Annotated in this window: 46 protein-coding genes and 1 pseudogene (2 of these 47 cut by a window edge); 19 read left to right on the plus strand and 28 right to left on the minus strand. The window is 68.6% G+C overall.

The features are described from left to right. A protein-coding gene (locus tag ACWF4Z_RS08845; RefSeq protein ID WP_452242388.1) for a glycosyltransferase crosses the window boundary here: on the minus strand, positions 1-964 show its 5' portion. Its footprint begins 260 nt before the window's first position; 964 of the gene's 1,224 nt are visible here — the first part of the coding sequence; it begins with the start codon at positions 962-964; its stop codon lies beyond the left edge, outside the window. A 52-nt stretch (positions 965-1,016) separates the two neighbouring features. Here ACWF4Z_RS08845 and ACWF4Z_RS08850 point away from each other — a divergent pair, with 52 nt between their 5' ends. Together ACWF4Z_RS08850 and ACWF4Z_RS08855 are read left to right on the plus strand one after the other, a co-directional pair. Further along, entirely contained in the window at positions 1,017-2,726 is a 1,710-nt protein-coding gene (locus ACWF4Z_RS08850) for a right-handed parallel beta-helix repeat-containing protein (protein WP_452242389.1), read from the plus strand. Positions 2,727-2,916: 190 nt separating this feature from the next. Continuing rightward, a complete protein-coding gene (locus tag ACWF4Z_RS08855; RefSeq protein ID WP_452242390.1) occupies positions 2,917-4,539 on the plus strand; it encodes a right-handed parallel beta-helix repeat-containing protein in 1,623 nt (540 codons plus the stop codon). Here ACWF4Z_RS08855 and ACWF4Z_RS08860 read toward each other — a convergent pair. Both ACWF4Z_RS08860 and ACWF4Z_RS08865 read right to left on the minus strand, forming a co-directional pair. Then, complete coding sequence (locus tag ACWF4Z_RS08860; RefSeq protein WP_452242391.1) at positions 4,514-5,896, minus strand: mannitol dehydrogenase family protein; 1,383 nt, start codon at positions 5,894-5,896, stop codon at positions 4,514-4,516. The genes ACWF4Z_RS08855 and ACWF4Z_RS08860 overlap by 26 nt on opposite strands. Position 5,897: 1 nt before the next feature. Next, the gene (locus tag ACWF4Z_RS08865; RefSeq protein WP_452242392.1) at positions 5,898-6,893 is read right to left on the minus strand and encodes a LacI family DNA-binding transcriptional regulator; all 996 of its coding nucleotides are present in this window, start codon (positions 6,891-6,893) and stop codon (positions 5,898-5,900) included. 150 nt (positions 6,894-7,043) lie between these two features. Here ACWF4Z_RS08865 and uxaC point away from each other — a divergent pair, with 150 nt between their 5' ends. Both uxaC and ACWF4Z_RS08875 read left to right on the plus strand, forming a co-directional pair. After that, the gene (gene uxaC / locus ACWF4Z_RS08870) at positions 7,044-8,456 is read left to right on the plus strand and encodes a glucuronate isomerase (RefSeq protein ID WP_452242393.1); all 1,413 of its coding nucleotides are present in this window, start codon (positions 7,044-7,046) and stop codon (positions 8,454-8,456) included. 84 nt (positions 8,457-8,540) lie between these two features. Continuing rightward, on the plus strand, positions 8,541-10,061 hold the full coding sequence (locus tag ACWF4Z_RS08875; RefSeq protein WP_452242394.1) for a right-handed parallel beta-helix repeat-containing protein: 1,521 nt from the start codon (positions 8,541-8,543) through the stop codon (positions 10,059-10,061). A 188-nt stretch (positions 10,062-10,249) separates the two neighbouring features. On the opposite strand, the gene ACWF4Z_RS08880 is transcribed toward ACWF4Z_RS08875, so the two are convergent. Both ACWF4Z_RS08880 and ACWF4Z_RS08885 read right to left on the minus strand, forming a co-directional pair. Next, a complete protein-coding gene (locus tag ACWF4Z_RS08880) occupies positions 10,250-11,500 on the minus strand; it encodes an O-antigen ligase family protein (RefSeq protein WP_452242395.1) in 1,251 nt (416 codons plus the stop codon). Between the two features lie 37 nt (positions 11,501-11,537). Continuing rightward, complete coding sequence (locus tag ACWF4Z_RS08885) at positions 11,538-13,163, minus strand: Wzz/FepE/Etk N-terminal domain-containing protein (RefSeq protein WP_452242396.1); 1,626 nt, start codon at positions 13,161-13,163, stop codon at positions 11,538-11,540. A gap of 183 nt (positions 13,164-13,346) precedes the next feature. On the opposite strand from ACWF4Z_RS08885, the gene ACWF4Z_RS08890 reads away from it, so the two are divergent. From ACWF4Z_RS08890 to ACWF4Z_RS08900, 3 genes are all read left to right on the plus strand, one after another. Further along, positions 13,347-15,578, plus strand: coding sequence for a LamG-like jellyroll fold domain-containing protein (locus ACWF4Z_RS08890; RefSeq protein WP_452242397.1), 2,232 nt, complete (start codon positions 13,347-13,349; stop codon positions 15,576-15,578). 140 nt (positions 15,579-15,718) lie between these two features. Further along, positions 15,719-17,239 (plus strand): fibronectin type III domain-containing protein, encoded by a 1,521-nt coding sequence (locus ACWF4Z_RS08895; protein ID WP_452242398.1) that lies wholly within the window; start codon positions 15,719-15,721, stop codon positions 17,237-17,239. 120 nt (positions 17,240-17,359) lie between these two features. After that, positions 17,360-18,838, plus strand: coding sequence for a fibronectin type III domain-containing protein (locus ACWF4Z_RS08900; RefSeq protein ID WP_452242399.1), 1,479 nt, complete (start codon positions 17,360-17,362; stop codon positions 18,836-18,838). On the opposite strand, the gene ACWF4Z_RS08905 is transcribed toward ACWF4Z_RS08900, so the two are convergent. From ACWF4Z_RS08905 to ACWF4Z_RS08995, 19 genes and pseudogenes are all read right to left on the minus strand, one after another. Beyond that, the gene (locus ACWF4Z_RS08905) at positions 18,825-20,096 is read right to left on the minus strand and encodes a hypothetical protein (RefSeq protein WP_452242400.1); all 1,272 of its coding nucleotides are present in this window, start codon (positions 20,094-20,096) and stop codon (positions 18,825-18,827) included. The genes ACWF4Z_RS08900 and ACWF4Z_RS08905 overlap by 14 nt on opposite strands. Before the next feature lie 43 nt (positions 20,097-20,139). Beyond that, entirely contained in the window at positions 20,140-20,916 is a 777-nt protein-coding gene (locus tag ACWF4Z_RS08910; protein ID WP_452242401.1) for a WecB/TagA/CpsF family glycosyltransferase, read from the minus strand. A 3-nt stretch (positions 20,917-20,919) separates the two neighbouring features. Beyond that, a complete protein-coding gene (gene gmd, locus ACWF4Z_RS08915) occupies positions 20,920-21,903 on the minus strand; it encodes a GDP-mannose 4,6-dehydratase (RefSeq protein WP_452242402.1) in 984 nt (327 codons plus the stop codon). After that, complete coding sequence (locus ACWF4Z_RS08920) at positions 21,900-22,841, minus strand: GDP-L-fucose synthase family protein (protein WP_452242403.1); 942 nt, start codon at positions 22,839-22,841, stop codon at positions 21,900-21,902. The genes gmd and ACWF4Z_RS08920 overlap by 4 nt, the downstream gene beginning before the upstream one ends. Next, on the minus strand, positions 22,841-24,355 hold the full coding sequence (locus ACWF4Z_RS08925) for a sugar transferase (protein ID WP_452242404.1): 1,515 nt from the start codon (positions 24,353-24,355) through the stop codon (positions 22,841-22,843). Before ACWF4Z_RS08925 ends, ACWF4Z_RS08920 begins: the two co-directional genes overlap by 1 nt. A 405-nt stretch (positions 24,356-24,760) precedes the next feature. Continuing rightward, the gene (locus ACWF4Z_RS08930) at positions 24,761-25,657 is read right to left on the minus strand and encodes a hypothetical protein (protein WP_452242405.1); all 897 of its coding nucleotides are present in this window, start codon (positions 25,655-25,657) and stop codon (positions 24,761-24,763) included. A 15-nt stretch (positions 25,658-25,672) separates the two neighbouring features. Next, positions 25,673-26,650 carry an aminotransferase class IV gene (locus ACWF4Z_RS08935; RefSeq protein ID WP_452242406.1) on the minus strand — a complete coding sequence of 326 codons (978 nt, stop codon included), beginning with the start codon at positions 26,648-26,650 and terminating at the stop codon, positions 25,673-25,675. Between the two features lie 26 nt (positions 26,651-26,676). Next, complete coding sequence (locus ACWF4Z_RS08940) at positions 26,677-27,237, minus strand: dTDP-4-dehydrorhamnose 3,5-epimerase family protein (protein ID WP_452242407.1); 561 nt, start codon at positions 27,235-27,237, stop codon at positions 26,677-26,679. Continuing rightward, positions 27,234-28,505, minus strand: coding sequence for a polysaccharide pyruvyl transferase family protein (locus tag ACWF4Z_RS08945; protein WP_452242408.1), 1,272 nt, complete (start codon positions 28,503-28,505; stop codon positions 27,234-27,236). Before ACWF4Z_RS08945 ends, ACWF4Z_RS08940 begins: the two co-directional genes overlap by 4 nt. Continuing rightward, positions 28,502-29,446 carry a glycosyltransferase family 2 protein gene (locus ACWF4Z_RS08950; RefSeq protein ID WP_452242409.1) on the minus strand — a complete coding sequence of 315 codons (945 nt, stop codon included), beginning with the start codon at positions 29,444-29,446 and terminating at the stop codon, positions 28,502-28,504. The genes ACWF4Z_RS08945 and ACWF4Z_RS08950 overlap by 4 nt, the downstream gene beginning before the upstream one ends. Further along, entirely contained in the window at positions 29,443-30,354 is a 912-nt protein-coding gene (locus ACWF4Z_RS08955) for a glycosyltransferase family 2 protein (protein WP_452242410.1), read from the minus strand. The genes ACWF4Z_RS08950 and ACWF4Z_RS08955 overlap by 4 nt, the downstream gene beginning before the upstream one ends. Next, on the minus strand, positions 30,351-31,676 hold the full coding sequence (locus ACWF4Z_RS08960; RefSeq protein ID WP_452242411.1) for a hypothetical protein: 1,326 nt from the start codon (positions 31,674-31,676) through the stop codon (positions 30,351-30,353). Before ACWF4Z_RS08960 ends, ACWF4Z_RS08955 begins: the two co-directional genes overlap by 4 nt. Next, positions 31,673-32,383: a class I SAM-dependent methyltransferase gene (locus ACWF4Z_RS08965; RefSeq protein ID WP_452242412.1), complete on the minus strand. Its 711-nt coding sequence runs from the start codon at positions 32,381-32,383 to the stop codon at positions 31,673-31,675. Before ACWF4Z_RS08965 ends, ACWF4Z_RS08960 begins: the two co-directional genes overlap by 4 nt. Beyond that, positions 32,380-33,507 (minus strand): class I SAM-dependent methyltransferase, encoded by a 1,128-nt coding sequence (locus ACWF4Z_RS08970; protein WP_452242413.1) that lies wholly within the window; start codon positions 33,505-33,507, stop codon positions 32,380-32,382. The genes ACWF4Z_RS08965 and ACWF4Z_RS08970 overlap by 4 nt, the downstream gene beginning before the upstream one ends. Before the next feature lie 14 nt (positions 33,508-33,521). Continuing rightward, a complete protein-coding gene (locus ACWF4Z_RS08975; RefSeq protein WP_452242414.1) occupies positions 33,522-34,172 on the minus strand; it encodes a PIG-L deacetylase family protein in 651 nt (216 codons plus the stop codon). Next, positions 34,172-35,026 carry a glucose-1-phosphate cytidylyltransferase gene (locus ACWF4Z_RS08980; RefSeq protein ID WP_452242415.1) on the minus strand — a complete coding sequence of 285 codons (855 nt, stop codon included), beginning with the start codon at positions 35,024-35,026 and terminating at the stop codon, positions 34,172-34,174. The genes ACWF4Z_RS08975 and ACWF4Z_RS08980 overlap by 1 nt, the downstream gene beginning before the upstream one ends. A gap of 26 nt (positions 35,027-35,052) precedes the next feature. Further along, positions 35,053-35,979, minus strand: coding sequence for a methyltransferase domain-containing protein (locus ACWF4Z_RS08985; protein ID WP_452242677.1), 927 nt, complete (start codon positions 35,977-35,979; stop codon positions 35,053-35,055). Between the two features lie 114 nt (positions 35,980-36,093). After that, positions 36,094-36,297 (minus strand): annotated as a pseudogene (locus tag ACWF4Z_RS08990) (class I SAM-dependent methyltransferase); the annotation flags it as partial. Then, positions 36,294-37,358 carry an NAD-dependent epimerase/dehydratase family protein gene (locus tag ACWF4Z_RS08995; protein ID WP_452242416.1) on the minus strand — a complete coding sequence of 355 codons (1,065 nt, stop codon included), beginning with the start codon at positions 37,356-37,358 and terminating at the stop codon, positions 36,294-36,296. The pseudogene ACWF4Z_RS08990 and the gene ACWF4Z_RS08995, both read right to left, overlap by 4 nt. A 233-nt stretch (positions 37,359-37,591) precedes the next feature. Between ACWF4Z_RS08995 and ACWF4Z_RS09000 the strand changes: the two genes are divergently transcribed. The 11 genes from ACWF4Z_RS09000 to ACWF4Z_RS09050 all read left to right on the plus strand — a co-directional run bounded on the left by ACWF4Z_RS09000 (position 37,592) and on the right by ACWF4Z_RS09050 (position 53,657). After that, on the plus strand, positions 37,592-38,932 hold the full coding sequence (locus ACWF4Z_RS09000) for a UDP-glucose dehydrogenase family protein (RefSeq protein WP_452242417.1): 1,341 nt from the start codon (positions 37,592-37,594) through the stop codon (positions 38,930-38,932). Then, positions 38,929-40,164 carry a glycosyltransferase family 4 protein gene (locus tag ACWF4Z_RS09005; RefSeq protein ID WP_452242418.1) on the plus strand — a complete coding sequence of 412 codons (1,236 nt, stop codon included), beginning with the start codon at positions 38,929-38,931 and terminating at the stop codon, positions 40,162-40,164. The genes ACWF4Z_RS09000 and ACWF4Z_RS09005 overlap by 4 nt, the downstream gene beginning before the upstream one ends. A gap of 1 nt (position 40,165) precedes the next feature. After that, positions 40,166-42,085 carry an asparagine synthase (glutamine-hydrolyzing) gene (gene asnB, locus ACWF4Z_RS09010; protein WP_452242419.1) on the plus strand — a complete coding sequence of 640 codons (1,920 nt, stop codon included), beginning with the start codon at positions 40,166-40,168 and terminating at the stop codon, positions 42,083-42,085. Positions 42,086-42,094: 9 nt separating this feature from the next. Continuing rightward, positions 42,095-44,281, plus strand: a complete 2,187-nt coding sequence (locus ACWF4Z_RS09015) for a bi-domain-containing oxidoreductase (RefSeq protein ID WP_452242420.1) — start codon at positions 42,095-42,097, stop codon at positions 44,279-44,281. Then, positions 44,278-46,239 (plus strand): alginate lyase family protein, encoded by a 1,962-nt coding sequence (locus ACWF4Z_RS09020; RefSeq protein ID WP_452242421.1) that lies wholly within the window; start codon positions 44,278-44,280, stop codon positions 46,237-46,239. Before ACWF4Z_RS09015 ends, ACWF4Z_RS09020 begins: the two co-directional genes overlap by 4 nt. 90 nt (positions 46,240-46,329) lie before the next feature. Next, positions 46,330-47,547 carry a hypothetical protein gene (locus tag ACWF4Z_RS09025; protein ID WP_452242422.1) on the plus strand — a complete coding sequence of 406 codons (1,218 nt, stop codon included), beginning with the start codon at positions 46,330-46,332 and terminating at the stop codon, positions 47,545-47,547. Further along, a complete protein-coding gene (locus ACWF4Z_RS09030; RefSeq protein WP_452242423.1) occupies positions 47,544-49,175 on the plus strand; it encodes a YveK family protein in 1,632 nt (543 codons plus the stop codon). Before ACWF4Z_RS09025 ends, ACWF4Z_RS09030 begins: the two co-directional genes overlap by 4 nt. After that, the gene (locus tag ACWF4Z_RS09035; protein WP_452242424.1) at positions 49,172-50,419 is read left to right on the plus strand and encodes an O-antigen ligase family protein; all 1,248 of its coding nucleotides are present in this window, start codon (positions 49,172-49,174) and stop codon (positions 50,417-50,419) included. Before ACWF4Z_RS09030 ends, ACWF4Z_RS09035 begins: the two co-directional genes overlap by 4 nt. Then, positions 50,416-51,618 carry a glycosyltransferase gene (locus tag ACWF4Z_RS09040; protein WP_452242425.1) on the plus strand — a complete coding sequence of 401 codons (1,203 nt, stop codon included), beginning with the start codon at positions 50,416-50,418 and terminating at the stop codon, positions 51,616-51,618. The genes ACWF4Z_RS09035 and ACWF4Z_RS09040 overlap by 4 nt, the downstream gene beginning before the upstream one ends. 12 nt (positions 51,619-51,630) lie before the next feature. Beyond that, positions 51,631-53,268, plus strand: coding sequence for a right-handed parallel beta-helix repeat-containing protein (locus ACWF4Z_RS09045; protein ID WP_452242426.1), 1,638 nt, complete (start codon positions 51,631-51,633; stop codon positions 53,266-53,268). A gap of 5 nt (positions 53,269-53,273) precedes the next feature. Continuing rightward, a complete protein-coding gene (locus ACWF4Z_RS09050) occupies positions 53,274-53,657 on the plus strand; it encodes a hypothetical protein (protein ID WP_452242427.1) in 384 nt (127 codons plus the stop codon). A gap of 39 nt (positions 53,658-53,696) precedes the next feature. On the opposite strand, the gene ACWF4Z_RS09055 is transcribed toward ACWF4Z_RS09050, so the two are convergent. The 4 genes from ACWF4Z_RS09055 to ACWF4Z_RS09070 all read right to left on the minus strand — a co-directional run bounded on the left by ACWF4Z_RS09055 (position 53,697) and on the right by ACWF4Z_RS09070 (position 57,283). Further along, positions 53,697-54,308: an RNA polymerase sigma factor gene (locus ACWF4Z_RS09055; RefSeq protein ID WP_452242428.1), complete on the minus strand. Its 612-nt coding sequence runs from the start codon at positions 54,306-54,308 to the stop codon at positions 53,697-53,699. A gap of 104 nt (positions 54,309-54,412) precedes the next feature. Continuing rightward, complete coding sequence (locus tag ACWF4Z_RS09060; RefSeq protein ID WP_452242429.1) at positions 54,413-55,939, minus strand: sugar transferase; 1,527 nt, start codon at positions 55,937-55,939, stop codon at positions 54,413-54,415. Between the two features lie 244 nt (positions 55,940-56,183). Next, complete coding sequence (gene pspAA, locus ACWF4Z_RS09065) at positions 56,184-56,459, minus strand: PspA-associated protein PspAA (protein ID WP_452242430.1); 276 nt, start codon at positions 56,457-56,459, stop codon at positions 56,184-56,186. Then, positions 56,456-57,283 (minus strand): PspA/IM30 family protein, encoded by an 828-nt coding sequence (locus ACWF4Z_RS09070; RefSeq protein WP_452242431.1) that lies wholly within the window; start codon positions 57,281-57,283, stop codon positions 56,456-56,458. The genes pspAA and ACWF4Z_RS09070 overlap by 4 nt, the downstream gene beginning before the upstream one ends. A 164-nt stretch (positions 57,284-57,447) precedes the next feature. Here ACWF4Z_RS09070 and ACWF4Z_RS09075 point away from each other — a divergent pair, with 164 nt between their 5' ends. After that, positions 57,448-57,671, plus strand: the 5' portion of a protein-coding gene (locus ACWF4Z_RS09075) for a DUF3043 domain-containing protein (RefSeq protein WP_452242432.1). Its footprint extends 364 nt past the window's final position; the window shows 224 of its 588 coding nt (coding positions 1-224); the start codon lies at positions 57,448-57,450; the stop codon falls past the right edge of the window.

The raw sequence follows: 57,671 nt of genomic DNA on the forward strand, positions 1-57,671 counted from the left end.
CCGCCAGTGCTCCGAGCCGGGACGCGACCACCGGCACGCCGTGCGCGAATGCTTCCACCACCACGAGACCGAAGGTCTCATACGAACGCGCCGGTACGACGGCGACGCGCGCTGACCGGAGCACTTCCATGCCGTCCGCCCACGGTAGTTGACCAAGCACCTGAACGGACAGGTCCCGCCGGGCCCTCGCCTCGGCCTCGGCGCGGAGCGGACCGTCGCCGACGACGACCAGCGTGCCGAGCGAGGAATCCCAGGCCCGCAAGAGATCCGCGAAGCCCTTGTCCTCGACCAGCCGGCCCAGGAAGACCACCGCGTCGCCCGCACCGCTGCGCACCGCGCCCGAGGGCGGGACGGCGTGCGGCTTCACCACGAACAGCTCCGGGTCGTACCCGGCTGCGACGTACCGCTCCTTCACGAACTCCGACGGCACGACGAACGTGGCGACGTAGCGCTGCCAGGTATGCAGGCTGTTGTGGATGCCGATACTGGTGGCCAAGGGCAACGTCTGGACGCGCGACTCCCGGTAGCAGCTGTGCCGCACCGCAGCGAGCGGAAGCTTGCCGATGCAGGACTCGCACGGCCGGCCGTCACGCTGCAGGACCGCATTCGCACACAGGAGCCGGAAGTTGTGCAGGGTCGCGACCACCGGCAGGTCCAGCCGGGACGCCGCGCGCAGCACCGACGGGCTGAACAGCGGGAACGTGTTGTGCACGTGCACCACGTCCGGCCGATTCTCCTGCAATAGATGTGTTAAATCGCGTTCCGCCGAAAATGACCACACGGAGCGGACCGGTAACAGTGCGCGATCTTTCCGGCTCATGGCGGCGATATCGTCGCTGTTTCGCACGTACAGGTCGATCTCATGTCCTGAGTTACCCAATAAATCAACCGTTTGCGCGACGACAGTGTTCTCACCACTGGGTTGACCCGTCCGGTAACGGTTGTGCAACATGGCGACCCGCATGGCACTACCTTAAGTCTCGCGGTGGCTACACCTGGTTTCAGGGAGCAATGCTTTGAGGAAGTTGTGGTTCGCAGCGCTCATCGCTGCCGCGCTCGCCGTTGTTACTGTCGCGCTCCCGGTCATCGCCACCGAGAACAACGCCACAACCGCGGCCAGGTCACGCGTCGTCAGCGATCCCGGCACCTCCGGCGTTCTGCCCTCGCACCGCAAGCCGAAAGCCACTCCCACGGCGACCTCAGCGCCCAAGGGCAACAGCACTCCGTCGAAGCGGCCCGGCTCGGGCAAGACCACCGCGAAGCCGTCGACCACCCCGACGAAGCCCACGGCCACTCCCACTACGACACCTACCGCGCCGCCGGTCGAGACCGTGAGCTCGGACGAGGCGGGCCCCGCGGTCGCCGGTCCCTGCAGTGGAGTGGTGATCCAGCCCGGCCAGAACGCCCAGTCGATCATCAGCGCCAAGCCCGCCGGTACGACGTTCTGCTTCGCCGCCGGCCTGCATCGCATCAGCCAGACCCTGCGCCCGAAGGCGAACCAGGTGCTCGCGTCTGCCCAGCGAGCCGTCCTGACCGGATCGGTCCCGCTGACCGGCTGGACGGCGTCCGGTGCGAACTGGGTGGTGCGTGGTGCGCTGCCACCGGCGTACGGGCTCAGCGGGCAGTGTGAAGACAACGTCGCCAACATCTGTTCGTTGCGCGAACAGGTCTTCCTCGACGGGACGCATCTGACCCGGGTGTCGAGTCTCGCGAAAGTTGCCCCGGGCTCCTTCTTCGCCGACTACGCGGGCGACGCGATCTACCTGGGCAGCAACCCCACCGGCCACACCGTGGAGATGTCGAAGACCGCGACCGCCATCGAGTCGAACGCCGCGGGCGTCGTCGTCCGCGGTCTGACCATCGAGCACTTCGCCAGCGCACCACAGGCCGGAGCGCTCGTGTCCGGGCCGAGCTGGACGGTGACCGCGAACGACGTCCGCTGGAACCACGCCGTCGGCGTGATGCTGGTGCAGGCGAACAAGACCAAGGTGGACAAGAATCTGATCCACCACAACGGCCAACTCGGACTCGGGCAGTACGCCTCGGCCGCGGCCGCCGTGACCAGGAACGTGATCAGCTCCAACAACACCGACGGCTTCTGGATCGCCGACTGGGAGTCCGGCGGGATCAAGTCGACCCGGTCCTCGGGCACGGTCAGCGGTAACACGATCAAGGCCAACCGGGGGATCGGGATGTGGGCCGACGTCGCCGACGACGGCCGGGTGATCAGCTCCAACCAGATCATCGGCAACGCCGCGGACGGGATCCGGTTCGAGATCAGCCGGAACGGGACGATCGAGAACAACGTTGTCAGCGGCAACGGGTTCGGCACCGGCCGCGGATCCGGTACGTCGCTGTGGGACGGCGGCGGGATCAACATCAACACCTCGTCCGGCGTGACCGTCCGCGGGAACAAGGTGTCCGGCAACGTCAACGGCGTCACGATCCAGTCCCGCACCCGCGGCACCGGTCCCTGGGGCACCTACCTGCTGCGGGACGTCACCGTCGCCGGCAACACGATCGAGATGACCAGCGGGACCCAGGCGACCGGGATGGTGCAGAACGCCGGGGCCGCGGTGCCGGCCGGCGAAGTGGTGTTCAGCGGCAACAAGTACGTACTGGACGCGCTCGGCGCCGCCCGGTTCGCCCGGTTCGGCGCCAAGCTGACCGCGGCCGGCTGGCAGGGCGCCGGCCTCGACACGGTCGGCACCTTCCTCGCGAACTGACCGCAGTGCGTGACGGTTCGGTGATGAGGGCAACAATCCGTGACCAGGTGCGGCGATCGATTGCCAAACGCAACATTATTTGTGCGGAACGTATTGCCCTGACTACCTGAGGTGGTAGTAATCTGCTGTCCGAAGCCGCGCCTTGGGGGGTGCGCTCCACGGCTTGCCCCGTGCCCCCGGAGGCTCCGCGATGAAGACAGCTACCGCCCTCGTGGCAATCGTTGCAGTCGGCACCTTTGCCGTTGCCGCCAGCACCTTGCCCGCACAGTCCTCGCCGTACAACGCCGAGGACAACACCCCGGTCCCGGTCGACCTGTTGCCCGGACTGGTGACCGACGACGAGCCCACACCTCCCCCACCACCCGGTGCCGACTATCCGGCCGGCCCTTCGCAGGCTCCGGCCTGCTCCGGCGTCACGATCAAGCCTGACCAGGACGCCGCGCAGCTCGTCGACGCCGCACCGACCGGTACGACGTTCTGCTTCACCGCCGGCCTGCACCGGATCGCCGAGCCGATCCACCCCAAGGCCAACCAGGTCCTCGGCAGCGACGAAGGCGCCGTACTCACCGGGTCGGTCCCGCTCACCAAGTGGGTCGGATCCGCCGGCGACTGGGTGACCACGGGAGCCCTGCCCCCGGCGTACGCGCAGACCGGGCAGTGCGAGGACAACAAGGCGAACATCTGCTATCTGCGCGAGCAGGTCTTCCTGGACGGCAATCATCTGACCCGCGTCGCCACCCGCGACAAAGTTGCCCCTGGCACCTTCTACTCCGACTACGCGGCGAACCTGATCTACGTCGGCGACAACCCGCAGGGCCACGCGGTCGAGATGTCGAAGACGCCGACGGCGATCGAGTCCGGCGCGAGTGGCGTCGTCGTTCGCGGCCTGACCATCGAGCACTTCGCGACACCGCCGCAGAGCGGCGCGATCGAGCTCGGCCTGGGCTGGAAGGTGTTCGCGAACGACATCCGCTGGAACCACGCAGTCGGCGCGATGCTGGTCAACGCGGACGGCGCCGTCCTGGAGAAGAACCTGGTCCGCAACAACGGACAGCTCGGCGTCGGGCAGTACAGCACGGCCCGCGGCACGATCTCCGCCAACGAGGTGACCGGGAACAACACCGACGGTTTCTGGATCGCCGACTGGGAGTCGGGCGGGATCAAGACCACCTGGTCGAACGGCGGCTCGGTCACCGGCAACCTGATCAAGGCCAACCGCGGTGTCGGATTGTGGAGCGACGCGTACGACGACTCCCGGTCACTGGATCACAACCAGATCGTCGACAACGCGGCGGACGGGATCCGGTTCGAGATCGGCCGCAACGGCGTGATCGAGGACAACGTGGTCAGCGGCAACGGCTTCGGCACCGGCCGCGGCTCCGGCACGTCGCTGTGGGACGGCGGCGGAATCAACGTCAACACGTCCTCGCACGTGAAGATCCGCGACAACGTGGTCGCGAACAACGTGAACGGCATCTCGATCCAGTCCCGGACCCGCGGCAGCGGCCCGTGGGGCAAGAACGTGCTCCGCGACATTGTTGTCTCCGGCAACCAGGTGACGATGCGCGGCGGCACCACCGCGACCGGCATGGTGCAGAACTCCGGCGCCGTCATCCCGGCCGGCGAGGTCACGCTGAACAGCAACACCTACATCCTCGACAGCCTCACCGCTGAACGGTTCCAGCGCACCGGCGAGTGGTACACGGCACCGGAGTGGCGCCAGACCGGTCAGGACACGTCGAGCGCGTTCCGGATCGGGAAGGCGATCGTGAGCGCGACCGGCGTCCTTACGATCGTCCCGACAACCGGCTGACGTGCTCGACCAGCAGGTCGCGGAACACCGCCGAGTCGCGCAGGTCCGGCGTGAAGATCGAGTCCACACCGAGCAGCGCGTCCACCACGGCGGCCGGTTCGGTCTTGCCCGCGAGGGCGGACTTGAGCCGGTCGGCTTGTGGGTCGTCGACAGTGGGTGTCTCCGACACGTAGACCATCCACGCGGCGACCGCGAGCGAGATGACCCGCGGCCCGGCGCCCGCCGCCAGTCGATCGCGAACCGTGCCGAGCATGCGCACCGGCAGCTTCACCGAGCCGTCCATCGCAACCTGGGCAGTCCGGTGTTTCAACGCCGGGTTGGCGAACCGCTCCAGCACAGACGCGCCGTACTCCGCGAGATCCAGCCCATCAGGCGGCGACAGCGTCGGTACGACGTCCTCGGTCATCAACGCCCCGGCGAGGCCGGCCAACTCCTCGTCGCGGACCGCCTCGGCGATGGTCTCGTAGCCACGCAGCGCGCCGAGGTAGGCGAGCATCGAGTGGGTGGCGTTCAGCATCCGTAGTTTCGCTTGCTCCCACGGCGCGACATCTCCGGTGAACACCGCGCCGGCCAGCTCCCACGCCGGCCGCGCAGAAGTGAACTCGTCCTCGATCACCCACTGCAGGAAGGGCTCGGTGACCACCGCCGCCTCATCGCGTACGCCGAGCAACCGGGCCACCTCGTCCCGATCCGCGTCTGTGGTCGCCGGCACGATCCGATCGACCATGCTCGCCGGAAACCCGGTCGCATCGAAGATGTCCGGCACCTTGCCCAGGGCATCGAAGTACTCCGCCACGATCTTGCGCAGGAACGGGCCGTTGGCAACCAGGTTGTCGCAGGACACGATCGTCAGGGGTTCGTCGCGGCGCGCCAGCCCAGCGGCCAACTGACCGACGACGGTCCGTGGCGGACGTCCCGTCAGGTCAGCCTGGATCTCGGGGTCGTTGAGGTCGAGCCCGGATCCGGCGGCCCGATAGCCCTTCTCGGTCACGGTCAGCGTCACGACCGCCACCGCCGGATCGGCGATCCGCGCGACGACGGCGTCCGGGTCCTCGGGAGCCGTCAGAACCTCGCGGATGCTGCCGATCACCTCGAGCGACTGCGCCCCGACTCCCTTCTCCAGAACGGCGTACAGACCGTCTTGGGGTGCCAGCTGGTCGCGGACGGTGGTGGAGCGCTGGCTCACCCCGGCGATGCCCCACCGCGTCTCGCCGCTGAGGTGCGCCGCCCGCTCGGTGATCACGGCCTGGTGGGCGCGGTGGAAGGCGCCGAGTCCGAGATGAACGATGCCGACCGACAATGAGCGCGGGTCGACCTCAGGCGTGATGGGCAGATTGGTGAGACTTAGCCTGGTCAAGCTACGACACCTTTCGGGGCGAAGGGCCAGTGGAATCACGGACGATAAGCTCGCCGTGCAGGGTGATAGTGCTGTCGAGGGTGCCGTCCGGATTGTCGAGCAGGGCCAGCAGTAGCTCGACCGCTATCCGTCCCGCTTCCTGCTTCGGCATTCGGACCGTGGTCAGCGCCGGCCTGGCCATCTGAGCCATGGCGATGTCGTCGACGCCGACCACGCTGAGGTCGCCGGGCACCGAGATCCCCCGCGCATGCACGCGCGCCAGCAGCCCGATCGCGACCAGGTCGTTGTAGGTAACGACGGCGGTGGCGCCGACCGCGACGACCTGGTCGGCCGCCGCCATCCCACCTTCGTAGGTCGGCGCGAAGTTGCCGACCGCAACTACCTTGGCCCGGTGCTGCTCGACCGCGTTCCGCAGGCCGACGCCGCGATGCTGGGTCGACCAGGACGTCGCGGGTCCACCCACCCAGGCGATCCGGCGGTGGCCGAGCGCCACGAGGTGGGCGACCGCCTGGCGCATACCGCCCTCGTTGTCGTAGCTGACACCGGCGATGCCCGCGGCCGCGCGATTGACCAGGACGACCTTGGTGTCTTGCGCGATCGTGGCCAGGTCGTCGTCACCCGCGCGCGGCGAACAGAGCACCACGCCGTCGACCTGCTTGGACAGCGCGCGGACCAGACCCACCTCGGCGACCGCGTCCTCGTCGGTGTCCGCGACGAAGACGGCCACGTCGGATCGACGGGCGCGAGCCTGCACGCCCTTGGCGATGCTGCTGAAGAACGGGTTGGCCAGGTCCGGTACGACCAGGCCGATGGTGCCGGTGCGGCCGGTGATCAGACCGCGGGCGGCGCGGTTCGGCTCGTACCCGAGCCGCTCGACCGCGGCGGAGACGCGGGCCCGGGTGGAGGCGTTGACCATCGCCGGCAGCGAGAGCGTCCTCGACACCGTGGACGGCGACACGCCCGCAAGCCGGGCCACATCGCGAATCGTCGCAGGCACAGTTCCCCTCCGCTCGCGGTCTAGGTTGAGTCTGCAATCGGTTGCAGTCCTGTGTCAAGACGTCCGTGGACAGGCCCTTGTAGAACGGCACGAAGGACTGCAATCCTTTGCAGAGTTTGTTGCAGCCGCATCTACACCGGAGGACATCCCATGCCGAAGGCTCTGCAGCCTCATCCCGACCGCGCGTTCCCCGCCGGCGAGGCGCGGGACGTCGCCCGCCGGATCCACGCCTCAACCAAGGACCTGCCGCTGCTGTGCCTGCACGGTCACGTCGACATCGGGCTCTTCGCACACAACGAGCCGTTCAGCAACCCAGCCGACCTGCTGGTCGTCCCCGACCACTACGTCACCCGCATGCTCATCTCCCAGGGCATCTCGCCGGACCACCTCGGGCTCCCCCGTCGCACAACCACCACAGAACAAATGGTGGAACCGCGGGAGGTTTGGCGGGTGTTTTGTTCGAACTGGCGTCTGTTTCGGGGGGCGCCTAGTCGGTATTGGTTGGAGCATGAGTTTGCTGAGGTGCTGGGGGTGACGACGCAGCCTTCGGCGGAGACGGCGGACGAGCTGTACGACCAGATCTCGGCGCGGATCGCCGAGCCTGAGTTCCGGCCGCGGGCGCTGCTCGACCGCTTCAACATCGAGCTCATCTCGACCACGGACGCGGCGACCGACGACCTCGCCCAGCACGCGAAGCTCGCGGCCGACCTACCCGGCCGCGTGATCCCGACCTTCCGGCCGGACGCCGTCGTACATCTTGATCGACCCGGTTGGCCGGAGCTGACCCAGCAGCTGGGTGCGTTGGCCGACACGGACACCGAGACGTACGACGGCTACCTCCAGGCGATCCGGCAGCGTCGGCAGGCCTTCATCGCGGCAGGCGCGCGGGCGACCGACCACGGGCACCTGAGCGCGGCCGCCGTACCCCTGTCCGATGAAGAGGCGAAGCGCATCTACGCGACGGCGTTGAAGGGCGAAGCGAGCGTCGAGGACGCAGCCGCGTTCGCCGGGCACATGCTCTACCAGTCGGCGGTGATGTCGGCCGAAGACGGTCTGGTGATGCAACTGCACCCGGGCGTGCTGCGTGACCACGACCCGGCCATCTATGCGACGTACGGGCCGGACCAGGGGCACGACATCCCGGTCGCGGCCGAGTTCACCCGGTCGCTGCGGCCGTTGCTCGAGCGGTTCGGGCATGTGCCTGGCTTCCGGCTGGTGCTGTTCACCGTCGACGAGACCGTCTACTCCCGCGAGCTCGCGCCGTTGGCGGGGGTCTATCCAGCCGTACGGCTCGGAGCCCCGTGGTGGTTCCTGGACAGCCCGGACGGGATGCGCCGGTACCGCGAGCTGGTCACCGAGACCGCCGGCTTCTACAACACCTCCGGGTTCGTCGACGACACCCGCGCGTACCTGTCCATCCCCGCTCGGCACGACCTGGCCCGTCGTATCGACGCCGGTTACCTGGCCGAGCTGGTCGTCCGGCACCGGCTCGACGAAGATGAAGCCCTGGAGGTCGCACAGGACCTGGCCTACAACCTCGCGCGCGACACGTATCTGAGCTGATCCGCCCTCACCTGAACCACACCGTCGGCGGGCGGGTAGTCTCTCGCAGATCTTGTTCGCCGGGGACGGGTTGAAGGGACGTAGATGAGGCATGGTGTCGCGGCAGGTGTAGCCGTGCTGGCGTTACTGCTGGCGGGCTGCTCCGACTCCGGTGGTGCGCCGTCGAAGCCCGATGCGACGACCACAGTCACCGTGCCGACCGCTCCACCGGCGGCTGCCGCGGCCCAGCTCGGTCCGACCGGCCCCGGTACGGCGAAGCCCTGCCAGGGCATCGCGATTCCGGTCGGAACCGATCCGCAGTCGATGATCAACGCTTCGCCGCCGGGCAGCGTGTTCTGCTTCGCGAAGGGCGTGCACCGGATCAGGCGAGTCATCCAGCCACGAGCCGGTGACACGCTGGCAGGCACCGAAGGCGCCATACTCACCGGCTCTGTGCGCCTGAGGGGCTGGATGCCCTCTAGCAATGGGTGGGTGGTGCGTGGTGTGCTGCCGCCGGCGTATGCGCTCAAAGGCGTGTGCGAGGACAACCAGGCCAAGCCGTGTCAGCGCGGTGAGCAGGTGTTCGTCGACGGGCAGCATCTGACGCGGGTGATGAGCCTCGGCGAGCTGAAGCCGGGCACGTTCTTCCAGGACTACACCGCGAACGCCGTGTACGTCGGGAACGACCCGGCCGGCCGTGAGGTCGAGATGTCGTCGACGCAGACCGCGATCGCGAAGTCGGCCGACAACGTGACAGTGACCGGCCTGACGATCGAGCACTTCGCGAGCCTGCCACAGGGTGGCGCGTTGCAGGTCGGTCGCGGCTGGAAGGTTGTCGCGAACGAGGTCCGCTGGAACCACGCGGTCGGGATCATGGTCATCGAGGGCGACGGCGCCGAGCTGAGCCGGAACACGGTCGCGGACAACGGGCAGCTCGGCATCGGGCAGTACAACTCGCCCGGCGTCCGCATCACCGCGAACCTGGTCACCCGGAACAACACCGACGGCTTCTGGATCGCGGACTGGGAGTCCGGCGGGATCAAGTCGACCCGGTCGTCGGGTGAGGTCAGCGGCAACGACATCGTCGCGAACCGCGGGATCGGGATGTGGAGCGACGTCGCCGAGTACGACCGTCGCATCACCGGGAACCGGATCCGCGACAACGCCGCCGACGGGATCCGGTACGAGATCAGCTACCAGGCGGTGATCGACCAGAACGTGGTCGAGAACAACGGCTTCGGCACCGGTCGCGGCTCCGGCGGGACGCTGTGGGACGGCGGCGGCATCAACGTCAACACGTCCTCCGACGTGCAGGTCCGCGGCAATCTCGTCGAGGCGAACCGCAACGGCATCTCTGTCCAGTCCCGCACCCGGGGCGATGGGCCGCGCGGTAAGTACGTTCTCAAGAACGTCGTTGTCGAAGGCAACTCCGTGGTCCTCACCGACTCCACCGCCAGCACCGGCGTCGTCGAGAACAAGGCCTCCCCCACCCAGCCCGGCGCCGTCACCTTCCGCCGCAACAGCTACCGGCTCCCCAGCGGCACGCACTTCTCGTACCGCGGCCAAAACCTCACCTGGCCCCAATGGCAACAAGCCGGCTTCGACCAAGACTCAATCACCAGCTAGTCGACACCTACCCCCACTCGTCCATTTCAGGGGCCGGCCCCGCACATTGTGGGGTGCGGACGCGATATTTCGCCGCGCGACCCACCATTTCAAGGGCCGGCCCCTGAAATGGGGATCGGGGCGGGGATCGGGGCGGGGATGGGGCGGGGATGGGGCGGGGATGGGATGGGCTTGGGTGGGGTGGGGGGTTAGGGGGGAGGGGTTGGTTTGGCTCTTTGGCGTATTCGGTCGGCGTCGCAGATGGCGGCGGCGACCAGCAGGTGGAGCGTCATCGAGGAGAGGTCGGAGAGACCGCTTTCATTCAACGAAGCGGCGGTGACGTAGCCGAGCAGGAGGGCTCCGCAGGCGCGGATGTACGGCGTCGGCGCGCGCAGGACCGAGATCCACGCCAGGATCAGCGCGATCCCGACGATCACCACGGCGAGCAGGCCGGTCTCCCAGTACAGGCCCAGCCAGCTGTTGTCGATCGCCATCACGTCGATGTCGCCCTCACCGCGGCGCAGCAGGACACGCTTGTTGCCGAGGCCGTGGCCGATGATCGCGGTCTGCACGGAGACCTTCTCGTCCAGGACCGCCTGCCAGCTCGTGGTCCGGCCGCTGAGCGAGCTGATCTGCTGCGTCCCCTGCCCCCGCAGCAACCAGGTGTGCAAGGACCCGATCGTCAGGAACGCGAGCCCGAGCACCGCCGGCACCGCCAAGCTCGCAATCCGGCCGACCCACGTCTTCCGCGTGATGATCAGCGCGATGAACAACCCAAAGGCGACACCCGCCGCCGACGTCCGGGTCCGGCTCGCCGCGATCAGCACACCACCCAGCCCGATCACCGCCACCCCGGCGATGACCGAGAGCTTGCGGCAGATCAACCCGATCAGCGCCAGCCCGAGCAGGACCGCGCCGACCTCGCCCACCCGCGGCGGCAACATCGGGATGATCACACCCTGCAGCCGGTACCCCGCACCGAGCGAGGCGAGCGGACGCCACGCCTGCGACGGCGCGTACGCCAGACTCAGTACGACGGTTGCCCCCAGCAACAAATGGGCCCACAGGTGCGCCCGCACCAGTCGCTCCGGCGTCTGCACGAGCGGCCGCCAGACCAGGAACACCAGGATCAGCCCGATCAGGAACCGGGCCAGCCGCGTCAACGGCCCCATCGGCTCCGCGAGCAGGAACGCCGTCGCGCACGCGAACAGCACGTACATCACGTACATCGCGCTGGCCGGATTCACCCGGGTCCGGAAGCCCGGCTTGGTCGCCGCCAGCGCGATCAGGAAGATCGCCCCGAGCAGCAGGCCCTTGGTCACACTGTTCGTGGACCCCGTCGTACCCTGCGGCGCCGCGACCCGCGACGACCACGGCTGGACGCCGAGCACGAACAGGCACCACAGCACCAGCCAGAACCAGGCCGGCCGCTCGAGCGGTCCATCGACCGTCCCCGGCACCGGGGGATCCAGACGCGATCGAACAGCGGTCGACATCTCAGCGAATCGGCGGCGTGGCCGAATCGAGTGGCTTGAAGTTCAGCGGGATCCCCAGCGTCTCGTCATGCGACGAAGCACCGATCAGCACGACACCCAGCACCGGCGCACCCGCGAACTGCAGCGCCCCGGTCAGCCGTGCCACGTCCATCTCCTTGTCGAGCCCGACCTGCACCACCAGCACGGACGCGTCGACCGCGGCGGCCAGCGGCGTGATCCCGTGTCGCCCGACCGACGCCGGACCGTGGATCACCACCGAGTACCCAGGCGGCAGGTCCGCAACGATGCCCGGCACCAGCGACGGCCCGACCGCCTCAGCGGTCTCCTCGTGGTTCAGTCCGGGCGGCAGCACATACAGGTCGGCGACCGTACCCGGCCGGAACAGCTTCCGGGCCCGGATCGCCCGGGTCGCGGCCGGCTCCATCACCAGGTCGGTCAGGCCCTCATGACCGGTCAGATGAGGCAGGACCGGCGTACCTTCGATATCCGCCAGGACCAGCAGCGTCTCCCGCCCGTCGCGGGCGTTCGCCTCGGCCATGGCCAGCGCGATGCCCGCCGAGTTCGGCGTCGGCGAGGCCGAGACCACCAGCAGGGCGCCAGGGCTGCCGCTCGCGAAGGCGCGCGGGTTCAGCTCGCGGCGCGCCAGGGCGCCGCTCGCCTCGGCGCCGAGCGCAGTGATCTCGTACTGCGGAAGCTCGGGAGCGCCCTTGTTCCAGAACCGCCGACGTTTTCCCTCGGAGGCCGCGATCACCGGAGAGCTCGCTGCCCGGGCCGCCTGGTCCCGGGTCAGGATGTACGGCGTCAAGTGGGACCGCAGCAGCGCCAGACCGAAGCCCAGCACCAGGCCGAGAATCCCGCCGACCAGGATGTCGCGGGCCACCATCGGCGACGAGCTCGCCGTCTCCGGGGTGGCCGGAGTGGCCAGCTGGCTGCCGGCACCGACCGCATTGAGCGCCTTGATCATCGCGTTCGCGTCGTCCGTGGCCTGCCGAGCCTCGGTGGCCAGCCCGCCGCGCTGGTCTCGCAGCGCCGCGGCGGTCTGGGTATCGCCGCGCTGGACCGCCTCGTCGATCTGGCTGACCAGGCTGCGCGACTGTGCGTTCGCGGTCGCGGCCCGGCCCTGCGCCTGCCCGGCGAGGTTGGTCAGCAGCGCCTTGGCCTCGTCGTTGCGCTGCTTGAGGTAGACGTTCGAAATCGCGTTCGCCCGCTCGGCCGCCTGCTGCGCGGTGGGACCGTCGGTGCTGACCAGGTACGCGTTGTCCGTGACCGCCTTCACCCGGGTCACCGCGGCCAGGTCCTGGATGGATTTGTCGGTGACCGGCATCCCGAGCGACTTCGCCACGCCGCGCAGCAGGTTCGGGCTGGCCATCACCCGGGCCTGTGTCTCGGCCGGGAGGTCCATCCCGAGCGGACCGGTCTTGTCGGAGCTGGTGGACAGCTTCCCGACCAGGGCCGGCGGAACCGCCGGGCCGATGACCAGCTGGCTCGAGGCGGTCCAGCGCTGGGTCTGAGAGAGCGCGAAGACCGCGGCGCCGGCCAGACCGAGCAGAATGCAGCCGATGATCAACCACTTCTGCCGTAGCAGTGACTGAGCGGTCTCCCGCCAGACCACGGTGCCCGGTTCCATCCGTTACCTCAAATCCGTCTTACCAGCCCTCATGCCAGCGCCTCAGGATATAGGCAGGTAGGCGCGGTGTAACCACGGCGTCTCGTCCTGTGCCCTACTCTCTAGTCGAAGGTTCTCGGGGGCAAGAGAACCAGCAGGTATGGCGCCGTGGGCGGCGCCTGTGTCCGAGGGGGACATCGCAGGATGAAGACAAAGTGGTCCTGGGCCCGACTGGGGGTCGTGGGCACCCTGATCGCCGGTTCACTGGTGGTCGCGCTCGCGTCGCCGGCCCAGAGCATCGAGGCCTCGCTCTCGGCGGTCAACAGCTCGGCCTGGCAGACCAACGCCAGCGTGCAGGGCATCGCCGTCGCGGCCGGCAAGGCGTACGTCGGAGGCCGCTTCACCAGCGTCCGCCCGCCGGGAGCCGCGGCCGGGACCGGTGAGGTCGCGCAGGCGTACATCGCCGCGTTCGACGCCTCCACCGGCGCTCTGGTCACGTCGTTCGCCCCGGTCCTCGACGGCCAGGTCTACGCGGTGGCCGCCACCGCGGACGGCTCGCGAGTCTTCATCGGCGGCGACTTCACCAAGGTCGACGGCCAGACCCGGAACCGGATCGCCGCCTTCGACACCGCCACCGGCGCCCTGGTCGCGAACTGGAAGCCCTCGGTGTCGTATCGGGTCAAGACCATCGCGGTCTCCGGGTCGACGGTCTACTTCGGCGGCTCGTTCGGTCTGGTCAACAGCCAGGACCGTCCCCGGCTCGCGGCGGTCAGCACCGACGTGGGCACCCTGCTGCCCTGGGCCCCGGCGGTGAACGGCGATGTGTACGCCGTGGACGTGGCCGACGACGCCTCCAAGGTGTACGCGGGCGGACAGTTCAGCACCGTCAACGGCACCAACCAGAACACCGTGACCAGCCTCGACCCGACGACCGGCGCCGTACTGCCGTTCCCGGGGGCTTCCGCCGTACCGCCGCCGACCGGCGGGTGCACGACGCGGGTCAAGTCGATCGACGCGAGCGGCGACACCGTCTACTTCGGGAACGGTGGTGACGGCGGCGGCTGCTTCGACGGGACGTGGGCGGCCGACATCGCGACCAACACGCTCAAGTGGAAGAACTCGTGTCTCGGCGCGACCGAGGCGGTCAAGGTCGTGAACGGCTGGCTCTACAAGGGCTCGCACGCGCACGACTGCGCCAGCCAGGGCGCGGGCGGCTTCCCGCAGGGCTTCGACTACCGGTTCCTGCTCAGCGAGAAGGTGTCCGACGGTTCGCTCGGTCCCTGGTACCCGAACACCGACGCCGACCCGAACAGCGCGACCAATGTCGGTCCGCTCGCCTTCGCGACCGGTGGCGACGACCTCTGGGTCGGCGGCGACTTCCTGCACGTGAACGGCGTGGCCCAGCAGGGCCTCACCCACTTCACCAACGCGACTCCTGGCGCGGCGCCGGCGAAACCGGCCAAGCTCCTCCCCTACAGCGTCGAGCCGGGAGTAGTGCAGATCCACTTCCCGACCGTGCTCGACAACGACGACAGCACGCTGACGTACCGGCTGCTCAAGGGCTTCAGCAACACCACGATCGCGACCTGGACCGCCAAGTCCGTGCCGTGGGACAAGCCCTGGTTGCACTTCACCGACTCCACCGCGGTACCGGGCGAGGTGACCAACTACCGCGTCGAGGTCACCGACGGCAGTACGACGATCCGCGGCAACTACTCCGACCCGATCACGGTCGCCACGACGGCATCGACGGCGTACGACCAGATCGTCAACTCCGACGGACCGCAGGCCTACTGGCGTCTGGGTGAAGCAGCCGGTACGACGACCTCGGTCGACTCGTCGGGTCAGAGCAACAACGGCCCGTTCACCGGGGTGACGCTGGGGACCGCGGGGGCGATCGCCGGCAACACGGCCATGACGACCAGCACCACCACCGGGCGCATGGTCGGCGAGAAGGCGTACAGCATCCCGCAGCAGTTCACCGTGGAGGCGTGGGTCAGCCAGAGCGGGACCAACCGAGGCGGCCGGATCATCGGCTTCGGCAGCTCCAAGACCGGCAACAGCGCCGGTGGCGGCGACCGGATGCTCTACATGCGCACCAACGGCGCGATCGTCTTCGGTGTGAACGACGGCACCCAACGCACGCTCACCAGCGCGACGGGCCAGAACAACGGGCAGTGGCATCACGTCGTCGGCACGTACGACAACACTGGCACCAGCGGCTTGATGAAGCTGTACGTCGACGGTGCACTGGCGGGCAGCGCGAGTGTCGGTGCAGCCTCGGCGTACTACGGCTGGTGGCGGGTCGGATATGACCAGACGAGCAACTGGCCCGGTGGCGGCGCGACCCAGACGGGGATGGCGATCGACGAAGCCGCGGTCTATCCCTACGCGCTCAGTCCCGTTCAGGTACAGGACCACTTCTCGGCCCGCTGACCGGATCCTGGGAACTGGAGCACAAAGTTGTAACGCGGTCGGGAGGCCCGCTTCCGGTGGGCCTCCCGCAGGACTAATGTCCGCTGCTGGTGCGTGTGAGGCATGCACTGACTGATCCCCCGCCCAGTCGAAGGATGTTGATGAAGAAGCTAGTTCTGGCCGTTGTCACGGCCGCGGCCGTGGTCGCCGCGGCGCTGATACCTTCCGGGCCGCCGGTGCAAGCCGCGACCTCGGGCTTCGGCTCCGCCGTTTCGGCGATCAAGCAGACCTCGTGGCAGACCAACAACAGCGTGAACGCGATCGCGATCGCGGGTAACACCGTCTTCGCCGGTGGCCTGTTCACCCGGATCCGGCAGCCAGGTCAAGCGGCCGGCCACGGGGAGGCGGTCCGCACCTACATCGCCGCGTTCAACCGCACCACCGGCGCTCCGACCACGTTCGCGCCGACCCTGAACGGTCCCGTGTACGCCGTCGCCACCAGCCCGGACGGCAAGTGGGTGGTGATCGGCGGCGACTTCACCACGGTCAACGGCCTCAAGCGCAGCAAGATCGCGATGTTCAGCGTCAGCACCGGCAAGCTCGTGCAGGCGTGGGACCCGGTCGTCACGGCCCGCGTGAAGACGATCGCGATCGCCGCGAACACCGTGTTCTTCGGTGGTGCGTTCGGCCTGGTCGACGGCCAGGAGCGCAACCGGGTCGCCGCGGTCCGGCTGATCCAGGGCGACGTCCTGCGGTGGAACCCGAACGCCGACGACGACGTGTACGCGATCGACGTCTCCGACGACAGCACCCGGGTCTTCATCGGTGGTCCGTTCACGCAGATCAACGGCAAGGACCACTACTCGCTCGCGATGACGAACACCTCGACGGGCGCGGCGTTCTCCTTCCCCGCCGCGGCGGCGATCCCGCGCCCCTCGCCCGCGTGCGTCACCCGGGTGAAGGACATCGACACCCTCGGCGACAAGGTCTTCGTCTCGAACGGCGGCGACGGCAGAGGCTGCTACGACGGTGTCCTGGCCGCGAGCGTCAGCACCGGCAAGCTGCTCTGGCAGAACAAGTGCCTGGGCGCAACGGAGGCGATCAAGGCGATCGGTCAGTGGGTCTACAAGGGCTCGCACGCGCACGACTGCAGCTCCAGCGGCGCGTTCCCCGACGGGACCGGCACGCACTTCCTGCTGGTCGAGAGCGGGATCAACGGTGACATCGGGCCCTGGTTCCCGAACACCGACGCCAACCCGAACAGCACCACCCAGGTCGGTCCGCTGGCGATGGCCGGTACCGGCACCGACCTGTGGGTCGGCGGCGACTTCCTGCACGTGAACGGCAAGATCCAGCAGGGCCTGACCCGCTTCACGAACGCACCGGGTGGCGCGTTCCCCGCCGTACCGAAGGCGCCGGCGCTGACGACGTCCGGCGGGAAGGTGACGGTGAAGTTCCAGGATTCCTACGACATGGACAACCTGTCGCTGACCTACAACGTCTTCCGGGGCAGCACGAACATCGGGTCCTACAAGTACTCGTCGTACTACTGGAACGCACGGAAGGTCTACACGGTCACCGACACGGGCGTGAAGGCCGGCCAGAAGCAGACCTACCACATCGAGGTGCACGACGGCCGCAACATCATGAAGGGTGCGTCCTCCACGGTGACGGTGCAGTAGTTCCGGTCAAAGGGGTCTGCCTGTTCAGGCAGACCCCTTTGCGCTGCGATCGGGTGGGGACCTGAGGATCGTAGATTTGACCAAAAGGGGGCAATACACGTGAGGCAAAGAGTCATTGCTGTGCTGGGTGCTGTCGGGGTGATCTTCGGCCTGACGCCCGCACAGTCCGCAGTCAGTACCGGGGCGGGACTGACCGCCGTCGCCGGATCCGCCTGGCAGACCGATGCGAGCGTGCTCGGTCTGGCCGTCGCCAAGGGCAAGGCGTACGTCGGGGGCCAGTTCCTGAACGTCCGCCCGCCGGGTGCGGCACCCGGGACGAGCCAGACCAGCCGGACCTACCTGGCGGCGTTCAACCAGAGCACCGGTGCACTCGACACCACCTTCACCCACGTCCTGAACGGCGTCGTCTGGGCGATCGTCGCCTCGGCCGACGGATCCCGGGTGTACGTCGGGGGCGACTTCACCAAGGTCGACGGCCAGACCCGGAACCGGATCGCCGCGTTCGACACCACGACCGGTGCACTGGTCGCGAACATCAAGCCGAGCGTCTCGTACCGGGTGAAGGCGCTCGCGATCGGCGGGACCAGCCTGTACTTCGGTGGCTCGTTCGGGCTCGTGAACAACATCGCCCGGAACCGGGCCGCCGCGATCAGCACCGTCGACGGCACGCTGCTGCCGTGGAATCCCAACGCTGACAGCGATGTCTACGCGATCGATGCGGCCGACGACAACTCGAAGGTCTACCTGGGCGGGACGTTCGCGAACGTCGGCGGCACCGGCCACTGGGCCGTGGCGAGCGTGAACAACTCGACCGGCGCGGTCCTGCCGTTCGCCGCGGCTTCCGCCGTACCGCCGCCGACGCCCGCCTGCATGTCCCGGGTGAAGGACATCGAGACCTCCGGCAGCACCGTGTACTTCGCGAACGCCGGGAGCGGCGGCGGCTGCTTCGACGGGACCTGGGCCGCGAATGTTGCCACCGGCAACCTGGTCTGGAAGAGCACCTGCCTCGGCGCGACCGAGGCCATCACCATGGTGAACGGCTGGCTGTTCAAGGGGTCGCACGCGCACAGTTGCCCGGGAGCCTTCAGTGACGGGACCGGCGCGCACTTCCTGCTGCTGCAGAGCCCGACCACCGGTGCACTCGGGCCGTGGTTCCCGAACACGAACGCCGGCCCGCCGACCCAGGTGGGTCCGCTCGTCTCGGCGACCGGTGGGAGCGACCTGTGGGTCGGCGGCGACTTCACCACGGTGAACGGCGTCGGGCAGCAGGGCCTGACCCGCTTCACGAACACGGGCAACGGCGCCGCGCCACTCGGTCCGGTGCTGCCCACGTTGACCAGCACCGTGACCGGCCAGGTGAAGGCAGTTGTCCAGACCTCGTTGGACAACGACGACACGCTGCTGACCTACCGGCTACTGCGGAGCGCGAGCAACACGATCGTGGCGACCACCACGGCCACCTCCACCTTCTGGAACCGGCCGAACGTGACGCTCACAGACACCACCGCTCCATCCGGTACGTCGCAGATGTACCGCATCGAGGTGTACGACGGACACAACGCAGTGCGAGGCGGTTACTCCACCATCACGGTGAAGTAGCCGTCTGACGGTGGAACTTCAACGCCCGATGGGCTTGGTTCCACCACAGCAAGAGAGTCGTGAACGAGGCGGTGGCAAGGCCCCAGGCAGCGCCCTGGGGCCCCCACAGGAACGCGCCCGTGACTCCGCAGGCGATCAGGATCACCGAGGAGATCAGGCGGACGCGGAGGCCTCGGGTCGCGGCCGTCAGGGCGCGCAGGATCGCGAAGGCACCGGCGTTCGAGGCACCGAGCGCCTGCAGCAGGATGACGGGGATCAGGACCTCGTGAGCCTGGTTCCAGACGCCGGGGCCGAGCAACTCACGGCCCACGACGGGCGGCAGCAGCAGGAAGATCGCACCCCAGGCCAACGCGCCGGCGCCCACTCCCAGCGAGATCGCCAGGCCCACCAGCCAGAGGCGGCGGTAGGAGTGCCGAAGGGCGCGGGCAGCCTCGGGGACGGAGATCATCCGGATGCCCTGGTTGAGCACGTTCACCGGGCCGAGCAGGACCTGCGCGCCACGGATACCGGCGGTCGCGGCGAGACCCGCCGCCGCGGTGATGCCGAGCATGTAGATCTGGATCGTGCCGGAGACCGCGAGCATCTCCCCGACGTACTTCGGGCTGAGGTCCCAGTTCCGCCGTACCCACTCGCGGATCAGCTGGCGCCGCGGTGCAATCCCGGCCTGGAACCGCCCGGCCACGGCCGCGATCACGGCACCCAGTCCCCAGGAGAACGTCAGCGTGAACGCCGAGGCCGTACCGGTGAGGTAGAGCCCAGCAAAGATCAGCAGCATCGCCACGAGCCAGATCAGGTCGTTGACGAACGCCCGTTGCCCTTCGCCCACGACGAAGAACGCCCACCGCCACGCGTCCTGCAGCAAGAGGCCGGGCAGGGTCACCGCGAACGCGATCAGCACCCCTCGCGACGGCACACCCGGGACCGCGGCGATCGCCAAGGCCACCAGCATGGCAAGGAATCCGGCGAACAGCGCAGTCGCCGTACTGGCTCGGACGGCTCGTTCCCACGCGGGGGTTCGCGCACCGGAGTAGCGCACGGCCAACGGTTCGGTCGAGACCGCGCGGGACACGTTGAGCGCGATCGTGTAGCCACCGAACGCCAGCGCATACACGCCGAAGTCGGCGACCGTGCTCGACCGCGCGACCACCACTCCGACGGCGAGATTACTCAGGCTCGACAGCGCCTGATCCGCCAAACCCCAACCGGCGCGACCAGCCGGTCCGGCCAGCCGACGTAGTTTCGGCCGCCGGAACTTCACCCCAGCACTCTAGTGGTGGGGTGCAGCCTTCTCGACCAGCGGACTACAGCGGGCGTGGCGGGTTGCGCAGGATGCCCAGACCGAAGCGCGGGATGCCGAGCAGATAGCGACGCCAGAGGCGCTTGGGCTCCTTGTAGAGCCGGTAGCTCCACTCCAGGCCGGAACGCTGCATCCACAGCGGTGCCCGGTCCAGCCGGCCGGTGTGGAAGTCGAACGCCGCGCCGACGCCGATCAGGATCGTCGCGTTCAGCCGGTCGCGGTGGTCGGCCATCCAGCGCTCCTGCTTCGGTGCGCCGAGCCCGACCCAGATGATGTCCGGGTGCGCCTCGTTCATCCGGGCGACCGTCTCCGCGTCCTCCGCGTCGGTCAACGGCCGGTACGGCGGGCACTCGGCCCCGACCACCTTCAACGCCGGGTGCCGCTCCTGGAAGACCGCACGCAACTCTTCGGCCACCCCCTCGGCACCGCCGTAGAAGTACTGCGTCCAGCCGCGCTCGGCGGCCTCGGCCATCACGCGCTCGAGCAGATCCGGCCCGGCGACCCGGTCCATCCGCTCGAACCCGGCCTTCTTGCCCGCCCACACCAACGGCATGCCGTCGGGAACGGTCAGGCCGGACGTGTTGTAGACCTCGGTGAGCCGCGCGTCGGCCCGCGCGTGCAGCAGCGCGTTCATGTCGGAGACGCAGACCAGCTGCCGGTCGTCGGTGTCGATCCAGTGGCCGAACGTGTCGACCGTGTGGTCGAGATTGGTCACACTGACATGGATGCCGAGGACATCAACCCGGTCCGCAGTCGTCGCGGGTGTGTGGATATCGGTCATCTGTCAGTCCTCCGGGGTCAGCGCGGACAGGTCCGCGTCGACCATGATCTGAACGAGTTCGGGCACGTGGACCTGGGCTTTCCAACCCAGCTCGGTGGTGGCTTTGGACGCGTCCCCGATGAGCGAGTCCACTTCGGTGGGACGCACGTAGCGCGCGTCGTAGTCGACGTACTTCTCCCAGTCCAGCCCGACGTGGTCGAAGGCCAGTGCGACGAAATCACGGACCGAGTACGACGTCCCGGTGGCGATCACGTAGTCCGCCGGGGTGTCGTGCTGCAGCATCCGCCACATGCCCTCGACGTACTCCGGCGCGAAACCCCAGTCCCTGCAGGCATCCAGGTTCCCCAGGTAGAGCCGGTCCTGCCGGCCGAGCTTGATCGAGGCGACCGCGCGGGTGATCTTGCGCGTCACGAACGTCTCGCCGCGGCGTGGGCTCTCGTGGTTGAAGAGGATCCCGTTCACCGCGAACATGTCGTACGCCTCGCGGTAGTTCCGGGTCATCCAGTACCCGTACAGCTTCGCGGCGCCGTACGGCGAGCGCGGGTGGAACGGGGTCTCCTCGTTCTGCGGCGGTGAAGTCGCGCCGAACATCTCCGACGACGACGCCTGGTAGAACCGGCAGTCCAGGCCGATCATCCGGATGGCCTCGAGCAACCGCGTCGTACCCATCCCGGTGGTGTCACCGGTGTACTCGGGCTCGTCGAAGCTCACCCGCACATGGCTCTGGGCGGCCAGGTGGTACACCTCGTCCGGCTGGATCGACGCCAGCAACGTGACCAGTCGCGACCCATCGGTCAGATCGCCGTAATGCAGGTAGAGCCGCTTGTCCTTCGCCTGCGGATCCTCGTACAGGTGGTCGATCCGGCGCGTGTTGAACGTCGACGCCCGCCGGATCAGCCCGTGTACTTCGTAGCCCTTGGCCAGCAACAACTCCGCCAGGTACGAGCCGTCCTGCCCCGTGATCCCGGTGACGAACGCCTTCTTCATGTGGCCTGCCCTTGATACCAGGCGTAGGTAGCGGCCACACCGTCATGGAGGTCGATGGACGGCTTCCAGCCCAGCGCCAGCAGCCGGCTCACATCGAGCAGCTTGCGCGGGGTGCCGTCCGGCTTGGACAAATCGTTGCTGATAGCACCGGTGTAGCCGACCACGCGGGCGACCAGCTCGGCCAGCTCGCGGATCGTCACGTCCGCACCGACACCGACGTTGATCGGCTCCGGCGCATCGTAATGCTGCAAGAGATGCAGGCACGCGTCGGCCAGGTCGTCGACGTGGAGGAACTCCCGCCGCGGCGTACCGCTGCCCCACAACACGACCTCAGCGGCATCCGTACGCCGGGCCTCGTCGAAGCGTCGCATCAGCGCCGGCAGCACGTGCGAGCTGGTCGGGTCGAAGTTGTCGTTCGGCCCGTACAGGTTCGTCGGCATCGCGGAGATCCAGGGCAGCCCGTACTGACGCCGCACGGCCTGGACCTGCATGATCCCGGCGATCTTCGCGATCGCGTAGGCGTCGTTGGTCGGCTCGAGCTCGCCCGTCAGCAGACTCGACTCGCGGATCGGCTGCTCGGCGTACTTCGGGTAGATGCACGACGACCCCAGGAACAGCAGCCGCGGCGTGCGGACCTCGAGGGCCGCGTCCATCAGGTTCACCTGGATGCGGAGGTTGTCGCTGAGGAACTCGGTCGGGTGATCGCGGTTCGCCAGGATCCCGCCGACCCGCGCCGCCGCGTCGATCACGATCGCCGGCCGGTGCTCGGCCAGGAACGCGAACGTCGCGTCGCGGTCGCGCAGGTCCAGCTCCGCCGACGACGCGCCGATCAGGTGCGTGAATCCTGCCGCCTCGAAGCGGCGCCAGAGCGCCGAGCCAACCAGCCCGCGGTGACCGGCGATGTACACCGGCGATTCCCGATCCAACCTCTCCGTCATCAGTAGGCTCCCGCGCCGTAGATCACCGCACGCACGGTCTTCCAGAGGATCAGCAGGTCCAGGGTCATCGACCAGTTGTCGACGTACCGCAGGTCGAGCCGGACCGACTCGTCCCAGGACAGGTCGCTGCGGCCGCTGACTTGCCACAGGCCGGTGATACCGGGCTTGACGAGCATCCGGCGCGAGTCGTCCGCCGCGTACAGGGCGACTTCCTCCGACAGCGGCGGGCGCGGGCCGACCAGTGACATGTCGCCGCGCAGCACGTTGAACAGCTGCGGCAGCTCGTCGAGCGAGAAGCGCCGGATCCAGCGGCCGAACGGCGTCATCCGCGGGTCGTCGCGCATCTTGAAGATCACGCCGTTGCCGTCGCTCAACGCATACAGGTCACCGAGTCGCTGCTCGGCGTCGGCGTACATGCTGCGGAACTTCAGCATGGTGAACTCGTCGCCCGCGCGGCCGACGCGCTGCTGCCGGAACAGCACCGGTCCCGGGCTAGTCAGGCGCACGGCGAGCGCCAGGCCGATCAGCAGCGGGGCCAGCAGAACGATGAAGCCGAGTGCGACGATCCGGTCGAAGACGGCCTTCATCAGGTGCGGGCCGCCGCTCACCGACGGCCGCTCCAAGTGCAGCAGTGACAGACCGGCGACCGGACGGACGGAGATCCGCGGGCCGGCCACCTCGATGATGCCCGGCGAGACGATCAGCTCGATCCCGCGCTGCTCCAGCGCCCAGGAGAGCCGGCGCAGCGACTGTCCGACCAGATCGGGGTCGGTCGCGATCGCGACCACCTCGACCCGATGCCGGTCGGCGGCCGCGAGGATGTCCGGCTCGTCCAGCTCGTCGGGCTGCAGCGGGCCGTCGGCGCGCGAATCCCCGAACGATTCCCCGTACGAATCACCGTGCGGCCGGCACGTCGCCACCACCCGGAAGCCGTCGGTCGGGCGGCTCTCGAGGTGCTCACACAGCGTCGCGGCCGGACCGCTACGCCCGACCACGAGAACCCTGTGCATGCAGCGACCTCGAACCCGGTGCCGATGCAGGTCCTTGCGCAACGCATACCGCAGCAGCAACGCGGAGCCGACCATGACCGGGATCGCGAGCACGACGAAGCCGCGCGCGATCTCGGTCTTGGTCAGGTACGACGTCATCGCGACGGCCGCGATCAGGCCGACACCCGAGCGCATCAGCGACCGGAACTCGTCCGGTCCGGCGCCGAAGTACCGCTGGTCGTACCCCTTAGAGAGCGCGACCGCGCCGACCCAGGCCAGCGGCAGCAGACTGCTGATGATCAGGTAGCCACTGCCGACGTGGTAGCCGAAGCGGGTCAGGAGGGCGATCGATACACCAAGCATCGCGGAGAGCAGATCACCGCCGACGGCGGCCCAGCGGTACACGCCGACCCAGCGCGGTTCGGTCGAGCGCGACGACAGCGGGACGATCGCCGGGACCTCGTGCGGCACCACCCAGAGCGGCCGGCGGCCATCGACCGCATCCGGCGCCTCAGCTCCGCTCACACCGGTCCCTTACTTCCTACGCTGTGCCCTGCTGCAACCGAACGACCACTGTACGTGCTCGCCGCAGTGTGCAGTCTGCCTGAGGTGCCTGTCAAACGGATCGTCAACGAGTGCTGCCGGGAGCTGTGCGCGTCCACCCACATCCCCAGAATTAACCCGCACGTCGGCAACGAGTCACCGAAGATTACTACGCGTCCAGCCCCTCGGCATCTTCGACCCGTGAGCCTTGTGAAGAATTTTGCGAGAGTCCGGAGGGCAGCTTAAGAGGCAGACCTGCGCAGACCACGTCCGCACGGCGTCCGTATCCGGATCGTTGCCTCCGCACGCCTGGATCCGTGCCAGGACAGAGAAATCCGGCCGGCACTCGGGTGTGAGTGCCGACCGGACCAGTCCGGATCCGAAGGTTCAGACCGTGACGACGGTCCTCGGCTTGTCGAAGCTCTCGATCAGCTCCGCCGGGAGGTGCGTCAGGTCGGACGTCCGCAGGTAGTCGCCCATCGTCGTCCCCGTGCACTCCGAATCGATGTTCGGCGCGGCGTGGTCGGCGAGCGCGTCACCGAGGTGCACGGTGCGCAGGTCGATGCTGAAGCGGGTCCGGCCCGAGGTGTTCGGCACGCTGGAGTGCAGCTGTGCGCCGGAGAACAGGATGATCCCGCCGGGCTGGACGATCGGGCGGATCTGCGGGACCAGCTCGACCTCTTCCTCCGGCTTCGGCTGGACCCGGGTGTCGACGCCGATCTGGGTGGCGGCGATCTTGCGGCTGGTCGCGTTCCACTCGGCGTAGTTGTAGACGCGCGAGCTGTTCTTGACCGGCGTCTGCCAGTACCGCGGGTGGAAGGCGAGGCCGTTCTCGGCGCTGATCGGGAAGATCGGCAGCCACCAGTTCAGCTGGCAGTACGGCGCGGAGTACCAGGTGTCGCGATGCGGGTGGAACGCGAACGCGATCCCGGTGGTGAGGTAGTCGTCCGACGTCGAGCTGCGCATCCGCGGTACGTCGAAGTACACCTGCTCGGGGTCGCAGCCCAGGTCGACCAGCATCTCCTGGATCAGCCGCTTCGACTCCGGGTGGTGGATGAAGCGCGGCTTGAGCTCGGCGAGCAGCGCCGCGTAGTCCTCGACGGCCATGTCGAACTGCGCGGTCTCCGGGTCCAGCGGCCCGAACGCGTCCCGGGCCAGCTGGCCGGCGAACTCGGTCAGCGCCAGGGTCGAGGCCCGCGGCGAGTAGACGAACAGGTCACCGTCGTACAGCTTGGTGCGGCGCTCGTCGTCGGTGAAGTCCGCGTCGACGTAGATGGAATGCATTGGTGTTCCCCCATTTCAGACAAGTGACTCCGCGGGGCGGATCCCCGTTGGTCGCGCTCGCTTGGAGGCGTCGACCAGTGGCAGCAGGTCGACGCCGGGCAGGACGCGCTCTGCGCGCATCACTTCGAGGTAGCGCTGCCGCACCTGCGCGAGGACGCCGGACTGCTCGTACGTCGCGCCGTCCACCTCCGACACCAGCGTCAGCTCCGAGATCGTGCCGGCCAGGCCGCACTCGGCCGCGGCCAGCAGCTCGGTGCGGTCGATCGGCCGGCGCTCGAACGGTACGCTGAGATCGACGGCCACCGCCTCGAGGATGTCGACGGTGATGCTGTCCAGGCAGGACTCGCTGGTCGGCGGCGTGATGATCCGCCCGCGGTCGGCGATCAGGACACAGGCACCGGTCGCCTCGGCGATCCGGCCGGAGTCGTTCAGCATGATCGCGTCGTCGTAGCCGAGCCGGCGGACCTCGATCCGGGCCAGCCGGGCGCCGACGTAGTTCGCGCTGCTCTTGACCCGGGTCGGCAGGACCAGGTCGGTGGCCCGCCGCCAGCTGCTCACGCCGAGCCGCATCGGGTCCGGGTCGTGCTTCTGCTGGCTGAACGCCGTGACCACCAGGTCGGCCTCGGTCGCCTCACCCCAGTGGCCGTGGGTGACGAACATCGTCGGCCGGAACCACAGGTCCTTCTCCGCCACCAGCAGCTCACCGGCCAGCGTTTCAAGGCCCTCGACGAACTCCTCGTAGCTGAAGCGCACCGGGATGTGAAACAGCGACGCGGACCGGCAGAGCCGGTCGTAGTGGCGTCGCGGGCTCCGGATCGAGAAGACCTCGCCGGCGGTGTCCCAGTAGCCCTTCAGCCCTTCGAAGACACTCAGGGCGCGGGTCAGCGCCTCGGCACCTATGTGGATCCGTACGTCGGTGTACGGCACGAGCTCTCCGTTGACGAGCGCCCACGGCGGTGTGGTGAGTTGCGATATGGATGCTGTGTGAGCCATGAAGTGCCTTCCAGCGTGGTCGTCGATCAGCGAACGCTCGGAACGTCCGAGCCGGTCAGTTCTTTCAGGGACAGCGCCCGCTGGTCACGGGCCGACATCAGCGTGACCGGCAGTGGCCACGCGATGGCGAGGTCGGGATCGTCGTACGCGATCACGACGTCCTCCGACGGGTCGTGCGGGCGATCGATCCGGTAGGCGATGTCGGCCGGCTCGGTCAGCGCCTGGAAGCCGTGGCCGCACCCGGCCGGGATGTAGACCGACGCCTGGGTCTCACCCGACAGCGTGAAGTGCGCCTGGCCCAGATACGTCGGCGACGTCGGCCGGAGATCGACGACGACGTCGAAGACCTGACCGGCCGAGCAACGCACGAGCTTGGCCTCACCCAGCCCGGAGCGCAGGTGCATCCCACGCAGCACACCCCGGCGCGAGCGGGACAAGCTGTCCTGCGCGAACCCGTCCGGGTCGATGCCGACCGAGCGGGCGATCTCGGCGTCGAAGGTGCGACTGAAGAAGCCGCGGTCGTCGACGTGCGGTGTCGGCTCGAACAGGTAGACCCCGGACACCTCCGGTACCGGCGTGACCTTCATGAGCAGCCCTCCAGAGCTTGGGTGTGCACCGGCCGGACCGGGAAGACGGTCGACGACAGGACGGCGTACTGGTCCTCGAGCAGCCGGCGGTTGACGGCGTTGCGCTCGTCCATGGCCGCGCCGACGACCTCGCGGCGGGACTCCAGCGCGGTGTACTGGTCGATCAGCCGGTCCACGTCGAGCGTGCGGATGCTCTGGCAGAACTCCGCCAGGCCCATGTCGGCCATCAGTACGTCGTTCTTCGCGGCGTACCCGATCGAGACGGTCGGCTTCGAGAGCATCAGCGCGGACACGATGTTGTGGAAGCGGGTAGCGACCACCGTGTCGACGGACGCGATCTGGTCCATCAGCTGGTCCAGCGTGCGGGGCGGGTCCTCGACCACCCAGGACGGGTCCAGTTCAGGCCGGTTCGTGCGCAGGTCGGCGAGGATCTCGGCCGAGACCAGCTCGTCCTCACGGTCACCGGTGAGCAGCCGGACCCGGTGCCCCTGATCGACCAGCCAGTTGACGAAACGCTTCATCTTCGCGACGTACTCGGCGTACACCTCGTCGGCCCGGTCGCGGTCGTCGTTGGTGCCGTGGTAGGTCATCACCCCGACGCCGACGGTCGTCGGCTCGCCCGGCGCAGTGGTCGACCGCATCGCCGGGATCGGCAGCGAGAAGGCCAGGTCCGGGTAGACCGGGTCGTCGTCGATCCCGAGCCCGGTGGAGCGCATCGCATCCTTCGACAGCTGGTCGCGGAACGACCGGTACGCCGCCAGCCGGGCCGCCCGCGTGTACATCCGGCGGGTCATCCGCACGCCCTGGGTGTTGGCGCCGACACTCACCAGCGCGACCTTGGTCCCGACCAGGCGGCCGGACGCGGTCAGCAGCAGGAGCGAGTACGGGAAGCCCCACCAGCGCAACGGCAGGCTGCCTTCGAGCACACCCATACCGGGCACGATCACCACGTCGTGACGCCGCACCCAGGACATCGTCCGGAACGCGTCGACGAGCTTGCCGACGCCCTTGAGTGCGATCGCCCGCAGACTGCTGGCCGTGCTGTACTCCTCACGGTTCCAGTGCAGGCGAATGGCCGGCAGACCGTACCGTTCGGTGATCCCCTCCGGCCCGTCGCAGCACAAGTCGATCTCGGCGTCCGGGTAGGCCTTGCGCAGGTACGCCAGCACCGCCTCGAGCGAACCGTCGTTGCCGAGGTTGCCGGAGCCGAGCAGACCGAAGAACCCGATCCGCAGCGGGCGGTTGGTGTAGACAGTGGTGTCGGTCATGCCAGCCGTCCCCCCTGGCCCGCGACCACCCTGGCCACCGAAACGACTTCGTCGACCTGCTCCACCGGCGTGTCCTGCCGGCGCCGCGACGGCGGCACCGCACGGCTCGTCATCCAGCGCACAAGGTGCCCGAGGCAACGGAAGCGCTCACCTGCGGTCAGCGGCGCGCGGAACAGCGCGCGCACGTAGCCCAGCGGATACTCGGCGAGCAGCCGGATCACCGGGTGCCGGAGCTTGTTGCGCCGGCGCGGGTCGAGGTTGCCGCACCAGGAGCGGATCGTCCGGTTCGACCGGAGGGCGCTGTCCGGGTGGTCGCGGCGGAAGTACAGCGACGCCGGCACGTGGTGGAAGCGACCGTGCAAGGCGATCTCGGCCACGATCGTCCGGTCGGCGTGGTAGAAGCTCTCGTTCAGCGCGGTCCGGCGCAGGACGTCGGAGCGGATGACGCCGTAGTCGTCGTCGCCACCGACGTCGAACAGCAGGCTGCGGAACCGCTCCACCGGGTCCGGTGAGTCGGTGGTCAGCGGGTAGCCGACCTTCGCGACGATGTCACCGGCGGCGTCGATGATCGCGCTCCACGAGTGACACAGGACGGCGTCCGGGTGCTCGTCGAGCGCCTCGATGCACCGCTCGAGCAGGTCCCGGGCGTACAGGTCGTCGTACGACGCCCACTTGAACAGCTCGCCCCGGGACTCGGTGAAGACCACGTTGTGGTTGGGCGAGGCGCCGATGTTCACCGGCTGCCGGATGTACCGGACACGCGCGTCCCGGGCGACGTACTCGCGGCAGATCCGCTCCGTGTCGTCGGTCGACGCGTTGTCGGAGATGATCAGCTCGAAGTCCGTGTACGTCTGCCCGAGCAGCGCGTCCAGGGCTTCGGCCAGGTACTTCGCTCCGTTGTAGACCGGCAGGCCGATGCTCAGCCGCGGTACCGCGTTCATGAATTCCTCACTTCTTGGTAGGCCACCGGGGCACTGTCCTCGATCCGCTCCGACGATCTCCGCACCGCCCGGCTCGCCATCCAGCGGGCCAGGTGTCCGTAGCAACGACGCCGCTCGGCCGACGACAGCGGTGCCCGCCGGATCGCGCCGACGAAGCCACCGACGTACTCGGCGAGCAACCGCGCGGTCGGGTTGCTCCACCGGTGTGCGCGCCGGGGCTCCATGTTGGCCGCGCGGGACCGGATCGTCGGCCGGGCCCGCTCGGCCCGGTCCGGGTGGTCGCGCCGGAAGAACAGCACCTCGGGCACCTGGTAGAACCGGCCGTTGAGCGCCAGCTCCGCCATCAGCGTCCGGTCCGCGTGGTGATAGCTGCCGTGCAGCGGCGTACGACGCAGGATGTCCGAGCGGATCACTCCGTAGAAGTCGTCGCCGCCGACGGTGAACAACATGCTCCGGAACCGCTCCGGCGGGCGCGGGTCCGCGGTGGCCAGCGGATAGTCGACCGTGAGGACGACGTCGCCGGCTGCGTCGATGATCGCCTGCCAGGAGTGCGCAAGGACGAGCGCGGGGTCCGTGTCGAGTGCGTCGACGCAGCGGCGCAGCAGGTCGCGCGCGTACAGGTCGTCGTGCGACGCCCACTTGAACAGCTCGCCGCGGGAGTGCTCGAAGGTCCAGTTGTGGTTCGGCGTCGCGCCGATGTTCACCGGCTGGCGGTAGTAGCTGATCCGCGCGTCCCTGGCCAGGTAGTCGCGGCAGATCTCCTCGGTCGCGTCGGTCGACGCGTTGTCCGAGATGATCAGCTCGAACTCCGGGTACGTCTGGGCCAGCAGCGAGTCCAGGGACTCGGCCAGGTACCGCTCCCCGTTGTAGACCGGCAGCCCGACACTGAGCCGCGGTGCCGCGCTCACGTGCTCCTCATTTCCGGCAGCTCCTGCAGTTCGGGCTCGGTGAGGGCAACCTCGGCAGGCAGGTCGTCGGGCACCTGGACCGGAGCCTTCCCGGCGGCCAGCTCGGCCCAGCGCTCGCGGATGCCGACTCCGAAGTACCACCACCACACGATCGCGCCGACGAACGTCGCGCAGGCCGCTCCCCAGGACGACCCGAGAGCGCCGTTGAGGACACCGCCGCCGACACCGCCGATCAGGTAGGCCGTCGAGGCGTACAGCTGCGCGCGCAGACTCCGCCGCGCGACACCCAGTGCTCGCAGGCCGGCCGAGGCGCCGGTGTAGAAGCTGGCGAACATCACCGACAAGGTTGCTGGTAGCAACAATGCGGAGGCGGTCAGCCACACCTGGCCGAGCAGTGCGTGACCCCACGCGTCCGGCAGTGCGATCAGCAGCGCGAGGCCCCAGGCCAGTGCGGCGGCCGCCTGCGCGCCACCGAGCAAGATGCAGAACAGCGGCAGGGACTTGGGCCGCCGGCGAAGCACTCGCGCCGCTTCCGGTACCGCGACCAGGCCGATACCGGACAGCACGATGAAGAACGGGCCGAGCATCATCTCGGCGCCGCGCACGGTGCCGACCGCGGCGACCCCGGCGAACGCACCGAGGCCGTACATCTTCAGCTGGTAGGCGCCGCTGATGGTCACGTTCTCCGCGAGGTAGCGCAGCCCGAGATCGCGGTGGTCCCGCAGCCATCCGCGGGCCCGGAACAACCGGGGCACGACGCCGGCCTGGAGACCGCTCACCAGCGCGGCGAAGCAGCCGGCGGCACCCCAGGCGAGCACGAACCGCGTGACGCTGGCGTGGTGCGACGCCAGGTAGAGCAGTGGAACGAGCGCCAACGCCCAGGTGATGTCGGCGACGAACGCCTTGCCACCTTGACCGGACGCGAAGAACGCGAACCGCCAACTGTCCTGCAGCATCAGCCCCGGCAGCACGATCCCCAGCGCGATGAAGGCCGCGCCGGTTCGTCCACCCAGGGCCGCGCCGACCGCCACACAGATCGCGCCGAGGACCAGGCCGACCGCGATCGCCATCCCCGACGAGCTCGCGACGGCGGTCTTCCAGTGCGACCGCCGTACGCCGCTGAACCGCACCGCCAACGGGTCGGTGGCCAGTCCGCGAGAGACGTTGACCACGACGCCGTACGTCACCCACGCGAGGCTGAAGGCACCGAACTCGACCGCGCCCAGCGAGCGGGCGACGACGATGCCGACGATGAAGCTGACCATGCTGGTAACAGCCTGGTCGGCCAGTCCCCAGGTGAGGCGGCGCAGGACTCCTTTCATGGCCTGCCCGCACCGCTGTGCCGGACGGCCGGAAGGTCCTGGAGCCGCCACAGCGAGATCTGGTTCGGGTCGACCTCGCCCCCGTCCGGGAAGGACTCGATCGGGTCGGGGAAGTTGAACGGCGGAAGCTGCATGTTCAGCCGCCGCCAGTTCCGGCCGGTGAACTGGTTGCGGTTGACCTCGACGTCCGGGTAGGTGTTCAGCAGCAGCCAGGTCGCACCGGTGGACTTGAAGTTCGCCAGGATGGCCGCCGCGTCCTGGAACGAGACATGCACGAGGCAGTCCCGGCACAGGACCACGTCGACTTCCGGCAGCTTGTCCCGGGTCAGGTCGGCGACGGCGAACTGGCGCTGCTCGTTCGCGAACCGCCGCTGATTCTCCGCGATCACGTTCGGCACGATGTCCAGGCCGTAGTACTCCTGCACCGGGAGGTCGATGTGCTGCATCCAGTTCAGGTCGCCGCAGGGCGCGTCGAGCATCGACTTCGCGTCGAGCCGGGTCAGCAGCTCCGAGAGCCGCTCGCGGATGTCGACGGTCGCGCGCAGCTCGGACCCCGTCCCGGATCCGGACTCGGTGCTGTCCCAGCCGGCCGTCTCGTACACCTGGCTGAACAAGTTCTTGCGCGAGGTGACCCGCCACCGCAGGTGGTGGACCGCCGGCACCTTCGCCAGCGGGCGCCGCAGGCCACGCAGTACTTTCCGCATCATCGGGTCCTCACCGCCTCGTGTGGTTCGGGCAAGGGGACCAAGTACGTCGCACCCCAGCCGCCACCCGCCTCGAGCTGGGCGATCACCTCGTCGGCGATGTCCCAGGTCAGAACCAGCACGACATCCGGGCGAGCGGCCCGGAGATCGTCGATCGGCCGGATCGGAACCATGCCGCCACCGGGGATCCGGCGGCCGTGCTTTCCCGGGGCCAGGTCGACCGTGAACGGCAGCAGGTCGGTGGTGATCTTGCTCAGGTCCAGCAGGACCGGCGCCTTCGACGGAGCGCCGTACCCGAGCACCGTCCGTCCGGCGATCTGGTGCCGGGTGAGCTCGTCGTGCAGCGCGCCGGCGGCGTGCCAAGCGGCCTCTTGCAGGCTGGAGAGCTGGACCTCGTCGGCGATGCCGGCGGCGTCCTCGTCTTCCAGGACCACATCGACGGACGGATCGGGCTTCGCGTCGGCGGTGTGCCGCAGCATCACCATCAGGCTGCCGCCGTACATCTCGACCTGGCGCACCGACTCGACCGTGAGGCCGTGCCGGCCGGCGAGGTTCTGCAGCGCACGCAGCGAGACATAAGCCCAGTGGCCGTGCCGGATGGTGTCGAACTGGTTGCCGACGAACAGCGGCAGCAGGTGGTGGAACTCCATCACCAGCAGGCCGCCCGGGGCGAGCCGCTCGGCCCGCAGCTTCAGGCTGTCGCCGTACTGCGGCTCGTGCACGATCCCGTGTACGTCGATCACCAGGTCGGCCTGCTCCGCGTCGCCGACGACCCGCGACCCCTCGGCCTGGAGATGGTCGAGCCAGGAGCCGCCGTGCGGACTGCCGAACTCGAAGACCGTCCCGCCCAGCAGCTCGGGGTAGTCGCGCAGGATCTCCTTCACCGAGGACTCCGCGTGCGCACGGCTGGTCGCGGACTCCACGGCCAGCGGCTCTTCGGCTATCTGGGCCTCGACCGGGCCGAGCTGGACCAGCGTGCAGTCCCGGCACAGCCACAGCTCGAGCGGCCAGCGCGGATCCGGCCCCGGCGTGTCCGCCGCCGGGAAGAGGTCAGCGCAGGGCTGCTCCCCCAGATCAACCACGGGTACGGCGTTCTCGCTCGCGCACCCACGACACTTGAAGCTCACTTGGTCCCCTCCGGTCACCATGTCATTACCGCTTTGCCAGTGGTGAATGCTTCGGCGTACTTCGCCCGGCACTCCATCCCGCGCAGCCTGGCCAGCCCGGCGAAGACCTCTTCGTCGAACCAGTCGTGCGGGACCTGCGACGGGTACGCCTTGTGCAGGCGGGCCACCTTCTCCCGCAGCTGCTCCTCGGTCAGCTCGACGTACAGCCACGGCCGGCCGAAGTCGCCGTCCCACTTGGGAATCTCGTAGTGCAGTACCAAGTGGTTGCGCCACACCGTCGGCGCGAGCTCGGCGATCAGCCGGTGGTCCTGGTGCGCGTCGTGCTTGCTCGGGGCAAAGACCAGATCAGGCTTGCGGCTCCCCCTGGCCGTCGCCTCGAGCAACTCCTTGGTCTCGTTCCAGTACGACGGCAACCGGCCGTCGGGCAACTCGGCCGAGGTGATCGTCACCGCGCACTCGGGCAGGAACAGCTCCGCCGCGCGGCGGGCCTCCTCCAGCCGCAGCGGGGTCCCCGTCGCGATCACGAACTCGGCGGTCAGCTCCGGTACCGACTCGGCCAGCTTGAGCAGCGTGCCGCCGCAGCCGATCTCGATGTCGTCCGGATGCGCGCCGAGGGCAACCAGATGGATCGGCCCGTCGATCAGGCCGAGCTGGAACGGCAGCATCAGATCGCCATCACTACCGGCACGTCCGCCGACGCCGTGGGTTCCTTGTCCAGCACCTGTGCCTGCTGCTGCCGGACCTGGTGGCTCCACAGTGCCCACGGCTTCTTGCCGGAGCGGTACAGCTCCTCCAGCTGGCTGCGCTCCTTGAGCGTGTCCATCGGCGCCCAGAACCCGTGATGCGGGATGGCCTCCAGCTTGCGCATCGCGGCCAGCCGCGGGAACGCGTCGCCGACCAGGTCCTCGCCCTCGTTCAGGACGTCGAAGATCTCCTTCTTGATGACGAAGAACCCGCCGTTGATCCAGACGTTCAGGTCGACCGCCGACCGCAGCCCGGTGACCCGGGAGTCGGTGCCGAACTCGACCGTGTGGAAGGACGCCTGCGGTGGCACCGCGAGCAGGCTGGCGGTGATGTCGCTGGTCATCACGTGGTCGACGATCTTGTCCATCGGCGCGTCGGTGAGCACGTCGCCGTAGTTGGCCAGGAACGCGTCGTCGTCCTCCAGGAACGGCCGCACCCGCCGCAGCCGTTCACCGATCGAGGTGTCGATGCCGGTGTCGACGAAGGTGATCTTCCACTCGCTGATGTCGGAGTCGAGCAGCTCGATGTGCTCGCCACCCTTCGTCATTACGAAGTCGTTGGAGACGGTCTCCTCGTAGTTGAGGAAGTAGTTCTTGACCGCGGCTCCCCCGAAGCCCAGGCAGAGGATGAACTCGGTGTGGCCGAAGTGCGCGTAGTACCGCATGATGTGCCACAGGACCGGCCGGTCGCCGATCGTCATCATCGGTTTCGGTGCGGAGTCCACCCCGCTGCGCATCCGCAGCCCCAGACCCCCGCAGAAGATCACGACCTTCATCTGACTTCCCTTCCCCCCAACACCTTTTAGATGACTTCGAGGCGCGGGATGGGTACGACGAACTTCGCGCCCCACTCCCGTGCGTAGCCGAGCTGGTGGACGATCTCCTCGCGCAGGTTCCACGGGAGGATCACGATGTAGTCGGGGCGTGTCTCGGCGAGGCGCTCCGGGGCGTGGATCGGGATGTGCGTGCCCGGCAGGAACATGCCGTGCTTGTGCGGGCTCCGGTCGACCGTGTACGGCAACAGATCCGCACGGATACCGCAGTGGTTGAGCAACGTGTTGCCCTTGCCGGGCGCGCCGTACCCGGCGACCGTCTTGCCGGCGCGGGCGGCCTGGACCAGGAAGGTGACCAGGTCGGCCTTGATCGCGAAGACGTCCTTGGCGAAGCCGTCGTGGCCCTCGACCGTGTGCAGGCCGGCGTCTTCCTCGTCCTGCAGGACCTTGCCGACCAGCTCGGTCGGTTCGCCGGCCGTCTCGACCGGGGTCGAGAAGAGCCGCAGCGATCCGCCGTGGCTGGCGAGTTCCTGAACGTCAACCACCTTCAGGCCCGCCATCTCGAGAGCCAGCGCGGCGGTCTTGAGGGTCAGGTACTGGTAGTGCTCGTGGTAGATCGTGTCGTACTGGCGCCGTTCGATCAGCCGGAGCAGGTGCGGGAACTCCAGCGACACCAGGCCGTCGTCCTTCACCAGCGCGCGCAGGCCCTTGGCGAAGTCGACGATGTCCGGCACGTGCGCGAACACGTTGTTGCCGACGACAAGGTCCGCCTGCCCGTGCCGGGCGGCCGCGTCCGTGCCGGTCTCCTCGCCGAGGAAGTAGCTCTCGGTCCGGATGCCCTTCTCGTTGGCGATCTTGGCGATGTTCGCGGCCGGCTCGATCCCGAGCACCGGGATGCCGAGCGCGGTCGCGTGCTGCAGCAGGTAGCCGTCGTTGCTGGCGGCCTCGACGATCAGGCTCTCGGCGCCGAGGTCCAGGCGCTCCTGCATGTCGACGACGAACCGGCGGGCGTGCTCCACCCAGCTGGTCGAATACGACGAGAAGTACAGGTAGTCGCTGAACACGTCGTCGGCCGCGACGTACGCCGGCAGCTGGACGAGCAGGCAGTTGTCACAGATGCGGACGTGCAACGGGTAGAACGTCTCACCGCTGTCGAGCTGGTCGGCGCGCAGGTAGCTCTCGCACGGCGGCGACATGCCCAGGTCGACGAAGGTCCGGGTCAGCTCGTGGCCGCAGATCCGGCAGGCGATCGAGCCAGTCATCGGTTCGGTCATCGGTTCAGCTCCTTCGGGCCGGGGAACTGCGCGTCGGTCTGCCGGCGCAGGTTGCCGTCGACCAGACCGGCTCCGAGCAGCTGCTGGATCCGGCGCAGCCGGACGAACTGGGCGGAGTTGAAGTCGTCCAAGGTGAGGCCGTGGCGCTGGTAGGCGTCGTACATCTGGTCGACGCCCTTGCTGACCGTCCACTGCAGCTTCAGGTCCGGGAACGTGTCGTTGAGCTTGGCGAAGTCGACCTTGTAGTTGCGCAGGTCCGGGCCGGCGCCGTCGGCGATCGACAGGGTCGAGCCGGGTACGGCCGCGCGGACCATCTCGGCGATGTCGCGCACCTGGACGACGTCCTCGGAGCGGCCGACGTTGAAGGCCTGGTCGTGGATCACCTCACGGGGCGACTCCAGCACGGTCAGGAACGCGCGGCTGATGTCCTCGATGTGGACCAGCGGGCGCCACGGCGTGCCGTCGCTCTCGAGCCGGACCTGGCCGCTGGTCATCGCGATCGCGGTCAGGTTGTTCACGACGATGTCCAGGCGCAGGCGCGTGGAGGCGCCGTACGCGGTGGCGTTGCGCAGGTACGTCGGGCTGAAGTTGTCGTCGGCCAGCTTCGCCAGCTCCTGCTCGGCCAGCGCCTTGGTCTCGCCGTACGCCGTGACCGGGAACATCTCGGCGTCCTCGCCGACGGCTTCGGATCCGGCGGCGCCGTACAGGCTGCAGGAGGAGGCGAAGAGGAAGCGCTCGACCCCCGCGTCCTTGGCCGCCTGCGCGACGTTCAGCGTGCCGTCCAGGTTGACCGAGTAGGTCGCGGCCTTGTCGAGGTTGCCGAGCGGGTCGTTCGACAGGGCGGCCAGACAGACCACCGCGTCGTACCCCTCGAGCTCCCGCGCGGTCACGTCCCGCATGTCCCGGGGCCGCCGGTCGCCGATCGGCTCCGGACCTCCCAGCAGGTCACACCCCTCGTACAGCCCGGTGTCCAACCCGTCCACCTGATGCCCGGCATCCCGCAGGAACGGCACCATCACGGCCCCGATGTACCCCCGGTCCCCGGTGACCAGAACCCTCATCCGCCCCACTCCCCTGCCTCGATTCCCCTGTCCGCTACAACAGATCACCGAGCCGGCCCCCTGATACATCCGATTCGGATTCAAGCCCGGGACCTGCTGGACGGACACGTTCGGTGACTCTGAATACTTTCCGCCAATTTCGGGGGGTCGTGTATCAGCGGCGGGCTGCGGGTGCTCTCCTCTGCGCTGACATACGCAGGGGACGCCTGCGTCATGAGCCTGTGGGGGGCGCTATGAAGGTTGCCGTATTCGGCTTGGGGTATGTGGGGTCGGTGACGGCCGCGTGCCTCGCGGCGAACGGCCACGACGTCTGGGGAGTCGATGTCGACACCGCGAAGGTCGATCCGATCACCGCGGGGCACAGCCCGGTGGTGGAGCCGGGTCTGGACGAACTGGTGGCGGCGGGGGTTACCGCGGGCAAGCTGCACGCGACCACCGATCCGCGTCTCGCGCTGGAGCGCGCCGACGTCTCCCTGATCTGTGTGGGAACGCCGTCGACACCGGCCGGCAGTACCGATCTGACCTACATCCGGCGTGCGGTCCGCGACATCGCGGAGGCCGCGCACGTGGTGAACCCGTCGGCGTCGGGATTCCACAGCATCGTGGTCCGCAGCACGGTCCCGCCGGGCACGGTCGACGAGGTCGTCGAGCAGGTCCTGGCCGACGTACCGCCGCCGGAGGGGCTCACCTACGGGACGGCGATGACGCCGGAGTTCCTCCGCGAGGGATCGGGACTGGCGGACTTCTACGACCCGCCGTTCGTGGTGGTCGGCACCCGGAACCCGACGGTCGGTACCGCTCTGACCGACCTGTTCGCCTTCGTTTTCGAAAGACGCGGCTTGGGCGTCGAGGTCCAGGTAGTCGACGTTCGTACGGCGGAAGCACTCAAGTACGCGTGCAACGCCTTCCACGCGACCAAGGTCTCGTTCGCCAACGAGATGGGCCGGATCTTTCGCAACTACGGGGTGGACTCGCGCGAGGTGATGCGGCTCTTCGTCCAGGACACGAGCCTGAACATCTCGCCGTACTACCTCAAGCCCGGCTTCGCGTTCGGCGGCTCCTGCCTGCCGAAGGACCTCCGCTCGGTGCTGCACCTGGCCCGCGTCAACAACACCGACCTCCCGCTGCTGGCCGGCACGCTGGCCACCAACGAGCGGACCGTCAGCGACGTCGTCGACCGCGTGATCGCCGGCCCCGGCCGCGAGATCGCACTGCTCGGCCTGAGCTTCAAGCACGCGACCGACGACCTGCGCGAGAGCCCGAACGTCGAGCTGGCCGAGCGCCTCATCGGCAAGGGCTACAACCTGCGCATCTACGACGCGATCGTCAACCCGTCCCGCCTGGTCGGCGCGAACCTACGACACGTGACGTCGAAGCTGCCGCACCTGCAGCGGGTGCTGACCGACGACCCGCAAGCCGCCCTCCGCGGCGCCGACCTGGCGCTGGTCTCGGCCACCGACACCGCGGCCGTCAACGCGCTGCTGAGCGAACCCCCGGCTCGGATCATCGACCTCAGCGGCCGTCTCGGCGACGACATCGAGGCACTGCCCGGATACGAAGGAGTGGGCTGGTGAGCGGTCCGCGCGTCCTGATCATCATCCAGAACCTGTGGGTGCCGTTCGACCGCCGCGTGTGGGAAGAGTGCAAGGCCCTGACCGCCTCCGGGTACGACGTGACCGTCGTGTGCCCCAAGGGGCCGGGCGATCCGTCGTACCAGGTCATCGACGGGGTGGCGGTCCATCAGTACAAGGCCTACTCCCCCGGCGGCAGCAAGATCGGGTTCGTCGCGGAGTACGCGTACTCGTTCCTGATGACGCTGCGGCTGGTGCTGCGGGCCCGCAAGGCCGGCCACTTCGACGTACTGCAGGCGTGCAACCCGCCGGACATCTTCTGGCCGATCGCGATGCTGCTACGCCGGCTGGACCGGACGAAGTTCGTCTTCGATCACCACGACCTGTGTCCGGAGCTCTTCCAGTCCCGCTTCGGCGGTACGACGAGCCTTCCGTACAAAGGGTTGCGCTACCTCGAACGGCGGACGCACCGCACGGCCGATCACGTCACGTCGACGAACGACTCGTACCGGCGGATCGCGATCACCCGCAGCGGCAAGGCGAACCACGACGTGACCGTGGTCCGGACCGGGCCGGACCCGGACAAGCTGCAGCGCGACCCGTCCGCCGTCGACGAGACGCTCCGCCGCGGTCACCGCTACCTGGTCACCTACATCGGCGTGATGGGTCCGCAGGACGGCGTCGACATCGTCGTTCGCGCGGCCGACTACATCGTCAACGATCTCGGCCGGACCGATATCGCATTCACGCTGATGGGCGGCGGCGACTCGTTCGACGAGGTGGTCGCGCTACGGGACAAACTCGGCCTGGCCGACCACGTCGAGTTCACCGGCCGAGTGCCGGACGAGACGGTCCGTGCGGTGATGTCGACTGCGGATCTCGGGCTCTCGCCAGACCCGAAGAACCCCCTCAACGACGTGTCGACGATGAACAAGACCATGGAGTACATGGCCTTCGAGCTCCCGGTCGTCGCATTCGACCTGGTCGAGACGAAGGTCTCGGCCGACGAGGCCGCGGTGTACGTCGAGCCGAACGACGTCGAACTGTACGGCGAAGCGATCGTCACGCTGCTCGACGACGAGGTGCGTCGCCGGCGGATGGGCAAGTTCGGTCGCGAGCGGGTCGAGCAGACGCTCGCCTGGAAGCACCAGCGGAAGGCGTACCTGGGCGTGTACGACCAGCTGACCGGTCACGTCAGCCACATCGGCGACGTCGCCCGGGCGACGGGGTCCTGAGGTGTGCGGGATCGCCGGCTGCTACCAGCAGCACGACGGCTACGCGCTGGCCGAGACGATGAGCGACCGGATCGCGCACCGCGGTCCGGACGCCGCGCACGTCTACCGGTTCGAGGACGGTGACGTCCAGGCGCACCTCGCGCACCGGCGGCTGTCGATCATCGACCTGTCGTCGGGCGCGGACCAGCCGTTCACCAAGCGCGGCCTGACGATCTGCTACAACGGCGAGCTCTACAATTACAAGGAACTGCGCGCCGAGCTGGCGCACTCGGGCATCTCCTTCCGGACCAACTCCGACACCGAGGTCGTGCTGGAGGCCTGGCGTCGCTGGGGTCCGGACGCGCTGCGGCGGTTCCGCGGCATGTTCGCGTTCGCGATGCTGGACGAGGACAGCGGCAGCATGTACCTGGCCCGCGACCCGCTCGGTATCAAGCCGCTCTACTTCTTGCGCCGGCAGGGCGGAGTCGTCTTCGCGTCCGAGCTGAAGGCGCTGGTCGCCGCGGTCGGTCCGGAGCTCCGCACCGAGCCCGGCGCGCTGATCGCGTCGATGCTGTACTACTGGCTGCCCGAACAGCGGTGCGCGATCGACGGCGTGGACAAGCTTCCGCCGGGATCGTGGGCCGAGTTCCGGCCGGACGGCAGCATGCGGCACGAGACGTACTGGCGTGTCACCGATGTCGCGACCGAGGCCGCGGCCGGGCCGCCGGCGGATCTGCGGCAGGTGATCGAGGAATCGGTCGCCGCGCACATGGTGGCCGACGTACCGATCTCGACGTTCCTGAGCGGTGGTCTCGACTCGAGCCTGGTCACTGTGCTGGCCAAGCGGCTCGACCCCGGCGTCGACTCGTACACGATCACCTTCCGTGCGCAGGACCAGAAGCTCGAGGCGATGCCGGACGACGCGATCTACGCGCGCAAGGTGGCGCAGCAGTTCGGGATCGACCTGCACGAGATCGAGATCGCGCCGGACGTGGTGGAGCTGCTGCCGCGGATCGTGGACATCCTCGACGAGCCGATCGGTGATCCGGCCGCGATCAACACGCTGCTGATGTGCGACACCGCGCGCGATGCCGGGGTGAAGGTGCTGCTGTCCGGGATGGGTGCGGACGAGCTGTTCGGCGGCTACCGCAAGCATCTGGCGTGTGTGATGGGCGCGCAGTACCAGCGGCTTCCCGGCGTACTGCGGAACGGTCTGATCGGGCCGACGGTACGGCGGCTGCCGGTGACGTTGAACGGCCGTGGGTTGCGGTACGCGCGCTGGGCCAAGCGGTTCGAGACCTTCGCGAACCTGTCCGAGGAGACCGCGTTCCGGCGCAGCTACACCATGTACGACGGGGACCAGCTGGCCGGTCTGTTGAGTCCGGACCTGGAGCCGTATGTCGGGAAGCTGCTGGCCGAGCACAGCGACATCTACCACGACACCACGCTCGACGACCACGTGAACCGGATGTGCCTGGCCGACTCGCGGATGTTCCTGCCCGGGTTGAACCTCGCCTACACCGACCGGTCGAGCATGGCCGCGTCGACCGAGGTCCGGACGCCGTTCGTGGATCCGATCGTGGCGCGGGCCGCGTTCTCGATCCCGGGCAGCGACAAGATCCACCGGCGGGTCAGCAAGCTCGCGCTGAAGAAGGCGGCCGAGGCGTGGTTGCCGAAGGAGATCATCTACCGGCCGAAGGCGTCGTTCAGCGCGCCGTTGCGGGCGTGGATCCGCAACGACCTGCGCGAACTGGTCGACGACACGCTGTTGCGTGGGGAGCTCGTCGGGAGTGGGTTCCTGCAGCAGGCCGCCGTACAGCGACTGGTCGACGACGAGCGCGCCGGTCGTGAGGACTACTCGAAGCAGATCTGGCAGTTGCTGACCTTGGAGACCTGGACCCGCAACATGCGGTCCTTGGGCGTCACCATTACTTCTTTGTGAAGGACGGACATGAAGCAGGTTGCACAGAACTACAAGTCCGGTGAGCTGGTTGTGCTGGACGTGCCTTCGCCCACCTGTGCGCCCGGTGGCGTGCTGATCCGTTCGCTGTACTCGCTGATCTCGACCGGCACCGAGCTGATGAAGGTCGGCGAGGCGAAGCTTTCACTGGTCGGCAAGGCGAAGGCGCGGCCGGACCAGGTCCGCAAGGTGCTGGACTCGGTGGCGCAGCAGGGTGCGGTCAACACCTACAAGAAGGTGATGAACAAGCTCGACTCCTACACACCGCTCGGATACTCGTTGTGTGGCGTGGTTGTCGAGGTCGGCGCTGGTGCTGAGGAGTTCAGCGTCGGGCAGTTGGTTGCTGCCGCGGGCAACGAGTTCGCGTTGCACGCCGAGTACAACTGGGTGCCGTTGAACCTGTGCGTGCCGGTGCCGGATGGGGTGCCGGCCGAGCAGGCGGCGTTCTCGACTGTTGGTGCGATCGCGATGCAGGGTGTGCGGCAGGCTGAGGTGCAGCTTGGCGACACGGCTGTGGTGATCGGGCTGGGTCTGGTCGGGCAGCTCGTGGTGCGGTTGCTGGTTGCGGCCGGGGTGCGGGTGTTCGGGATCGACACGGTCGCGGAGCGGTGCCGGATGGCGGAGAAGGCGGGCGCGCTGGCGTGCTCGTCGCCGGACGAGGCCGGGGTCGCGTCGCTGGAGCGTTCGTTGCTCGAGGTGTCCAACGGGCTCGGCGCCGACCACATCCTGCTGTCGGCCGGCGGTCATTCCAACGGTCCGGTCGAGACCGCGGCCCGGCTGGCGCGTGACCGCGCCCGGGTGGTCGACATCGGCAAGACCAAGCTCGACCTGCCGTGGAACGCGTACTACGAGAAGGAACTGGACGTCCGCTTCTCCCGCTCCTACGGGCCCGGCCGGTACGACGATCGCTACGAGCTCCAAGGCATCGACTACCCGGCCGGCTACGTCCGCTGGACCGAACGCCGCAACCTCGAATGCTTCATCGACCTGATCGCCCGCGAACAGATCGACGTAGGCTCCCTCATCGCCGGCCAGTTCCCCATCGCCGAAGCCACCGAGGTTTACCAACAACTAAGCTCCGGATCCCTCCCCGGCGTCGGCTTCCTCTTCGAATACCCCACAGACCCCACCACCCGCGAGGCGCAGAGCGCCGGAGCTGGGGTTGGGTCGGGCCTGGACTCCACCCGCCGGCGGGAGCCGGCCGGAGGGCCGGCTTCCGCCGGCGTTGCTCGGTTGGGGTTTGTCGGGGCTGGGAATTATGCGTCGAGCATGTTGTTGCCGCATTTGCAGGGCAACCAGGGCGTGCGGTTGGCTCGGGTGGCTACCAACAAGTCGTTGTCGGCGGCCAATGCGCAGAAGAAGTTCGGGTTCGAGCAGATCTCCACGGATGCGCAGGAAGTGCTGAACGACGAGAGTCTGGACGCGATCTTCGTGGTGACGCGGCACAGCTCGCACGCGGAGTTGGCTTGCCGGGCGCTGGAGACCGGGAAGGCCGTCTTCGTCGAGAAGCCGCTGGCCTTGACGACCGCGGACGTCGACCGGATCGTCGCGACGGTTGATGCCACCGGCAACGATCGGTTGATGGTCGGGTTCAACCGGCGGTTCGCGCCGCTGCTGACCGACCTGAAGCAGCGCTTCGGCGACCCGGGCGGCAACTTCTCGCTGCGGTACCTGGTGAACGCCGGCAAGCTCGACTCGACCAGCTGGTACCTGGACGCGGACAAGGAAGGCACCCGGTTCGGCGGCGAAGGCGGTCACTTCATCGACACACTGAGCTGGTGGCTGAACAGCCCGCCCACCGAGGTGTACGCCGTACCCGGCCCGGAGACAGGCGACGTCGTCGTCACGCTGCGGTTCGCGAACGGCTCGGTCGGCACGATCAGCTACGTCGGCGGCGGCAACGCGCGCTTCCCGAAGGAGACGATCGACATCACCGGCGGCGGCCGCAACGGACGGCTGGACAACTTCCAGAGCGCCTCGGTCTGGTCCGGCCGCAAGCCCGCGACCCGCAAGGCCCGCGGCACCGACAAGGGTCAGCGCACCGAGCTCGAAGCCTTCGTCGCCGCGGTCAGGTCCGGCGGACCGATGCCGATCTCGTTGGACTCGCTGATCGCCACCACCCGCGCCACCATCGCCGTCGACCGGAGCCTCGCCAGCGGGAAACCGGAAAGCGTGTGAGCCGCCAGCCCTTGGGCTGGTACGTCCGGCGGCTGCGCCGGATGTCCCCCACCGAGCTGATCTGGCGCACCCGTGACCACGGACGCCGCACTGCCTGGGCCTACCAACAGGTCCGGCCCGGGCAGGACACTCACGTCGATCTCCCGCTGCGGAAAGAGCTGACCTTCGGTACGACGCTCCCGCCGCACTCGGCCTGCGCCGTACCGGCCGAAGCACGTCAGGCCGTGATCGACACCGCCGACGCGATCATGGCCGGCAAGCTCGAAGTGCTCGGCGTGGACCGGACGGATCTGCAGGCGCCGGACTGGTTCCGCGACCCGATCACGGGCCGCCGCTCCGATCCGGCGCAGTACGTGTTCAAGCTGAACCACCGCAACGAGGACGCGGTCGGGAACATCAAGCAGGTCTGGGAGTTGTCCCGCCACCACCACCTGACCCAGCTGGCGGCGGCGTGGGCCCTGACCCACGACGACGCGTACGCCGAACGCGTCGCCGACCAGCTGAACGACTGGTGGCGATCGAACCCGTTCCTGTCCGGCGTCCACTGGGCAAGCGGGATCGAGGTCGGTCTCCGGCTGATCAGCTGGACCTGGATCCGCCGACTCCTCAACGACTGGCCGGAGATCACCGACCTGTTCGAGCACAACGAGCTCGCACTGCGACAGATCTACTGGCACCAGCGCTACCTGTCGGTGTTCCAGAGCCGTGGCTCCTCGGCGAACAACCACGTGATTGCCGAGGCAGCCGGACAGCTCGTCGGCACCTGCGCGTTCCCGTGGTTCGCCAAGAGCGCGCAGTGGCGCGACGACGCGGCCGCCCTGCTGGAGCAGGAGCTCGAGGCCAACACCTTCCCGTCCGGCGTGAACCGCGAACTCGCGACCGACTACCACCGCTTCGTCTCCGAACTCGGCCTGTACGCCGCTCTCGAGGCCGACACCTCCGGTCATCCGCTCAGCCCGCGCACGTGGGCTCTGCTCACACGCACCCTCGATGTCGCCGCGGCGATCGTCGACACCACCCTGCGGCCGCCGCGGCAGGGCGATGACGACGAGGGCATGGTCCTGGTCATCGACCCGCCGAATGTCCACAGTTGGGCGGCATTCCTCGCCCTCGGTGCCGCCGTGGCCGGTCCGGCGCCGTGGTGGCCGGATACGCCGGTCACGGCGACAAGTGTGTTCGTAGGCGCCCTGATCGACGGTCAGCAAGCCGACCGCCCAGCCGAGCGACCCGACCACTTCGACGACGCCGGCCTGACGATCCTGCGCAGTCGCGACGCAGGCCCAGAGATCTGGTGCCGTGCCGACGCCGGTCCACACGGATTCCTTTCCATCGCGGCCCACGCGCACTGCGACGCCTTGTCGCTCGAGGTGCGCGTCGACGGCGTCGACATCCTGGCTGACCCAGGCACGTACTGCTACCACGGCGAAGAGGAGTGGCGGAACTACTTCCGCTCGACCATCGGCCACAACACCGTCGAGGTCGCCGGGGCCGAGCAGTCCACCTGGGGTGGCCCGTTCCTCTGGTTGCGCGGGGCAACAGGCCGCGTACGCCGGTACTCCGTCGACGGCGAAGCGGTCAGCTGGGACGCCGACCACGACGGCTACCTGTCGAGCGAATCACCGGTCGCGCACCGGCGTACCGCCGTACTCGATCGTGGGGTTCTGCGGGTCGAGGACCACCTGGATGCGGCGGCCGACGTACGGATCGCGTGGCACCTCGGACCGGACGTGACCGTGGCCTTGGACGGATCGGCCGGGCGACTGGAATGGCCAACGGGTTCGGCAGTGGTCGAACTGCCGCCCGGTCTGACCTGGACCACGCATCACGGTGGCGACGATCCGTTGCTGGGCTGGTACTCACCGCGATTCGGCCACAAGGTCCCCATCACCGCCCTGGTCGGAACCGGTGTGATCACTCCGGATTCCCCCGCGACCAGCACTTTTCTCTTCCGGTCCTGACCAGAATTCCGCCGCGTCCCGCTGTATCAAGCCCGGCGCACCGCCCCTCTATTACTCCGAAGTCATCGCGGCGTTCGACTGGAGGGGACTGTGAGCGCACAGCAGCTCGACGTCAAGAAGTCTTGGCAGGCTATCCGGCGACACCGGCTGATCGTGACGGCCGTGGCGGCGGTCGGTCTGCTGGCTGGGATCGGGTACGGCCTCTTGGTGCCTGCACTGCACACGGCGACCTCACTGGTCGTGCTGCCACCGGCGCCGGTGGCCACCGACTCGGCAACGGCAACCGGCACGCAGAGCATCAAGACGCAGGTGTACATCGCGGAGAGCGAGCCGGTGCTGCGCAGTGCCGGGCAGAACCTGAGCCCGGCCCTGCCGACCGCAACCGTTCGTGACCGCGTCACGGTCACCGGTGTCACCGACGACGTCGTCAGGATCGACGCCAAGGGCACCACCGCCGCGCAGTCGATGCGGCTGGCGAACGCCGTCGCGCAGGTCTACCTGGTCTTCGTCACCACCGACCAGCAGCTACCTGGCGACCTGGGCAAGAAAACGGGGGCACGGGTCTTGGAGGAAGCGACCACCGCACGGGGCGGGAGTCTGCCGGTCCATCTGGGCATCTTCGGTGTGCTCGGCGCACTGATCGGCGCCGTGGTCGGATCGATCGGCGTACTGGCGAAGGTTCGTGGCGACCGGCGGCTACGGCTGCGGGACGAGATCGCCGACGCTGTCGGCCTACCGGTGCTGGCATCGGTGTCGTCGTACCGGGCCAACGATGTGTCCGACTGGGCCTATCTGCTCGAGCACTATTCACCCACCGCGGTCGAGGCCTGGAGCCTGCGCAAGACGCTGCACCTGCTCGACCTGGACGTGAAGGGCGGCGCACCGGTATCCCTGACGGTGCTGTCCTTCGCCGGCGACGACAAAGCATTGCCACTGGGCCCCCAGCTGGCCGCGCTCGCGGAATCCATCGGCATCTCCACCTCGATCGTGGTCGACTCCCTCGAGGAGCCCGCGGGCGACGCCGCGCTGACCATCCACCTGGTCGTGGTCGACCGGGACGCGCCGCACGTGGTCGGTGCCGAGCCCAGCACCAACACGATCATCGCGCTGTCGGCCGGTACGGTCACGGCCGAGGAACTGGCCCGGCTGGCGGTCGCGGCCGTGGCCGACGACCGCAACATCGACGGTCTGGTCGTCACCGATCCCGATCCGAGCGACCGCACCATCGGCCGGGTCTCGCAGTCGCTGCGCCGAGGCAACTCCCGGCTGCCAACCCTCCTCACCGGTACCGCGAGGAGGACCAAGTGAGCAATCAGCCCTACACCGAACCTGTGGTCGGCGAACCGGCCTGGGCGGACGACGACGGCCTGTTCGCGAACGAGCCGACCGCCGCGTTCCCGCCCGACAGCCTCGTCACCTTCCGGTTCATCCGCGACGCCCTGCGCCGGCACCTGCGCATCTGGCTCGTGGTCGCGTTCATCGGCCTCGTCGGTGGGCTCGCGTCCACCGTCGTCCTGCCGGCCGCGCACGAGTCGACGACCCGGATGCTGCTCACGCACCGCGAGGGTCAGGACCCGACGAAGTCGATGGCCACGGATGTCAGCCTGGCCACCACGCACACGGTGGCCCAGCGGGTGATCGACCTGCTCAAGCTGCCCGAGACGCCGGACGACCTGCTCAAGGAGTACACCGCGGTCCCTGTCACCGACCGGGTGATGCAGGTGACCGCGACGGCGAAGACCTCGGACGACGCGACCAAGCTGGCCACTCTGGTCGGCCAGGTCTTCCTGATCTACCGCAAGGAGCAGATCGCCCTGCAGGACGCGCCGCTGCGCCGCGACCTGACCGCAGCCCAGAACGGCCTGACCGCTGCCGAGCAGGCGGTTCGCGCCGCGGGTGACAACCCCGACGAGCTCGCCCACCCGACCAGCCCGGAAGCCGCCCGGCTTGGGGCCGCGCGCGACCGGGTGCAGTACATCTCGCAGCAGCTGCTCGACCAGCAGGTCCAGGCCGAGCGGATGAACAGCAGCCGCATCCTCGATGCGGCCGCGCCGGTGCCGGTGTCGGCCAAGCGGACGATCGTCATCAACGCCGGCACCGGTCTGATCGCCGGGCTGTTCCTGGGACTCGGGTTCGTGATCGTCCGGGCGTTGATCTCGGACCGGCTGTGGAAGCGCCAGGACATTGCCCATGCCCTCGGCGCCCGGGTCCGGCTGAGCGCCGAGCGCCCGGCGCGCTGGCGTTTCCTGCCCTACCCGACCTACCTGCGGGCGTCGCAACGACGCCAGCCCGAGATCCGGCTGATGGTGCAGCACCTGGACCAGCGGATCTTCTGGGGCGAGCGGCCGACGCCTGCGCTGGCCGTGGTCAGCGTCGACGACGTGAAGGTGTGTGGCCTGGTGGTCGCGTCGCTGGCGTACGCACTGGCCGAGGAAGGCAAGCACGTGATGGTCGTCGACCTCACCGAGAGCGGCCTGCTGGCCACCATGCTCGGCGTCAAGACGCCGGGCACGCACGAGTCCCGGCTGAGCGAGCTGGGCCGGCGGATCGACGTACACCGGCCCGACCCGAACGGCGGACCCGCGCAAGGCTGCTACCTGCGACTCAGCGACTCCAACCGGCCGGCCAGCTCGGGCGACATCGCGCTGGACGCCGCCTGGGAGGTGGCCGACGTCGTGCTGAGCCTCGCCACGCTGACGCCGGAGCTGGGCGCCGACCACCTGGGGACGTGGGCGTCGCACGCCGCGGTCGTCGTGACCGCAGGGATGTCGACCACGACCAAGATCCAGGCCACCGGTGAGATGCTGCGGCTGGCCGGGCTCGAGATCTCCACGTCCGTCGTCCTTCGTCCGGACCGTACCGACGAGAGCGTCGGCGTCACCGAGGCCGAGTCCGGTGCGCAGAAGACGGTGGACGTCGAGATGTTCGGCCGATGACCGCACTCGCCACCCGCCTCAGCACCCGGCTGCCTACCCGGCTCGGCCGCCGCCCCTCCCGGCGGGTGGTCGCGCCCGAGATCCGCAGGCGCCGGCGGGTCCAGCTGACCTGGGCGCTGCTGGTGCTGAACGTGATGACGTTCTTCCCCGGCGCACCGCACCTGATCCCGATCCCGGGCAGCCTCGGCAAGCTCATCGCGCAGTCGGCGCTGGTCGGCGCACTGATGGTCGTGCTGATGGTGAACCGGCCGGTCCGGGTCCGGGCGAGTGTGTTCATCTTTCTGCTGCTGACGTTGGCAGCGGAGAGTCTGCTGGCCAGCATCCGGGCCGAGTTCCTGTTCGGCGCGCTGTTCCGCGCCGGCCGGCTGTTCGGCTTCGCGGTGGTGCTGTGGCTGCTGACGCCGTGGTGGACCCGCCGCGACCTGCTGCTGGTTCGCACGCACCTGATGGTGCTGTGGGCGATCGTCGGGTCCGTCGTGGTCGGCCTCCTGGTCGCACCCGGTCTGGCTCTGACCGAGAACCGGCTCGCGGGCATCCTATGGCCGGTGCCGCCGACCCAGGTCGGGCACTACGCGGCGGTCGCGGCCGGTCTGACGATCGTGCTGTGGCTGTCCGGTCTGCTTCGGCGCGGGATCGCTCTGACCAGTGTCGCGGTCGCCATACCGGTCCTGCTGCTCACTCATACCCGGACCGCGCTGATCGCGCTGCTGGCCGGCGTACTGATCGCCGGGCTGAGCCTGTTCACCGCACGGTCGCGGGTGCGCAAGACGTTCGCGATCGGCTTCGCCGCGTTCTCCGTCGGCGCGCTCACGCTCGGCTCGGTGGTCACCACCTGGCTGGCCCGTGGGCAGGACGCCGCGGAGGTGACCGCGCTGACCGGCCGCCGCGCCGTCTGGGAGGCGATCCTGGACCAGCCGCGGACGACGTTCGAGACGCTGTTCGGGTTCGGCCTGTCCAACAAGTCCTTCAACGGTCTGCCGATCGACAGCAACTGGCTCGGCACGTACTACGACGTCGGGCTGGTCGGGGTCGCGCTCACGATCATGCTCGTGCTGTTCGTGCTGACCGCCGCCTGGTTCACGCCACAGGGCCCGCACCGCGCGCTGGCCCTCTTCCTGGTCGCGTACTGCGTGGTCGCGTCGTTCACCGAGAGCGGGCTGAGCGAGGCGTCGCCGTACCTGCTCGAGCTGACGCTGGCCGCGTCGCTGGTGTACTCCAACTCCCCCCGTGAGGGCACGCGATGAAGATCTTGCTGGTGCACAACAGGTACCGCTCGACCGCACCCAGCGGAGAGAACCGGGTGGTCGACCAGGAGAGCGAGGCTCTGGCCGCACTCGGCCACGACGTCCGCCACTTCGAGCGGCAGAGCGACGACATCGAGAGCTGGCCGGCCTGGCAGAAGGCCACGCTGCCGGCGCGCGTGGTCTGGAACCCGGCGAGTCGGCGTGACCTGGCCGCCGTACTGGCCGAGGACCGGCCCGACGTCGTCCACATCCACAACACGTTCCCGCTGCTCAGCCCCTCGGTGCTGTACGCGTGCCGCGCGGCCGGTGTCCCGGCCGTGATCACCCTGCACAACTACAAACTGCTGTGCGCCAGCGGTGACTTCTTCCGCGACGGTCAGGTCTGCCACAGCTGTGCGGGCGGCAACCCGGCGGCGGGCGTGATCCACCGGTGCTACCGCGGATCCGCACTGGCGACCTCGACCACGGTGCTCAACACGCGCGGACACCGGCGCAGCTGGCGCAACCTGGTGTCGGCGTACATCTTCATCTCCGAATCACAGCGCCGGTTGATGAGTGCGATGGACTTCGACCCGGACCGGACCTTCGTCAAGAACAACCTGGTCCCGTACGACGGACCCCACGGCGGACCGCACGAGCGCCAGGTGGCGTACGTGGGCCGGCTGGATGCGGCCAAGGGCGCACCGCTGCTGATGAAGGGCTGGGACGCTTACCGCGCGATCGCCGGCGACGAAGGGCTGCGGCTCGTGGTCGCGGGTGGTGGGCCGATGCTCGACGAGGTGACCGCCTGGGCCGCCGAGCGGCCGTCGGTCGAGCTGCGCGGACTGATGAGCAAGCCGGAGGTCTTCGAGCTGATCCGCTCCTCCCGCGCGGTCGTCCTGCCGTCGGAGTGGGAGGAGACGTTCGGCCTGGTGGTGGTCGAGGCGATGGCGGCCGGCGTACCGCTGGTCGCGTCCGGCCACGGATCGTTCCCCGACCTGATCACCGACGGCGTCGACGGCGCACTGTTCGAGCCCGGCCGGCCGGATGCGCTCGGCAAGCTCCTACTCGACGTCGACGCGTCACCGGCCAAGTACGAGGACCTCGGCCGGCAAGCCCGCACGACGTACGAAACCAAGCACCAGCCGCAGCAGAGCATCGAGCAACTGCTGGACATCTACCGGTACGCGATCGCACACCCCGTCACCGCCCACCGCTAGTTCGAGGATCACATGCCCCCCGAAGGAAATCCCGTCGAACGACGCAACCCGACCTCGGGTCCCGCCTGGTACCGCCGCGGGCCAGTCATCGTGACCATCGCCGTCGCGGTGATCGCCGCTGTGGTGGCGATCGGGATCCGGGTGATCGGCAACGACACGGCGGCCGGCGAGTCGACCACCACCCCGCCCGGCGGATCGGCCGCCCCGTCAGCGCCGCCGAACGCCCCGACCACGCCGCCCGCGAAGATCTGCGGGAACGCCAAGGCCCTGTCCGGACCGGCCCAGGCGCCGGCCGGCGCGGTGGTGGTGAGCACGACCCAGAACCTCAACGAGCTCACCACCTCGAACCCGGCCGGCACCACGTTCTGGCTGTCACCGGGCACCCACCGGCTCGGGAACGAGCAGTTCGCCCAGGTGATCCCGAAGGAGGGCAACGTCTACATCGGCGCCCCCGGAGCGATCCTGGACGGCGCGAGGAGCAACCGGTACGCCTTCACCGGGGACGCCACCGGCGTCACGGTGAAGAACCTGACCATCCAGAACTTCGGCGCGCCCCGGACCAACAACGACGAGGGCGTGGTCAACCACGACTCCGCCGCCCGCTGGACGATCCAGGGCAACACGATCCGGCAGAACGCCGGCGCCGGGCTGATGGTCGGCGACCACAACGTTGTCAAGGGCAACTGTCTGCAGAAGAACGGCCAGTACGGCTTCAACGCCTACAGCCCGGGCAAGGTCACCTCGATCTCGGTCGAGGGCAACGAGATCACCGGGAACAACGCCGACGACTGGGAGACGCTCAAGAAGGGCTGCGGCTGCACCGGCGGCGGCAAGTTCTGGGAGGTCACCGGCGCGCTGGTGCGCAACAACTGGGTGCACGACAACCTGAGTGCCGGGTTGTGGGCCGACACCAACAACACCGGCTTCGTGATCGAGGGCAACTACATCGCCGGCAACCTGGCCGAGGGCCTCATCTACGAGACCAGCTACAACGCCGGCATCCGCGGAAACTCCTTTGTCCGCAACGGCCTCGGCAAGGGTCCGGAGAACGAGGGCTTCCCGACGGCCGCGCTGTACATCTCCGAGTCCGGCAGCGACAAGCGGGCGCCCGGTGTGTTCAACCGGACCTTCGAGGTCAGCGGGAACGTCTTCACCGACAACTGGGCCGGCGTCATCCTGTGGGAGAACGCGGACCGGTTCGCCGGGTCGGCGGCGAACACCAGCACCGGGTCGGGCACCTTGGTCAACCCGTCCGTGGTCACCGCCAAGACCTGCAACGCGAACACCATCAGCAAGCAGCCGTACCTGGGTGACTGCCGGTGGAAGACGCAGAACGTGCGCGTACACGACAACGTCTTCAGCCTGGACCCGGAAGCGATCGGCGCGACCTGCGCGACCCGCAGTGGCTGCGGCTCCAACGGCCTGTTCTCCAACTGGGGGACGTTCCCGACCTGGTCGCCGTACAAGGAGAAGACGATCCAGGACGCGATCACCTTCCACCAGGGCAACCGCTTCTTCGACAACACCTACGCCGGTCCGTGGAACTTCATCGTGCACGAGCAGGGCACCCGGGTGAACTGGGCGGCCTGGCAGGGTGCGCCGTACGGTCAGGACCCGGACAGCGTGATCAAGGTGCAAGGGGAGCGCTGACAGCGATGATCGGGCCTCCGGAGCGAGCCGCGGGTGAGCAGATCGCACTGCTCCGCTCGGTCGGCTACGCCGCGTTCGGGCGGCACGAGCGAGATCTCGACGTACTCGACGTCGTCTTCGACAGCTTCATGGACGCACCGACCACGGGTGAGACGACGGGAGACGTCCGCCGGCTGCGGTTCGCCGGGCACGGCATCACGCTGGATGTCGACGTGCACGGCCGGGCCGATCTGACCATCGAGCTGCGGGTCTCGCCGTCCGGTCCGGTCGTGGTCGAGTCCCGCGGCGGCGACACCGAGGGACCGACGGCGGCCCGGCTGGTCAGCTTCCTGCTCCGTTGGCCCGGCAGCACGCAGCGACCGGTCCGGACCGCCTGGATCATTCTCTGATTCAGGCAGTCCGACCGGTCGCCGGGACAGACTGCTGCTTCAGGAGGCGAGCAGCAGTCTGAGCTTCTCCAGGCAGCGACCGCGCATCGGGCCGATGCTGCCGATCGGGATGCCGATGGTCGCCGAGATCTCGGCGTACGGCGCGGGCGGGTCGGCCATCAGCATGCCGAGCAGCCGTTGCCACCGGTCCGGCAGGCTTTCGAGCGCCCGCCGTACGTCGACCGCCCGCTCACCGGCGAGCAGTTCCGCGTCGAGGTCCGGCTGGTCGCCCGGCTGTCCCTCGAACGCGGACGACTCGTAGGTGAGCAGGACGCGCTTACGAAAAGCCAGCACCCGCAGGCATTCGCGGCGGGTCGTGACGACCAGCCAGGCACCGACCCGCTCGGGGTCGACCCGATGGATGTGCTCGAGCAACCGGAGCCAGACCATCTGCGAGACGTCAGCGGCGTCGCTGTCGCTGAGCCGGAAGCTGCGGGTGACGGCCCAGACGAGCCGCGCGTAATGGTCGACCAGCCGGCTCCAGGCGACCTGGTCCCCGGACGCGGCCTGGATCACCAGGGTCGCGGCCTCGGATCGCCCGGCGGCCGCAGCGTCGCCGGTTTCGGTGGTTTCCTGATCAGTACCGGGCTCGGCACTGAGGTGTTGCATCATGAAATTCCCCCCTTGGGAATGCACCGCTCGTGTGTCCGTCCCCCGACGTGTTGGTGCAATCTGGCCCCGGCCGGCAGTTGGCCGAGGCTCGTGATGACGTTCCGCTAGTACGCGCCGTCGCTCCCCAGCACCGCGCGCGCGGTCTTCCACAGAATCAGCAGGTCCAGTGCGATCGACCAGTTGTCGGCGTAGCGCAGGTCGAGCCGCATCGACTCTTCCCAGGTCAGATCGCTGCGTCCGCTGACCTGCCACAGGCCCGTCAGGCCCGGCTTGACCAGCATCCGGCGCGCGTCGTCGATCGCGTACTGCGCGACCTCGGCAGGCAGCGGCGGCCGGGGGCCGACCAGTGACATGTCGCCCCGCAGCACGTTCACCAGCTGCGGCAACTCGTCGATCGAGAACCGCCGCAGGTACTTGCCGACCTTCGTGATCCGCGGATCGTCCCGCATCTTGAACAGGATCCCGTTGCCCTCGTTCAGCGCGTGCAGATCGGCCTTGCGGGCCTCGGCATCCACGACCATCGTGCGGAACTTGAGCATCGAGAACTGCTCGCCGCCACGCCCCACCCGGACCTGCCGGAACAGCACCGGCCCTCTGGTGGTCAGCTTGATCAGCGCAGCGGTGATCAGCAACAGCGGTGCGATCCCCAGCAGCATCAGGAATCCGACCGACCGGTCGAAGATGCCCTTCACCAGGTACGGACCACCGCTGACCGACGGCCGCTCCAGGTGCAGCAGCGACAGCCCGGCGACCGGACGGATCGAGATCCGCGGACCGGCGACCTCGACGATGCCCGGCGACACGATCAGTTCGACCCCGCGCTGCTCCAGGGCCCACGACAGCTTGCGCAGCGTGTAGCCGGCCAGCTCCGGGTCGGCAGCCACCGCGACGACGTCGACGGCGTACTGGTCGACCGCGGCCAGGATGTCCATCTCGGTGCGGCCCAGCCGCTCCGGTCCGGGTTCCTCGAACGCGTCACCCCGTGGCAGGCAGGTGGCGACCACGACGTAGCCGTCGGCCGGCCGCTCCTCCATGTGCCGGAACAGCGTGGTGGCCTGATCGTTGCGCCCGACAACGAGTACCCGGCGCATACAGCGACCGGCGTACCGGCGCCAGGAGATGCTGCGGTGCAGCACCCACCGGGCCACCATCGAGGCCAGACAGGTCATCGGCACCGCGACGACGACGAAACCACGAGCGACCTCGCTCTTGGTCGCGTACGACGTGATCGCGACCAGCGCGGTCAGCGCCACGCCGGCCCGGATGATCGAGCGGAACTCCTCCGGCCCGGTGCCGAAGTAGCGGGTCTCATAACCCCGCTGCAGCGCCACACAGGCCAGCCAGGCGATCGGCAGCAACGCGCCCAGCACGAAGTAGCCGAGATTGATCGACGCTCCGAAGCGAGCGACCAGCGCCAGCGATCCGCCGATCACGGCGGCAGCCAGATCACCGCCCAGTGAGTACCAGCGGTACTTGGCCACCCAGCGCGCCTCGGTGAACCGGGCAGACCTGGGCACGATCGCCGGGATCTCGTCCGGTACTACCCAGACCGGCCGACGTCGTTCCCCCGACGATGCCGGCCCAAGGTCAGCCGGTTCGGCCAACCCCTCGGACATGACAAATTCAGTCACGCACAGCCACCCCCCACAGGTGTAAAGCGACGCCCGTGACCAACCCACTCCCCGTCACGGACCTCGATGATTACGCCGCCCCCACAACGGCGTGAGCCCGAGAGTACTACGTGGACGCGGCGGACAACAGCACCGATCGCGAGTGTTTACCGGCCCGCCACCCCGGCGGCACCCAGGCCCCGCAACCAAAGACCCCCGCGGCCCGATGTGGGCCGCGGGGGTCTCGAAATGTCCGAGCAGGTGGTCAGCCGGCGATCAAGCCGTCGCCGCTGATCAGCTCGCGCATCTCCGCCAGCGAGCTGTCGCCCGGCGGCAGGATGGCGTCGGAGTCGTGCAGCTCGTCGTCCGGCACCTTGTCGCCGGAGCGGACGAAGTCCAGCAGCGCGGCGAACGCGGTCTGGAACGCCGCCTCGTCACCGGAGGAGACGGCCTTCTCCAGATCGCCGTCGACCACGTTCAGCGCGTCGACCTTGTCGTCGGCGAGCCGGTACTGGCCTTCACCCATGATGCGAACGATCATCGAACGTCTCCGTCCTGAGGTCTCACCGGCTCGGCCGCCGGCTGCTGCACTGGCTGCTGGGCGGGAGCCGACTGCGGCGCAGTCGTGCCCGGTGCCTCACCGGCGATCTCCTTGGGCGCGCTGCCCCCGGAGATCTGGGCCTTCATCGCGGCGAGCTCGCTCTCCACGTCGGAGCCGGACGACATCCGCTCGAGCTCGAGCGTGATGTTGTCCTTGACCGTGCCGCTGGCGTCGTCGAGCGCGCCCGAGGCGAGCAGCTCGTCGATCGCACCGGCCCGGGCCTGCATCTGCTGGGTCTTGTCCTCGGCCCGCTGCACGGCCAGACCGACGTCGCTCATCTCCTCGGAGATGCCCGAGAAGGCCTCGTTGATCCGGGTCTGCGCCTCGGCCGCGGTGTAGGTGGCCTTGATGGTCTCCTTGCGCGTCCGGAACGACTCGACCTTGGCCTGCAGCCGCTGGGAGGCGAGCGTGAGCTTCTCCTCCTCACCCTGCAACTGGGCGTGCTGCGTGGTCAGGTCGTCGATCTGGCCCTGCAACCCCGACTTGCGCGTCAGGGCTTCCCTGGCCAGGTCTTCACGGCCCATCGAGAGCGCCTTCTGGGCCTGTTCCTGCAGTTTCGCCGACTGGGACTGCAGCTGGGAGGCCTGTAGCTCCACCCGCTTGCGGCTGGTGGCCACGTCGGCCACGCCCCGCCGTACCTTCTGGAGCAGCTCGAGCTGCTTCTGATACGAGTAGTCAAGGGTTTCGCGAGGATCCTCGGCCTTGTCCAGGGCGGAGTTCGCCTTGGCCTTGAAGATCGTCGACATCCGCCTGAAGATGCTCATCGATATCCGTACCCCTTCTGTGCCGGCGTGACGACCCGGCGTGCGTCAACCACCCTATGTCCCACCGGGTCACGAAACCATCAGGTCAGGCCCGGATAAAGTGGTGCATAGGTCCGGGGACCACCCCGAGTCGCGACCTGCCCTGCGAATGAGGTTCAGACCCCGTGTTCCGTCGTACCAAGTCCGATACAACTACCACCGTACCTGTCGAGCCCCAGGGCAAGCCGGGCGGGAAGGGCCGTCCGACCCCGACCCGCAAGGAGGCGGAGGCGGCCCGGAAGGCGGCGATCAAGAAGCCGCGCAACCGCAAGGAGGCGTCGGCGCTGCGGCGGGAGAAGGTCCGGACCGAGCGCGGAAAGATGCAGGACGCGATGCGTACCGGCGACGA

The organism is Kribbella sp. NPDC055071, assembly GCF_053608045.1.

Bases quoted from the DNA above. Each gene is read 5' to 3' on its own strand.
- ACWF4Z_RS08855 (WP_452242390.1), top strand. From the start codon at position 2,917: ATGAAGACAGCTACCGCCCTCGTGGCAATCGTTGCAGTCGGCACCTTT.
- uxaC (WP_452242393.1), top strand. From the start codon at position 7,044: ATGCCGAAGGCTCTGCAGCCTCATCCCGACCGCGCGTTCCCCGCCGGC.
- ACWF4Z_RS08875 (WP_452242394.1), top strand. From the start codon at position 8,541: ATGAGGCATGGTGTCGCGGCAGGTGTAGCCGTGCTGGCGTTACTGCTG.
- ACWF4Z_RS08885 (WP_452242396.1), bottom strand. From the start codon at position 13,163: ATGGAACCGGGCACCGTGGTCTGGCGGGAGACCGCTCAGTCACTGCTA.
- ACWF4Z_RS08890 (WP_452242397.1), top strand. From the start codon at position 13,347: ATGAAGACAAAGTGGTCCTGGGCCCGACTGGGGGTCGTGGGCACCCTG.
- ACWF4Z_RS08895 (WP_452242398.1), top strand. From the start codon at position 15,719: ATGAAGAAGCTAGTTCTGGCCGTTGTCACGGCCGCGGCCGTGGTCGCC.
- ACWF4Z_RS08910 (WP_452242401.1), bottom strand. From the start codon at position 20,916: ATGACCGATATCCACACACCCGCGACGACTGCGGACCGGGTTGATGTC.
- gmd (WP_452242402.1), bottom strand. From the start codon at position 21,903: ATGAAGAAGGCGTTCGTCACCGGGATCACGGGGCAGGACGGCTCGTAC.
- ACWF4Z_RS08920 (WP_452242403.1), bottom strand. From the start codon at position 22,841: ATGACGGAGAGGTTGGATCGGGAATCGCCGGTGTACATCGCCGGTCAC.
- ACWF4Z_RS08930 (WP_452242405.1), bottom strand. From the start codon at position 25,657: ATGCATTCCATCTACGTCGACGCGGACTTCACCGACGACGAGCGCCGC.
- ACWF4Z_RS08935 (WP_452242406.1), bottom strand. From the start codon at position 26,650: ATGGCTCACACAGCATCCATATCGCAACTCACCACACCGCCGTGGGCG.
- ACWF4Z_RS08940 (WP_452242407.1), bottom strand. From the start codon at position 27,237: ATGAAGGTCACGCCGGTACCGGAGGTGTCCGGGGTCTACCTGTTCGAG.
- ACWF4Z_RS08945 (WP_452242408.1), bottom strand. From the start codon at position 28,505: ATGACCGACACCACTGTCTACACCAACCGCCCGCTGCGGATCGGGTTC.
- ACWF4Z_RS08950 (WP_452242409.1), bottom strand. From the start codon at position 29,446: ATGAACGCGGTACCGCGGCTGAGCATCGGCCTGCCGGTCTACAACGGA.
- ACWF4Z_RS08960 (WP_452242411.1), bottom strand. From the start codon at position 31,676: ATGAAAGGAGTCCTGCGCCGCCTCACCTGGGGACTGGCCGACCAGGCT.
- ACWF4Z_RS08965 (WP_452242412.1), bottom strand. From the start codon at position 32,383: ATGATGCGGAAAGTACTGCGTGGCCTGCGGCGCCCGCTGGCGAAGGTG.
- ACWF4Z_RS08975 (WP_452242414.1), bottom strand. From the start codon at position 34,172: ATGCTGCCGTTCCAGCTCGGCCTGATCGACGGGCCGATCCATCTGGTT.
- ACWF4Z_RS08980 (WP_452242415.1), bottom strand. From the start codon at position 35,026: ATGAAGGTCGTGATCTTCTGCGGGGGTCTGGGGCTGCGGATGCGCAGC.
- ACWF4Z_RS08995 (WP_452242416.1), bottom strand. From the start codon at position 37,358: ATGAGGGTTCTGGTCACCGGGGACCGGGGGTACATCGGGGCCGTGATG.
- ACWF4Z_RS09000 (WP_452242417.1), top strand. From the start codon at position 37,592: ATGAAGGTTGCCGTATTCGGCTTGGGGTATGTGGGGTCGGTGACGGCC.
- ACWF4Z_RS09015 (WP_452242420.1), top strand. From the start codon at position 42,095: ATGAAGCAGGTTGCACAGAACTACAAGTCCGGTGAGCTGGTTGTGCTG.
- ACWF4Z_RS09035 (WP_452242424.1), top strand. From the start codon at position 49,172: ATGACCGCACTCGCCACCCGCCTCAGCACCCGGCTGCCTACCCGGCTC.
- ACWF4Z_RS09040 (WP_452242425.1), top strand. From the start codon at position 50,416: ATGAAGATCTTGCTGGTGCACAACAGGTACCGCTCGACCGCACCCAGC.
- ACWF4Z_RS09045 (WP_452242426.1), top strand. From the start codon at position 51,631: ATGCCCCCCGAAGGAAATCCCGTCGAACGACGCAACCCGACCTCGGGT.
- ACWF4Z_RS09050 (WP_452242427.1), top strand. From the start codon at position 53,274: ATGATCGGGCCTCCGGAGCGAGCCGCGGGTGAGCAGATCGCACTGCTC.
- ACWF4Z_RS09055 (WP_452242428.1), bottom strand. From the start codon at position 54,308: ATGATGCAACACCTCAGTGCCGAGCCCGGTACTGATCAGGAAACCACC.
- pspAA (WP_452242430.1), bottom strand. From the start codon at position 56,459: ATGATCGTTCGCATCATGGGTGAAGGCCAGTACCGGCTCGCCGACGAC.
- ACWF4Z_RS09070 (WP_452242431.1), bottom strand. From the start codon at position 57,283: ATGAGCATCTTCAGGCGGATGTCGACGATCTTCAAGGCCAAGGCGAAC.